Annotated in this window: 50 protein-coding genes and 3 tRNA genes (2 of these 53 running past the window's edge); 26 read left to right on the top strand and 27 right to left on the bottom strand. The window is 64.0% G+C overall.

The genetic code is table 11. The features are described 5' to 3' along the window. Nucleotides 1-1,745, top strand: the 3' portion of a protein-coding gene (locus ABHM97_RS15565) for a DNA gyrase/topoisomerase IV subunit B (RefSeq protein WP_235520477.1). The gene continues 364 nt to the left of window position 1, outside the view; 1,745 of the gene's 2,109 nt are visible here — the last part of the coding sequence; its start codon lies off the left edge, out of view; its stop codon occupies nt 1,743-1,745. On the opposite strand, the gene ABHM97_RS15560 is transcribed toward ABHM97_RS15565, so the two are convergent. Next, on the bottom strand, nt 1,742-2,947 hold the full coding sequence (locus ABHM97_RS15560) for an MFS transporter (RefSeq protein ID WP_349471399.1): 1,206 nt from the start codon (nt 2,945-2,947) through the stop codon (nt 1,742-1,744). The two genes, ABHM97_RS15565 and ABHM97_RS15560, sit on opposite strands and share 4 nt — an antisense overlap. A gap of 33 nt (nt 2,948-2,980) precedes the next feature. Between ABHM97_RS15560 and ABHM97_RS15555 the strand changes: the two genes are divergently transcribed. Then, the gene (locus ABHM97_RS15555) at nt 2,981-3,517 is read left to right on the top strand and encodes a Chromate resistance protein ChrB (RefSeq protein ID WP_349471398.1); all 537 of its coding nucleotides are present in this window, start codon (nt 2,981-2,983) and stop codon (nt 3,515-3,517) included. A 19-nt stretch (nt 3,518-3,536) separates the two neighbouring features. On the opposite strand, the gene ABHM97_RS15550 is transcribed toward ABHM97_RS15555, so the two are convergent. After that, nucleotides 3,537-4,523 carry a M56 family metallopeptidase gene (locus ABHM97_RS15550; protein WP_349471397.1) on the bottom strand — a complete coding sequence of 329 codons (987 nt, stop codon included), beginning with the start codon at nt 4,521-4,523 and terminating at the stop codon, nt 3,537-3,539. Between the two features lie 5 nt (nt 4,524-4,528). Further along, complete coding sequence (locus ABHM97_RS15545; RefSeq protein ID WP_211714067.1) at nt 4,529-4,915, bottom strand: BlaI/MecI/CopY family transcriptional regulator; 387 nt, start codon at nt 4,913-4,915, stop codon at nt 4,529-4,531. Nucleotides 4,916-5,196: 281 nt separating this feature from the next. Here ABHM97_RS15545 and ABHM97_RS15540 point away from each other — a divergent pair, with 281 nt between their 5' ends. Genes ABHM97_RS15540 through ABHM97_RS15525 form a run of 4 tightly spaced genes read left to right on the top strand, consistent with a single transcriptional unit; the run spans nt 5,197 to nt 12,355 of the window. Continuing rightward, nucleotides 5,197-6,786, top strand: a complete 1,590-nt coding sequence (locus ABHM97_RS15540) for a cytochrome ubiquinol oxidase subunit I (RefSeq protein ID WP_349471396.1) — start codon at nt 5,197-5,199, stop codon at nt 6,784-6,786. Nucleotides 6,787-6,805: 19 nt separating this feature from the next. After that, a complete protein-coding gene (gene cydB, locus ABHM97_RS15535) occupies nt 6,806-7,903 on the top strand; it encodes a cytochrome d ubiquinol oxidase subunit II (protein WP_349471395.1) in 1,098 nt (365 codons plus the stop codon). A 6-nt stretch (nt 7,904-7,909) separates the two neighbouring features. After that, nucleotides 7,910-11,335 (top strand): thiol reductant ABC exporter subunit CydD, encoded by a 3,426-nt coding sequence (cydD, locus tag ABHM97_RS15530; protein ID WP_349471394.1) that lies wholly within the window; start codon nt 7,910-7,912, stop codon nt 11,333-11,335. A gap of 9 nt (nt 11,336-11,344) precedes the next feature. Then, nucleotides 11,345-12,355: a GNAT family N-acetyltransferase gene (locus tag ABHM97_RS15525; RefSeq protein ID WP_349471393.1), complete on the top strand. Its 1,011-nt coding sequence runs from the start codon at nt 11,345-11,347 to the stop codon at nt 12,353-12,355. Here the strand turns inward: ABHM97_RS15525 and ABHM97_RS15520 are convergent. Then, the gene (locus ABHM97_RS15520; RefSeq protein WP_349471392.1) at nt 12,352-12,870 is read right to left on the bottom strand and encodes a DinB family protein; all 519 of its coding nucleotides are present in this window, start codon (nt 12,868-12,870) and stop codon (nt 12,352-12,354) included. The genes ABHM97_RS15525 and ABHM97_RS15520 overlap by 4 nt on opposite strands. Before the next feature lie 128 nt (nt 12,871-12,998). On the opposite strand from ABHM97_RS15520, the gene ABHM97_RS15515 reads away from it, so the two are divergent. Then, nucleotides 12,999-13,391: a VOC family protein gene (locus ABHM97_RS15515; protein WP_235520486.1), complete on the top strand. Its 393-nt coding sequence runs from the start codon at nt 12,999-13,001 to the stop codon at nt 13,389-13,391. Between the two features lie 47 nt (nt 13,392-13,438). Here the strand turns inward: ABHM97_RS15515 and ABHM97_RS15510 are convergent, their stop codons facing one another. Then, nucleotides 13,439-15,964, bottom strand: a complete 2,526-nt coding sequence (locus tag ABHM97_RS15510; protein WP_349471391.1) for a DNA gyrase/topoisomerase IV subunit A — start codon at nt 15,962-15,964, stop codon at nt 13,439-13,441. Between the two features lie 55 nt (nt 15,965-16,019). Between ABHM97_RS15510 and ABHM97_RS15505 the strand changes: the two genes are divergently transcribed. From ABHM97_RS15505 to ABHM97_RS15490, 4 genes are read left to right on the top strand one after another with little or no spacing between them, the layout of a single operon-like run. Further along, on the top strand, nt 16,020-18,707 hold the full coding sequence (locus tag ABHM97_RS15505; RefSeq protein WP_349471390.1) for a bifunctional acetate--CoA ligase family protein/GNAT family N-acetyltransferase: 2,688 nt from the start codon (nt 16,020-16,022) through the stop codon (nt 18,705-18,707). A 57-nt stretch (nt 18,708-18,764) separates the two neighbouring features. Continuing rightward, nucleotides 18,765-19,490: a DUF5998 family protein gene (locus tag ABHM97_RS15500; RefSeq protein ID WP_235520489.1), complete on the top strand. Its 726-nt coding sequence runs from the start codon at nt 18,765-18,767 to the stop codon at nt 19,488-19,490. Beyond that, nucleotides 19,487-20,692: an alkaline phosphatase family protein gene (locus tag ABHM97_RS15495; protein WP_349471389.1), complete on the top strand. Its 1,206-nt coding sequence runs from the start codon at nt 19,487-19,489 to the stop codon at nt 20,690-20,692. The genes ABHM97_RS15500 and ABHM97_RS15495 overlap by 4 nt, the downstream gene beginning before the upstream one ends. Next, nucleotides 20,685-21,389 carry a thymidine kinase gene (locus ABHM97_RS15490; RefSeq protein WP_235520491.1) on the top strand — a complete coding sequence of 235 codons (705 nt, stop codon included), beginning with the start codon at nt 20,685-20,687 and terminating at the stop codon, nt 21,387-21,389. The genes ABHM97_RS15495 and ABHM97_RS15490 overlap by 8 nt, the downstream gene beginning before the upstream one ends. Before the next feature lie 12 nt (nt 21,390-21,401). Here the strand turns inward: ABHM97_RS15490 and sepH are convergent, their stop codons facing one another. Next, the gene (sepH, locus tag ABHM97_RS15485) at nt 21,402-22,736 is read right to left on the bottom strand and encodes a septation protein SepH (RefSeq protein WP_257368384.1); all 1,335 of its coding nucleotides are present in this window, start codon (nt 22,734-22,736) and stop codon (nt 21,402-21,404) included. Nucleotides 22,737-23,020: 284 nt separating this feature from the next. Here sepH and ABHM97_RS15480 point away from each other — a divergent pair, with 284 nt between their 5' ends. Beyond that, nucleotides 23,021-23,320, top strand: a complete 300-nt coding sequence (locus tag ABHM97_RS15480) for a DUF4193 domain-containing protein (RefSeq protein WP_235520493.1) — start codon at nt 23,021-23,023, stop codon at nt 23,318-23,320. 19 nt (nt 23,321-23,339) lie between these two features. Here the strand turns inward: ABHM97_RS15480 and ABHM97_RS15475 are convergent, their stop codons facing one another. Beyond that, the gene (locus ABHM97_RS15475) at nt 23,340-23,837 is read right to left on the bottom strand and encodes a DUF3093 domain-containing protein (RefSeq protein WP_257368382.1); all 498 of its coding nucleotides are present in this window, start codon (nt 23,835-23,837) and stop codon (nt 23,340-23,342) included. 102 nt (nt 23,838-23,939) lie between these two features. Here ABHM97_RS15475 and dut point away from each other — a divergent pair, with 102 nt between their 5' ends. From dut to ABHM97_RS15455, 4 genes are all read left to right on the top strand, one after another. Then, nucleotides 23,940-24,491: a dUTP diphosphatase gene (gene dut, locus ABHM97_RS15470; protein WP_235520495.1), complete on the top strand. Its 552-nt coding sequence runs from the start codon at nt 23,940-23,942 to the stop codon at nt 24,489-24,491. Nucleotides 24,492-24,588: 97 nt separating this feature from the next. Beyond that, nucleotides 24,589-25,323 (top strand): DUF3710 domain-containing protein, encoded by a 735-nt coding sequence (locus tag ABHM97_RS15465; RefSeq protein WP_235520496.1) that lies wholly within the window; start codon nt 24,589-24,591, stop codon nt 25,321-25,323. After that, complete coding sequence (locus tag ABHM97_RS15460) at nt 25,316-25,693, top strand: hypothetical protein (protein ID WP_235520497.1); 378 nt, start codon at nt 25,316-25,318, stop codon at nt 25,691-25,693. Before ABHM97_RS15465 ends, ABHM97_RS15460 begins: the two co-directional genes overlap by 8 nt. Beyond that, nucleotides 25,690-26,460, top strand: a complete 771-nt coding sequence (locus tag ABHM97_RS15455; RefSeq protein WP_349471388.1) for a DUF3159 domain-containing protein — start codon at nt 25,690-25,692, stop codon at nt 26,458-26,460. The genes ABHM97_RS15460 and ABHM97_RS15455 overlap by 4 nt, the downstream gene beginning before the upstream one ends. Here the strand turns inward: ABHM97_RS15455 and ABHM97_RS15450 are convergent. Together ABHM97_RS15450 and ABHM97_RS15445 are read right to left on the bottom strand one after the other, a co-directional pair. Beyond that, nucleotides 26,427-27,155: a potassium channel family protein gene (locus tag ABHM97_RS15450; RefSeq protein ID WP_257368375.1), complete on the bottom strand. Its 729-nt coding sequence runs from the start codon at nt 27,153-27,155 to the stop codon at nt 26,427-26,429. The genes ABHM97_RS15455 and ABHM97_RS15450 overlap by 34 nt on opposite strands. Continuing rightward, nucleotides 27,155-27,826 carry a potassium channel family protein gene (locus ABHM97_RS15445; RefSeq protein ID WP_235520547.1) on the bottom strand — a complete coding sequence of 224 codons (672 nt, stop codon included), beginning with the start codon at nt 27,824-27,826 and terminating at the stop codon, nt 27,155-27,157. Before ABHM97_RS15445 ends, ABHM97_RS15450 begins: the two co-directional genes overlap by 1 nt. A gap of 114 nt (nt 27,827-27,940) precedes the next feature. Between ABHM97_RS15445 and ABHM97_RS15440 the strand changes: the two genes are divergently transcribed. From ABHM97_RS15440 to ABHM97_RS15405, 8 genes are all read left to right on the top strand, one after another. Further along, a complete protein-coding gene (locus tag ABHM97_RS15440; RefSeq protein ID WP_284987288.1) occupies nt 27,941-29,914 on the top strand; it encodes an APC family permease in 1,974 nt (657 codons plus the stop codon). Beyond that, nucleotides 29,915-31,282 carry a class I SAM-dependent RNA methyltransferase gene (locus ABHM97_RS15435; protein ID WP_349471387.1) on the top strand — a complete coding sequence of 456 codons (1,368 nt, stop codon included), beginning with the start codon at nt 29,915-29,917 and terminating at the stop codon, nt 31,280-31,282. Between the two features lie 232 nt (nt 31,283-31,514). After that, nucleotides 31,515-34,322: an aconitate hydratase AcnA gene (gene acnA, locus ABHM97_RS15430; RefSeq protein ID WP_349471386.1), complete on the top strand. Its 2,808-nt coding sequence runs from the start codon at nt 31,515-31,517 to the stop codon at nt 34,320-34,322. A 177-nt stretch (nt 34,323-34,499) separates the two neighbouring features. Next, complete coding sequence (gene dxs / locus ABHM97_RS15425) at nt 34,500-36,473, top strand: 1-deoxy-D-xylulose-5-phosphate synthase (RefSeq protein ID WP_349471385.1); 1,974 nt, start codon at nt 34,500-34,502, stop codon at nt 36,471-36,473. Beyond that, nucleotides 36,470-37,039: a DUF402 domain-containing protein gene (locus ABHM97_RS15420; RefSeq protein ID WP_235520504.1), complete on the top strand. Its 570-nt coding sequence runs from the start codon at nt 36,470-36,472 to the stop codon at nt 37,037-37,039. Before dxs ends, ABHM97_RS15420 begins: the two co-directional genes overlap by 4 nt. Continuing rightward, nucleotides 37,036-37,596, top strand: coding sequence for a hypothetical protein (locus ABHM97_RS15415; protein WP_235520505.1), 561 nt, complete (start codon nt 37,036-37,038; stop codon nt 37,594-37,596). Before ABHM97_RS15420 ends, ABHM97_RS15415 begins: the two co-directional genes overlap by 4 nt. Before the next feature lie 33 nt (nt 37,597-37,629). Further along, on the top strand, nt 37,630-37,848 hold the full coding sequence (locus ABHM97_RS15410; protein ID WP_211714092.1) for a helix-hairpin-helix domain-containing protein: 219 nt from the start codon (nt 37,630-37,632) through the stop codon (nt 37,846-37,848). A 62-nt stretch (nt 37,849-37,910) separates the two neighbouring features. Continuing rightward, complete coding sequence (locus tag ABHM97_RS15405; RefSeq protein ID WP_349471384.1) at nt 37,911-38,888, top strand: aldo/keto reductase; 978 nt, start codon at nt 37,911-37,913, stop codon at nt 38,886-38,888. A gap of 164 nt (nt 38,889-39,052) precedes the next feature. Here ABHM97_RS15405 and ABHM97_RS15400 read toward each other — a convergent pair whose 3' ends face one another. From ABHM97_RS15400 to ABHM97_RS15360, 9 genes are all read right to left on the bottom strand, one after another. Then, nucleotides 39,053-41,197 carry a 3-hydroxyacyl-CoA dehydrogenase NAD-binding domain-containing protein gene (locus ABHM97_RS15400; protein ID WP_349471383.1) on the bottom strand — a complete coding sequence of 715 codons (2,145 nt, stop codon included), beginning with the start codon at nt 41,195-41,197 and terminating at the stop codon, nt 39,053-39,055. Next, on the bottom strand, nt 41,194-42,465 hold the full coding sequence (locus ABHM97_RS15395; protein WP_349471382.1) for a thiolase family protein: 1,272 nt from the start codon (nt 42,463-42,465) through the stop codon (nt 41,194-41,196). The genes ABHM97_RS15400 and ABHM97_RS15395 overlap by 4 nt, the downstream gene beginning before the upstream one ends. A 179-nt stretch (nt 42,466-42,644) precedes the next feature. Next, on the bottom strand, nt 42,645-43,970 hold the full coding sequence (locus ABHM97_RS15390) for an HRDC domain-containing protein (RefSeq protein ID WP_349471381.1): 1,326 nt from the start codon (nt 43,968-43,970) through the stop codon (nt 42,645-42,647). Nucleotides 43,971-44,050: 80 nt separating this feature from the next. Then, nucleotides 44,051-44,707, bottom strand: a complete 657-nt coding sequence (locus ABHM97_RS15385; protein ID WP_211714097.1) for a DUF3000 domain-containing protein — start codon at nt 44,705-44,707, stop codon at nt 44,051-44,053. Between the two features lie 63 nt (nt 44,708-44,770). Further along, nucleotides 44,771-45,883: a threonine aldolase family protein gene (locus ABHM97_RS15380; RefSeq protein WP_374111504.1), complete on the bottom strand. Its 1,113-nt coding sequence runs from the start codon at nt 45,881-45,883 to the stop codon at nt 44,771-44,773. A gap of 10 nt (nt 45,884-45,893) precedes the next feature. Continuing rightward, nucleotides 45,894-46,622, bottom strand: coding sequence for an SDR family NAD(P)-dependent oxidoreductase (locus ABHM97_RS15375; protein ID WP_349471380.1), 729 nt, complete (start codon nt 46,620-46,622; stop codon nt 45,894-45,896). Beyond that, on the bottom strand, nt 46,622-47,989 hold the full coding sequence (locus ABHM97_RS15370) for a DUF6421 family protein (protein WP_257368357.1): 1,368 nt from the start codon (nt 47,987-47,989) through the stop codon (nt 46,622-46,624). Before ABHM97_RS15370 ends, ABHM97_RS15375 begins: the two co-directional genes overlap by 1 nt. A 201-nt stretch (nt 47,990-48,190) precedes the next feature. Beyond that, complete coding sequence (gene msrB / locus ABHM97_RS15365) at nt 48,191-48,631, bottom strand: peptide-methionine (R)-S-oxide reductase MsrB (RefSeq protein WP_257368355.1); 441 nt, start codon at nt 48,629-48,631, stop codon at nt 48,191-48,193. Between the two features lie 14 nt (nt 48,632-48,645). After that, nucleotides 48,646-49,137 (bottom strand): hypothetical protein, encoded by a 492-nt coding sequence (locus tag ABHM97_RS15360; RefSeq protein WP_235520513.1) that lies wholly within the window; start codon nt 49,135-49,137, stop codon nt 48,646-48,648. A gap of 119 nt (nt 49,138-49,256) precedes the next feature. Here ABHM97_RS15360 and ABHM97_RS15355 point away from each other — a divergent pair, with 119 nt between their 5' ends. Then, nucleotides 49,257-50,543 (top strand): alpha/beta hydrolase family protein, encoded by a 1,287-nt coding sequence (locus tag ABHM97_RS15355; protein WP_349471379.1) that lies wholly within the window; start codon nt 49,257-49,259, stop codon nt 50,541-50,543. A gap of 6 nt (nt 50,544-50,549) precedes the next feature. On the opposite strand, the gene ybaK is transcribed toward ABHM97_RS15355, so the two are convergent. The 3 genes from ybaK to ABHM97_RS15340 all read right to left on the bottom strand — a co-directional run bounded on the left by ybaK (nt 50,550) and on the right by ABHM97_RS15340 (nt 52,530). After that, nucleotides 50,550-51,044 carry a Cys-tRNA(Pro) deacylase gene (gene ybaK / locus ABHM97_RS15350; protein WP_349471378.1) on the bottom strand — a complete coding sequence of 165 codons (495 nt, stop codon included), beginning with the start codon at nt 51,042-51,044 and terminating at the stop codon, nt 50,550-50,552. Nucleotides 51,045-51,062: 18 nt separating this feature from the next. Beyond that, nucleotides 51,063-51,530 carry a SufE family protein gene (locus tag ABHM97_RS15345; RefSeq protein ID WP_349471377.1) on the bottom strand — a complete coding sequence of 156 codons (468 nt, stop codon included), beginning with the start codon at nt 51,528-51,530 and terminating at the stop codon, nt 51,063-51,065. 73 nt (nt 51,531-51,603) lie between these two features. After that, nucleotides 51,604-52,530, bottom strand: coding sequence for a sulfurtransferase (locus ABHM97_RS15340; protein WP_235520517.1), 927 nt, complete (start codon nt 52,528-52,530; stop codon nt 51,604-51,606). 203 nt (nt 52,531-52,733) lie between these two features. Between ABHM97_RS15340 and zapE the strand changes: the two genes are divergently transcribed. After that, nucleotides 52,734-53,774, top strand: coding sequence for a cell division protein ZapE (gene zapE / locus ABHM97_RS15335; protein ID WP_349471376.1), 1,041 nt, complete (start codon nt 52,734-52,736; stop codon nt 53,772-53,774). Between the two features lies 1 nt (nt 53,775). Here the strand turns inward: zapE and ABHM97_RS15330 are convergent, their stop codons facing one another. The 6 genes from ABHM97_RS15330 to ABHM97_RS15305 all read right to left on the bottom strand — a co-directional run. Beyond that, entirely contained in the window at nt 53,776-54,993 is a 1,218-nt protein-coding gene (locus ABHM97_RS15330; protein ID WP_349471375.1) for a benzoate/H(+) symporter BenE family transporter, read from the bottom strand. A gap of 109 nt (nt 54,994-55,102) precedes the next feature. Then, nucleotides 55,103-55,333, bottom strand: coding sequence for an antitoxin (locus tag ABHM97_RS15325; RefSeq protein ID WP_257368346.1), 231 nt, complete (start codon nt 55,331-55,333; stop codon nt 55,103-55,105). A 95-nt stretch (nt 55,334-55,428) separates the two neighbouring features. After that, nucleotides 55,429-56,883 (bottom strand): amino acid permease, encoded by a 1,455-nt coding sequence (locus ABHM97_RS15320; protein ID WP_235520521.1) that lies wholly within the window; start codon nt 56,881-56,883, stop codon nt 55,429-55,431. A gap of 177 nt (nt 56,884-57,060) precedes the next feature. After that, a tRNA-Gly gene (locus ABHM97_RS15315) sits at nt 57,061-57,136 on the bottom strand. 57 nt (nt 57,137-57,193) lie between these two features. Further along, a tRNA-Val gene (locus ABHM97_RS15310) sits at nt 57,194-57,268 on the bottom strand. A gap of 25 nt (nt 57,269-57,293) precedes the next feature. Beyond that, nucleotides 57,294-57,347, bottom strand: a tRNA-Gly gene (locus ABHM97_RS15305); it runs 141 nt beyond the window's last position.

The raw sequence follows: 57,347 nt of genomic DNA, 5'->3' as shown, positions 1-57,347 counted from the left end.
CGGTAGTCAACGCGTTGTCGAGCCGGCTGGACGTCCAGGTGGACCGGGGGAGCAAGACTTACCAGATGTCGTTCCGCCGCGGCGAGCCCGGCCGGTTCGTGGACCCAGGTTCCAAGCCCGGGCCCGACGCCCCGTTTGAGCCCTTCGTGGAGAAGTCCGTGCTGGATGTCGTGGGGAAGGCCAAGCGTGGCGTGACCGGTACCCGCATCCGGTATTGGGCAGACCGCCAGATTTTTACTCCTGACGCAAAGTTCTCCTATGACGACCTGGCGGCGCGTGCCCGCCAGACGTCTTTCCTGGTTCCGGGCCTGAAAATTACGGTCCGTGATGAGCGGAAGCTGGCCGGGACGCCAGGCGAGAACGGTGCCCACGAAGAGGTATTCCACCACGACGGTGGGATCTCCGAGTTTGTCGAATTCCTTGCAGCCGATTCCGGTGTGACTGACGTCTGGCGTCTTCATGGTTCAGGAAAGTTCAAGGAAACCGTGCCCGTCCTGGACGAAAACGGCCACAGCAAGATTGCGGAAGTCGAGCGCGACTGCGAGGTGGATATTGCCCTGCGCTGGGGTATCGGGTACGAGACCACCATGCGCAGCTTCGTTAACATCATCGCCACCCCCAAAGGCGGCACCCACCAGTCGGGGTTTGAGGCTGCCCTCCTGAAGACTTTCCGCAAAGCGGTGGAGACCAATGCCCGCAAGTTGAAAGCCGGCAACGACAAGATCGAGAAAGACGACATCCTCGCAGGGCTGACCGCCGTGTTGACAGTGCGTTTGGCCGAGCCCCAGTTCGAAGGGCAGACCAAGGAAATTCTCGGCACCTCCGCGGTCAGGGCGATCGTGGCGAAGGTCGTTGAAAAGGAAATCACCTCCCGGCTGAATTCGGCCAACCGCAACGACAAGGCCCAGTCGGCGCTTCTTCTGGAGAAGATGGTCAGCGAGATGAAGTCGCGCATCTCGGCCCGTGTCCATAAGGAAACCCAGCGTCGCAAGAACGCCCTGGAAACCTCGTCAATGCCCACGAAGCTCGCGGATTGCCGCACCGACGACGTTGCCCGCTCGGAACTGTTCATCGTTGAGGGCGACTCCGCGCTGGGTACCGCCAAGCTCGCGCGCTCATCCGACTTCCAGGCGCTGCTGCCGATTCGAGGCAAGATCCTCAACGTGCAAAAGGCCTCGGTGGGGGACATGCTCTCCAACGCTGAGTGCGCGGCACTGATCCAGGTGGTGGGGGCAGGCTCGGGCCGCAGTTTTGATATTGACGCTGCCCGGTACGGCAAAGTCATCCTCATGACCGACGCCGACGTCGATGGCGCGCACATCCGCACCCTTCTGCTGACGTTGTTCTTCCGCTACATGCGTCCCATGGTTGAAGCCGGCCGGGTATTTGCCGCCGTTCCGCCACTGCACAGGGTTGAGGTCATCAACCCCGGCCAGAAGGCCAACGAGATGATCTACACCTACTCCGAGGCTGAGCTTCACGTGCTCCTCAACAACCTCGCCAAGGAGGGCAAGCGCTACAAAGAGCCCATCCAGCGGTACAAAGGCCTTGGTGAAATGGATGCTCAACAACTGGCCGAGACCACCATGGATCCGCGGCACAGGACCCTCCGGAAGGTGGGCATCGACAGCGCGCAGCGGGCAGAAGAAGTGTTCGACCTCTTGATGGGTTCGGACGTGGCACCGCGCAAGGAGTTCATTATTGCCGGGGCAGCGACACTCGACAGGGAACGTATCGACGCTTAGGCGCTGGGCGTAGCCGGCGCGTCGTTGTCCTTTGCGGTGCGGCCGGCGGGGGCCGCCAGGGCTGCTGCTCCCACGGCCAGGGCCAACGCACCCAGTCCCCATGGCAGCCCGGCGCCGACCGCAACTCCGCCCACCAGCAACGGGCCGCCTGCATCGCCAAGCTCGCGTCCGAGCTCCGCCGACCCCATGGTCCGGCCCAGGCGCTCCGGAGGGGTCGAGTCGGCGAGATGGGCAAAGGCCAGCGGCGTCGCGACGCCTATTCCGAGCCCGATCAGGACAGCGGCGCCGTACGTCCAGCCGGCGCCGGGAAGGAGCGCGGCTACGAGCGTGCCGACGGCACTGGCCCCCAGTCCGGCCATCATGCCAGGCCTATCGGCAAGCCGGCCCCGGTCCCGCAGGCTGCCGATCCGTGGCTGTACCAGGGATGAGGCAACGGCGAGCACCGTCACGACGGCAACACTGCCGGTGGTGCCGAGGCCTTCGCGGGCAGCAAGAGCCGGGAGGAATCCGACGGCGGCACCCAGGGCTCCCGTCGCGGCGGCGAGGACCAGCGTGGGTCCCAGGAACGAGCGCTCCGTGCTTTGGCGCCACACATCGACGATGGTGTACCTGGGCCGGGGAAGCGGTGCCAGCGGTGGAACGGAGAATGCAGCCCACGCTGCCACCACCAGGCCAAGGGCCGACAGGACAAGGAACAGCAAGGCGAAGCCGCCGGCCACGATGGCCAGGGCCCCCAGGAGTGGCCCTATGGCATAGCCCAGTCCTTTCCACGAGCCGTAGCGGCCAAAGTAGCGACCGGTCTTTCCCCCGGCCAGTCGGGCAACGCCAGCGGATGATGCGGGGGAGAACGCCGACGCTGCCATTCCCTGTCCCAGGCGGGCTGCGGCAAGCATTGCCGGCTGATCTGCCCAGAGGCCAATAAGGGAAGCGGCGGAGAAAGCAACCAGACCGCCCACGATCACCGGCTTGGGGCCGATGCGGTCGCTGAGGGCGCCAAAAACCGGTTTGAGGAACACCTCTGCAATGTCGTAAAGGGCCAGCAGGACGCCGAGTCCCAGGAGGCTGAGCCCGATGTCCGCGCTTTCGGCCCCCAGCCCTGCGGCGACGGCGTGGGCTCCGAACGCGGTGGTAAATCCTGCTGCATAGAGGGGCCATCGGGCCGCGACCAAGCGCGCTGAGTCGGACGGTTCTGAGGCATTCACGAAACCAATGTAACAGCTGCTACATTCAGAATTGTGATTGATCAACGTTGGCTACTGATCCTCGTCCAGGTACCTTCGCAGCCGTCCAGGCACAGGGTGGCGGTCTGGCGTGAACTTCGCCGGATTGGCGCGGTACCGCTGTCGCCGGGGACCTGGTTGCTTCCCGTCCATCCGTCCTTCGACGCCGGATTGGCCCGGGCCGAAGAACTGGTTGCCAAGGGCGGTGGCTCCTGGACGTTGGTGGACGCCTCTCCCCGTAACCAGGGCGTGGACACCTTCCGGAGTGCGTATGAAGCTGCCCGACTGGAGGAGTGGTCCGAGTTCATGGCGGACTGTGGCAAGTTCGAGCAGGAAATTGCGAAGGAAGTTGCCCACGAAAAGTTTACGTTCGCCGAGCTGGAGGAGGAGGAACAGAGCCTGGAACGCCTGAGGCGCTGGTTCCGCGAATTGAAGTCCCGCGATGTCCTGCATCTTCCACAGGCGGGAGAAGCAGCCGACCATCTTGCGCGGTGCGGGACCGCCCTTGAGCGCTATGCCTCAAGGGTCTATGAAGTCACACTGCAGCAGTAGCCAGGTGCCGGTCCCGGCACTAGCCCAGGAGCCCGGGCACGATCAGCAGGGCTGTCGGTACGGCCAGCAAGAGGATTGAGGCCGCGAGGACCAGGATCCGCAGGCCCTTGGTGAGCGGAGGCTGCGGCGAGAGAAGGCGGCTGACGCGGGACGCCGTCGTACGTGGTGAGTCGGCGCCGCCGGTAGCGCTGACTGCATTGCCCTCCACCACCGCGCCTCCTGTGGTGAAGGCGTGGGTTCCAACGGTCGGCTGGGACGAACCGCTGGCGACAATGGCGATCGCCTTGATGAGTGTCCCTTTGCTTTCCGTTTGGAGGGCCACGTCATCGGCCAGCATCTCGATCAGGGAGTTCACAGCGGTCTGGGCCAGCCGGGTGGTGGGAAACCATGGCAACGCCTGCCGCCAGGCGGCGAAGGCCCATAGCAGGAGATCGTGGCGTTGGGACAGGTGGGCATTCTCGTGAATGAGCACGGCCCGGAGTTCGGCGGGTTCAAGGGCTGCCATGAGGCCATCGGAGAGCACGGTCACTGAGCGCGCACCGCCGGGAAGGCAATATGCCACCGGCGAGTCGTGGTTAATCACCACGGTTCCAGGGCCGTTGGCGGATGGTGATGCCAACAGGGCCAGTAGTTCGCGGTGCCGGCGCCGCTGGCGTTCAATCTTGTAGTAGGTCAGCAGGAGGGTGAAGACCAGGTGCGCGGTCAGAAGGGCAGCCGCCGACAGGGCGAAGAGATGCCAGAATCCCAGCGCTGTGGTGGGTTCGTTGTAGAAGACCATTCCTGCCAGGCTCCGGAGGCCGGCGAGGAGGTTGTCGCCCACGGGTTCCAGGCCATAAACAAGCATGGCGCCAATCATGGAAAGCCCACCGGCCAGGGCGATCGCCTGCCACAGCACCATGGCTGTGAAGGGGGAGCGTGCAGGCCACTGTGCTCGCGACAGCAGAACGGGCACGGGCCATGCCAGGATCAATGCCAGGACCGCAAGCAGGTATGAGGTCCAGAACATAGTGGCTAATTGTAGCCGAGCAGTTTGCGCAGTGTTGCGGCTTCGCTTTCAGTGACGGAGCCAATGAATCGGGCGAGGACGGCTTCCCGGTCCGGAGCGGAGCCAAGGACTTCGTGCATGAGCTCGGCGGTGTGGTCTGCGCGGCTGGAAACGGCCTGGTAGCGGTGCGGGCGGGTCCCGCGCTCACGCTCCACGAGGCCCTTCTTTTCCAGCCGGGAAAGGACAGTAAGAACCGTGGTTACGGCCAGGTCCTTGCCCTGGTGCCCTGCCGAGCCATCGCCGGCTTCGGAATCCTGCGCGAGGAGATCGCGCAGGGTGTTGGCAGTTGCAGCCTCCTGGCCTGCCCAGAGCAGATCCATGACTGCCCGTTCCAGTTCCCCAAGACTTGCCATCAATACGTCCCTACCTTCCGCATCCCAACAACAGCACTTCTGCTGCCCGGTGCGACGATCCAACATTCATTCACTAATTTACCGCTTTTCAACTCTCCATTCTACGTCAAGTAGAACTGTCGGCGCGTCGCAGGCTGCAGGAAGGCCTTGCGCATGCGTAACGCCACTTGAAGAATGGGTTGGGTCGACCGCCATTTGTTCTACACTGTGTAGAAGATACGTTTTCTACGCAACGTAGAAGTATCGTCACTGCACTTCGGTCCACCGCACAAAGGACAGCCATGGACGCTTTGGAAATCGCACGCTGGCAATTCGGCATCACTACCGTCTACCACTTCATGATGGTGCCGCTCACTATTGGCCTCGGCCTGGTGGTAGCCATCATCCAGACCCTTTGGTACCGCACGGGTAAGGCCGAGTACCTGCGCATGACCAAGTTCTGGGGGAAGCTGTTCCTCATCAACTTCATCATGGGCGTGGCAACCGGCATCGTGCAGGAATTCCAGTTCGGGATGGCGTGGAGTGAGTACAGCCGGTTCGTGGGCGATGTCTTTGGCGCGCCACTGGCGCTCGAGGCGTTGCTCGCCTTCTTCGTGGAGTCCACGTTCCTGGGACTGTGGATCTTCGGCTGGAAACAGCTCAAGCGTGGCGTGCACCTGGCCTGCCTATGGATCGCAGTGATCGGATCGGTCTTTTCCGCCTACTTCATCATCGTGGCGAACTCCTGGATGCAGCACCCTGTTGGTGTGGAGATGGTGGATGGCCGACCCGTCATGACAGATGCGTGGGCAGTCTTTACCAACAACACAGCATTGGTCGCAGTGCCGCACACCTTGTTCGGCGCACTGGCCGTTGCGGGTGCCTTCCTGCTGGGAATCGCCTGGTACCACCTGTGGCGCAGGCGTCACGACGGAATAGACGTTGTGGGTGCCGACGGCAAGCTGATTCCGGGCGAGGCTGCAATTCCAGGCCGCGACAAGGCCGATTACACGGTATGGATGAGGTCGCTGAGGATCGGTGCCGTAGTGGCCATGATTTCCTTCGCGGGGACCGCGATTACCGGCGACCTCCAAGGCAAGCTGATGTTTGAACAGCAGCCCATGAAGATGGCCGCCGCGGAAGCCGCCTGCCACGATGGCACTGGGTTCTCGGTGCTCAGCGTGGGCAACCTCGGTGCTTCGAACTGTGACGACATTGTGGCCGTCATCGAAGTCCCGGGCATCCTGTCCTTCCTGGCCAAGGGCGATTTCACCACCGAGGTCAAGGGCGTCAATAGCCTGCTCGGTGAATACAAGGAAAAGTACGGCACCCACCTGCCTGACAACCCGCTGTACGGCGAGCGCGCCGGCCAGGAGATCCAGTATGTTCCCGTGATGGAAGTGACCTACTGGGGCTTCCGCATGATGATCGGCTTTGGTGGCATCGCAGCCCTCGCGGCCCTGCTGGCCCTGTGGGTCACCCGCAAGGGTGTGGTGCCCCAGTCGAGGTGGCTCATGCGCCTGGCGGTCTTCGGGATTCTTGCTCCCTTCGGTGCCAATGCGGCCGGGTGGATCTTCACGGAGATGGGACGCCAGCCGTTCGTGGTGGCCCCGAATCCTGACATGAACGGCATCGACCAGGTCTTCATGTTTACAGCAGCAGCTGTCTCGCCGGGGGTCAGTGCGGGAGAGCTCATGACCTCGCTGGTGGTCCTCACCGCCATCTACGCCGTGCTTCTGGTGGTTGAAGTGAAGCTGCTGGTCAAGTACATCCGCGGCGGAGTGGCGTCGGCGATGCCTGAACTTGCGCATGCCAAGGACTCTGACCAGCACGACAAGAGCGACGACGGCCCGGACAAGTCCGGCGACGACGTCCTGGCATTCGCCTACTAGAAGCCAAGGGAAACTGACAATGGAACTGTTGCCAACTATCTGGTTCGTGGCCATCGCCGTTCTGTGGACCGGCTATCTCTTCCTGGAGGGCTTTGACCTCGGCGTCGGCATGCTTATGAAGCTGTTCGCCCGCAACAACACCGACCGCCGTGTTCTGTTGAACACGATTGGTCCGGTATGGGACGGGAATGAAGTGTGGCTGCTCACTGCGGCCGGTGCTACTTTCGCCGCATTCCCCCTCTGGTATGCATCCTTGTTTTCGGCTTTGTACCTGCCGCTGCTGTGTGTTCTCGCGGCCCTGATTTTCCGCGCGGTCGCCTTCGAGTACCGGGGCAAGGTTGACTCCGCGCGGTGGCGCAACCGCTGGGACTGGGCCATCGCCGTCGGCTCCTTCGTTGCCGCCTTCGGTATCGGCGCCGCCCTGGCGCTGACAACAACGGGCCTGCCGTTGAACGATAACGGTGACCGTGTGGGCGGTCCCATGTCCTGGTTCAGCGGGTACGCGCTCCTGGGCGGATTCGGCGTTGTGGCGTTCGCCCTGGTTCATGCCCTCGCCTTCCTGGCACTGAAGACCGACGGCGATGTCCGGCATCGGGCGCGCCGTTGGTTTGTGCGGCTGGTCCCGGTTGCCGTGCTGCCGATGTTCGGCTGGATGCTGGCGGTGCAGTTCCTGAGCGGGAAGCCGTTGACCTGGGCCTTGGTGGCAGCCGCGGTGGTAGCCGTGGTCTTGGCCTGGCAGTTGGCCCGGGCAGGATCCGAAGGCCGGGCATTTGGCGCCCTCGGCGCTTTCATTGTCTGCGCCACGGCCTCGATCTTCGGTGCGGCGTTCCCGGTGGTCATTCCTTCCACGATCGATCCCGCCTTCAACCTGACCATCTCCAACGCCTCGTCCTCGGACTACACGTTGGGCCTGATGAGTATCGTTGCCGCCGTGGGGCTGCCGCTGGTCATTGCCTACCAATCCTGGACGTACTGGGTATTCCGGCGTCGCGTCAGTGCAGCGCACATCCCCGAGGCGCACGGGTTCCTGCCTGCGATCGCCGCGAAAGTCCTGGTGTCCAAGGAACCGGGTCCGGCCGGTACCCAGTCCGGCAAGCCAACCCACCCGGGAGCCTGAACGCCGATGAAACCAGTGTTCCCTTCCGGCCCGGTTACCCGATCCGCCCTCTACACGATCGGGCTGCTGTCCGCCCTCAAGGCCCTGTCCCTGGTGCTGATGGCGCAGGCCGTGGCGGTGATGCTGGCAGGCCTGGCGTCCGGGTCCGGGGATTGGAACAGCGGACTCATCTGGGGCGCCGTGGGAGCTGTCCTGCGCTCGCTGACGGTGTGGGGGCAGGGCATTGCCTCCCGCCGGGCCGCCTTGGGCGTCAAAGAGGAGCTGCGCGCCAGCCTGCTGCGGCGATCACTGGGTGACGGCGCCGCCTCGCCGGTGGAGGGAATGAACGACGGCGGCCTGGCGATCCTCACGACGCGCGGACTGGACGCCCTGGACGACTACTACACGCAATACCTGCCGGCGCTGGTGAACTGCGCAACGGTGCCCCTGTTGATCGGCGCCCGTATCCTGTTCGCCGACTGGGTCAGCGCATTGGTGATCGTCCTGACCGTGCCCCTGGTTCCGCTGTTCATGGTGCTGATTGGCCGGCACACCGAGGACAGTGTCCGCGACGCGCAGACCACCTTGCGGAAACTGTCCGGGCACATTCTTGAACTCGCCAAAGGCCTGCCGGTCCTGGTGGGCCTGGGCCGCGCCAGTGAGCAACGCGCAGCCTTGGAGGATATCTCCGAGCAATACCGCAGCCGCACCATGGGAACTCTCCGCACGGCCTTCCTTTCGGCACTTGCCCTGGAACTCATAGCCACGATCTCCGTAGCCGTTGTGGCCGTGTTCATCGGTGTCAGGCTTGTGGCCGGGGACATGGCACTCGAAGCAGGCTTGTTGGCATTGATTCTTGCCCCCGACTGCTACCTGCCGCTCCGGGAACTGGGTACGGCCCACCACGCCAGCGACGATGGCCGAGCCGCGCTCGAAACCACCCATGCCGTGCTGGAAGCACCCGCGCACCAGCGACTGCAGGAAACTCCCGCCCTTCCCGGGCCGGAAGACACCGTGGTGACTGACCTTTCGGTGACGTACAGCGGCAGGTCAGCGGCCGCCGTCGGACCCCTCAGCTTTACCGCGAAACAGGGCAGGATCACCGCCCTGGACGGGGACAGCGGGGCAGGGAAGAGCACAGTCCTGGGCGTCCTGGCCGGGCTGATCGGTCCGGGGACGGGCACCGCAGTCACTGGACACATCAGGGGAGCAGGACAAGGGAGCGTGGCATGGGTGCCGCAGCATCCTGTCATGGCAGCGGAAACCGTCCAGCAGGAGGTCGAGCTTTACCTGGAGGGATACACCGGCAACAGTGACGCAGCTGTGGCACGTGTCCTGAAACGGACCGCGGCGGACCATCTCGCCGACAAACACCCCGCTGAGCTGAGCCCCGGCGAACTGCGCCGTGTAGCCCTCGCCCGCGGGCTCGCGCGCGTGGAAGCCGGAGCCACCGTGCTGCTGCTCGACGAACCCACCGCACACCTGGACCACTACTCTGCCAGCGTCGTGCGAAACGCCATGGAATCACTCCGCGGTTCGGTCACGGTGATCCTGGTGGCCCACGACGCCGCCACCCGGGCGCTCGCCGACCACGTGGTGTCCGTGGGGCGCAAGCACCCCTTGCCGGCACCACGGGCGGGGGAGGGCCCCGTGCGCCCCGCCGTCGTTGGGAACCATGAGGAATCCATGCGTGGAACCGTCGCGGGTACTTCCGCACGGCCGGACGGCATCAATCCGGCCATGTACCGGACCGGAAGCCTGCGACGCCTGCTGGGGGTCCTGAAGCCCGTCCGCTGGAAGTTCGCCGCCGCGGGTGCCGTAGCAGTCCTTGCCGCGTTGTTCGCCGTAGCCCTTTCCGGGTTGTCAGGATGGTTGATCATCAGGGCCAGCGAACAGCCGCCCATCCTCTACCTGCTCGGCGCAATAGTGGGTGTACGGTTCTTCGGAATTGGCAGGGCAGTCCTGCGGTACTGCGAACGCCTGCTGACCCACGACGCCGTTTTCGCTGCCATGACCCGCCTCCGGGGCGCACTGTGGGCAACACTGAGCCGGAGGGCGCTGTCCCTTCGCCGGCTCCTTCAGGGCGGCAACGTCCTGGGGTCGGTGGTGGACGACGTCGACACCCTCCGCGACCTCCTGCCCCGCGTTGCACTGCCTCCGGTCACCGCAGTGGGAGTAAGCGGAGCAGCCATCATCGCCACTGCCCTGGTCATGCCCGCAGCAGTTCCCGCCGTGGTGCTGGCGTCTGTCATCGGCCTGGCAATTGCTCCGTTCCTCGCCGTCCTGGCCGACAGGAACGCCGCAACATCAGAACAGCAGATGCGCTCCGTGGTACTGAAGGGAGTCGCTGCGGCATTGGACGCACGGGCAGACCTCGCTGCCAACGGAGTGGGTGAGCCCGTCCTTCGGGAGCTCCGCAACAAGGACCGCGCAGCCACCGTCTCCGCCCAGCGTTCGGCATGGGCCGAGGGGCTCGGGCAAGCTGTGATCGTCCTGGCCTGCTCGCTGGCAGCCCTGTGGGCGGGTGTCCTCAGCGCCCCCTCTGTCGCCGACGGCTCCGCAGCACCCGAACTCGTAGCCGTGATTGTGCTGATGTTGCTGGCGCTGGTTGAACCCTTCGGGGGCATCGTCTCCTCGGTGCGTCAAGCCCCCGCGCTCGCAGCCGTCCTGGGCCGCGTTGCCGCGTCCGGAGCCCTGGACGCCGCATCCGGGACCGCTCCGGAAGACCCCGACGGCGGCCCGCGGCCGCTGCCTGAACGCGACGGCAAAGCGGGACTCGAATTGAGGGACGCGGCCGCAGCATGGCCCGGGGGTCCGGACGTGTTCGCTGGCCTCACGGTGGAAGCCGGACCCGGCCGTTGGCTCTCGGTGACAGGGCCCTCCGGGGCAGGAAAATCCACCCTCCTGTCGGTGCTGCTGGGCTTCCTGCCATTGACGCAGGGAACGGCGAAAATGACGGGGACGGCGGCCTGGTGCCCGCAGGAGGCGCACCTTTTCGATTCCACCATCCGTGGGAACCTCCTGCTGAGCCGGCCCGCGGCGGCGAAACCGGCTGAGGCGGACATGCATAAGGCGCTGGCCGACGTCGGACTGGACGTTTTGGTGGAGACCCTGCCCGGCGGGCTCGACGCGCGGATAGGACCCGAAGGGTCCTTCCTCAGCGGCGGCGAACGGCAGCGGCTCGCGATGGCAAGGACTTTGCTCACCGGGGCCTCCATTTTGCTTCTGGACGAGCCAACGGCGCATCTGGATGCCGGCGCAGCCCGCGAAATGATGGCGATCCTCCGGGCAGGACTCAAGGACGTCACCGTGGTCCTTGTCACCCACAATCCCGAGGATATCGATCCCTCGGACGCACGCCTGGAGCTGGGCTCGTCGGTAGCTGCCGTGGGTCCTGCCGTGGGCCCCGGCGCGGGCGCGGCGGAGCTGGTGGGAAGGACTACCCCTCAGTAGCCTGTTGGCATGCCTTTCGAAGCAGCACGCCAAGCCATGCCCGACGCCGCCATGACAGGCCTCCACTGGAGGCCTGCCTCCATGGAGGACCTGGACAATTGGGCCGGGCTGATCGCCAGGACGGCCGCCGTCGAACATCCTGCCTGGTACGAAAAGCAAGGGGACCTGATCCATGTCCTCGAGTCCAGCAGGAATCCTCCGCAGGCCAGTACGCTCCTGGGCTTCGACGCCGACGGCGTGGCACGGGCTTACGGGCGCATCACCAAGAACCCGGAGGGCGACAAAGCCACGGGAATGGCGTGCGTTGACCCGGCCTGGCAGCAGCGCGGCATAGGCTCCACCATCCTGCTGTGGCAGGAAGCGCAAGTGCGCCAGCGCTTCGACGAGGACCAGGAAGCGGGACACACGACGGCGCCGCCAAGGCTTCGCATCCGCACTGAAGAGCAACACGAACACCAAGCCGCCCTGCTGATGGGGCACGGATACGGAGCGGTGCGCTGGTTCAACGAGATGCACCGGACGTTGGCAACTGAACTGCCCCATGCTCCCCTGGGAAGCGGGCTCGAACTGCGGACGCTCGAACCGCCCCTGTTCGAATCGGTGCGGCAGGCCCACAACGATGCTTTCCGTGACCATTGGGGGAGCGAACCCAGGGACAAGGAAGCATGGCGGTTCACTATCGAAGAACCCACCGCCAGGCATGATCTGAGCACCGTCGTGCTGGACCAGGCCACGGGAGACGTTGTGGGTTACCAACTGGCCAGCCACGACCCCGAGGCGGCACGTAGCAGCGGTTTCAAGGAGGGCTACACCGAACTCCTGGGCGTTCGACGAGCCTACCGGGGCAGGGGAATCGCCCAGGCCCTGCTGGCAGACGCCATGCGGCGATACTCGCTGGCCGGTATGGATGTGGCCTCCCTTGACGTTGACTCGGCCAACCCGACCGGCGCCTTGGAGCTCTACCTGGGTATGGGCTATGAGCCGGTCAACCGCAGCATGACGTGGGAGAAGATGCTCTAGCCGTCCACGTCGTGCAGGTGGTGGACGACGTCATGCAGGAAGTATTGGGAGAATGTGAGTACGGTGAAGGCCGAGCCGTTGCTGCGCGTCCCGGTCCGCCCCCACTCTTCTTCACTGACCCGGGCGAAGGACTCAGCGATGGTGGCGCCCTCGGTTTCCAGTTCGTCAGCGACGGTCCGGGGATCCGCCGAGCCGTACTCGCCGTCGATGGCCGCCTGGTCCTGGTTCCAATTGGCGAACTGTGCGTCGTCCTCGGTCAGCATCAGGTTCAACCGCTGGTCAAACAGGCTAAAAACATCGCGCACATGGCACGCATATTCCAAAGTGGACCAGGTGTGGTCGTTGGGACGTACCGCAACGTCCTCGCGGCGCAGAACAGCCCGCCACCTCGGCAGCATGTTCAGGACGGTGCCCGGCACTGTCGACGGGGTCACCGTAGCGGGATCGAAACCGCACTCATTGCAGGGCTCTGAGAGCACCCAGGTCCAGTCTTTTTCATCAGGGATGATCGGCATGTCGCCAGTCTAAGCTGAACCGCGCGGACGTCCCGGCCAAAGCCAAAAAACGGTGTCGGTTTCCAATTACTTCCCATCACGGCCAGGAGTAAAGTTCGTTCCGGGAGGAGAGCCGGAAAGAGAGAATCATGCTCAAAGATCAGCAAGTGGCTGCCGTTTTACCGGCGCAGGATCTGAAGCGGGCCCGCGGGTTCTACAGTGAGAAACTCGGACTCGAGCCAGACAATCCGGACGCGGATGACAACCTCCAGTACAGGTGCGGTGATGGCACCGGTTTCCTTCTGTACGAGACACCGAACGCGGGGACCGCAAAGAATACCCAGATGGGTTGGATGGTCGATGACGTCGCAGCCACCGTCGAGGAGCTGCGCGGGAAGGGAGTGGCCTTCGAAGACTACGACTTCCCTGGCCTCAAGACGGAAAACGGCATCGCCACCATGCCCGACGGAAGCGCCGCCGCGTGGTTCCTGGACACCGAGGGGAACATACTGAGCCTGAACCAAATGGGTGGAAACGGTTAGCTTGGCAGATAAATGAGGGCCGGCGGTTAGTCACCGCCGGCCCTTGTTTATGCCTCTGTGTTGCCCTCTTCCGGCCAAGCCATGCTCGGACCGATTGCTTCCACAGGCTGTGACAACGGAACTCCCGAACCGTCCCTTCGCCCATGCTCGTGGGGCAGTGCCCTGGCCACACCGGCAGCGGAGGACGCCTTGGCCGGGCCATGGCCAGCCCAGGCCAGCAGCAGCATGTCTTCGCCCTTGAGGAAGCGGTGCACACGGACGCCGCCCGTCGCGCGGCCCTTCGCGGGATACTCTTCGAACGCCGTCACCTTGGCGGTTCCCGGTGCCGTTCCGGGAAGGGCGCCAGTAGTGCCGGCAATGGTCACCACGACGGCGGCAGGATCGTTGGCGCGCACAGTACCGAAGTGGATGACCTGGTCGCCCGGTGCGAGCTTGATACCTGCCATGCCCCCTGCCGTCCTTCCCTGCGGGCGGACGTTGGAGGCACTGAACCGCAGCAATTGGGCTTGCCTGGTCACGAAGACGAGATCGACGTCGTCCTCCTGCGCAGGCTCCACGGCAAGTACCGAGTCTTTTTCCTTCAGCGCGATGATTTCCCAATCCTCGCGGTTAAGCGGGTAATCGGGCTGTACGCGCTTGACGACGCCCTGGACCGTTCCGATCGCAAGGACGGAGTCCAAGGGCACAAACGCAACCAAGGCCTCGCCCTTGGTCAAGGTGATGAAGTCCTTGGCCGGCACGCCTCCCGCCAGGTTGGGCAGGCCAGAGACGGGTGGCAGAACGGGCATGTCCATCACCTGCAGCCGGAGCATCCGGCCTTGGGACGTTACGGCACCGATTTCGCCGCGGGCTGTGGTCTTCACGACCGAACGGAAGACATCGTGCTTCGCCCGCGGTCCGGCCTCCGCCAACGTTTCCTGGTTGGAGGTCCTGGCGATCTGCCCGGAGACACCGAGCAAAGCCCAGCAGGGGTCATCCGGGATCTCGAGTGGAAGTGCCGCCGCCTTGCCTTTGGGCCCCGGTGCCGCGGCCGCGAGGGCGGCGGCCACGGTGGGCGACACAGCCTCGGATTCAAGGAGCACGGTGCGCCGGGGAGTTCCGTACTTCTCGGCGATGACCCCGAGCTCGCCGGACACGAGGTCCCTGAGCAGCTCGTCGGAGGCGAGGATGGCCTCGAGTGCTTCGATTTCGCGGCGCAGCTCGTCCTGTTCCTTCTCCAGTTCCAGCCGCGAGTACTTGGTCAGCTGCCGCAGGCGCAGTTCCAGGATGTAGTTCGCCTGGATTTCGGTGAGGTCGTAGATGGACATCAGCCGCTCGCGCGCAGCCGAGGCCTCGTCGGAGGAACGGATGATCTGGATGACCTCGTCGATGTCCATGATCGCGATCAACAGGCCCTCCACCAGGTGGAGGCGGTCCTTCTTCTTGCCCAGGCGGAACGAGGTCCGGCGGCGCACCACGTTCAGGCGGTGCTCAACGTACACCTGGAGCAACTGCAGCAGGCCCAGTGTCTGTGGCTGGCCGTCCACCAGGGTCACGTTGTTGATGCCAAAGGAATCTTCCATCGGCGAATAGCGGTACAGCTGCTGGAGGACGGCGTTGGGGTTAAAACCGTTCTTCAGTTCGATGACCAGGCGGAGGCCGTGGTTGCGGTCCGTGAGGTCCACCACATCGCTGATGCCCGTCAACTTCTTGGCGTTGACCGCGTCCTTGATCTTCTCGATGACCTTTTCCGGGCCCACCATGTAGGGGAGCTCAGTGACCACAAGCCCGGTGCGGCGGGCGGAGAGCTGCTCCACCTCCACCTTGGCGCGGGTCTTGAAGGAGCCGCGGCCCGTTGCGTAGGCGTCACGGATTCCGTCCAGGCCCACGATCCGGCCGCCAGTGGGGAGGTCAGGTCCGGGGACGAAACGCATGATGTCCTCGAGCGTGGCATCGGGATTGGCAATCAGGTGACGCGCAGCGGCGATGACCTCCACCAGGTTGTGGGGAGCCATGTTGGTGGCCATACCCACAGCGATACCTGTGGTGCCGTTGACAAGAAGGTTGGGGAACGCGGCCGGGAGGACGTCCGGCTGCGTCAACTGGTTGTCGTAGTTGGGGACGAAGTCCACCACGTCTTCGTCGAGGTGGTCGGTCATGGTCAGGGCAGCAGCCGCGAGCCGGGCCTCCGTGTAACGCGGGGCGGCTGGACCGTCGTCGAGCGAGCCGAAGTTGCCGTGACCGTCGATCAGCGGCAGGCGCAGCGAAAAGTCCTGGGCCATGCGCACCATGGCGTCGTAGATCGCGGCGTCGCCGTGCGGGTGGAGCTTACCCATGACTTCGCCCACCACGCGTGCGCTCTTGACGTGCCCGCGGTCAGGGCGCAAACCCATGTCCGCCATCATGTACAGGATGCGCCGTTGAACAGGCTTCAATCCGTCGCGTGCGTCAGGTAGGGCGCGCGAATAAATCACCGAGTAGGCATACTCCAGGAAGGAGCCTTCCATCTCGGAAGTGACGTCGATATCGACGATGTTCTCGGTGAAATCGCCGAGGGGCTCGCCTTTGCGTGCGGGAGTTTGGCTGCGGGCCATGTGGGTGGTGGATCCTTGAAAGTCGTACTGCGGATGTTTTAGCTAGGCTAAGCCTATGGTGGATCAGCCCGGCGTCGGCATTTATCCGGAATATTGGGAGGCCGATGTCGTCCTGCGCGACGGCGGCACGGCGCATCTGCGGCCGATACGCCCCGAGGACGCCGATGCCCTGCAGGCATTCCACGCCGGCCAGTCCCAGGCGTCCATCTACATGAGGTTCTTTTCCTTCAAGCCTAGGCTCTCCGGCAAGGAAGTGCGGCGGTTCACCGAAGTGGACCACATCAACCGGGTGGCATTCGTGATCACCATCGGTGGCGAGATTATGGGCATTGGCCGCTACGACCGGCTGGACGATCCATTGGAAGCGGAAGTCGCCTTCAACATTTCCGACGCACACCAAGGCCGGGGCATTGGCTCGATCCTCCTGGAGCACCTGGCCGTAGCCGCCCGTGAAAACGGCATCCGCCGCTTCACCGCCGAGGTCCTCCCGGACAACCGGAAAATGCTGATGGTGTTCGCGGACGCAGGCTATGACCTCAAAAGGCAATTCGACGACGGCGTGGTCAGCGTTGAATTCAACATCGACCCCACGGAGAAATCCCGTGCCGTCATGGAGGCCCGTGAGCACCGCGCCGAGGCGCGCAGCGTGCGCGACCTTTTGTCGCCGTCGTCGGTTGCTGTTATTGGTGCCAGCCGCAAGTGGGGGACGGTGGGCTACCAGCTGCTCGAACACATCATCGAAGGGGGCTTCACGGGGCCGGTGTACGCCGTTAACCCGGAAGCGCTGGAACTGGCCGGCATGATGTCCTATGCCAAGTTGTCCGAGATCCCCGACCCGGTGCAGCTGGCCATCATCGCCGTTCCCTACGACGAGGTGCCCAAGGTGGTGGACGACTGCGCCGCAGCGGGCGTGAAGGGCATTGTGGTGGCAACGGCCGGCTTTGCCGACGATGGCGAACGAGGGCTGCTCCGCCAGCACGAGTTGGTCCGGCGCGCCCGGGCCAATGGCATGCGCGTCATCGGTCCGGAGTCCCTGGGGATCCTGAACACCCACCCGTCCGTGTCGGTGAACGCTTCCATGGCCCCCACCATGCCGCCCAGGGGCAGCCTGGGCTTGTTCAGCCAATCGGCAGCGGTCGGAGTGGCGGTTTACGCGGCAGCCAGCCGCCGTCGGCTCGGGTTGTCCTCCTTCCTCTCCGCCGGCAACCGCGCGGACGTTTCAGGCAACGACGCCATGCAGTATTGGGAAGACGACGCCGATACCTCCGCTGTGGGCCTCTACCTGGAATCGATCGGCAACCCCAGAAAGTTCTCCCGTCTGGCACGGCGCCTGTCCCGCAGCAAACCGGTCATCGTGGCCAAGTCCGACGTCACCGGGCTCAGCCTGCCGCCGGGCCACGAGGTCCGGACCACGCAGGCACCGGGAGCGGCGGTGGACGCCATGATGCGGCAGGCGGGCGTCATTCGTGTCGAGACCATCGAGCAGCTCATGGACATCGCCCAGATCGTGTCCACGCAGGCGCTGCCCAAAGGGCCGGGACTTGCTGTGTATTCGAATTCCGTGGCGCTCGGCAAAGTGGTCGCCGACACCGCGGTTCCGCTCGGATTGGACGTCAACCGCCTGGTGACCGACGTCGATCTTGACGCCGGCATGTCGTTGGCGTTGCCGGCCCTGCGGGCCAGCCTCCAGGAGAGCTTGGCGGACGAGTCCGTCCACGCAGTGGTTGCAGCCCTCCTCCCGGCCCGTGGCCTCACAGTGGAGGCCTTGGCGGGAGTACTGGCCGAATGCAGCGCCGAGGCGGGCAAGCCGGTGGTGGCGGCCTTCACGGGGATCCTGGATTTTTCGGTTCATGTGGAGGGCATGGTGGGTTTGTCGGGGAAACCGGCGCTGCCGTGCTTCTCCAACGCCGGCGCCGCCGTCGCTGCCTTGGCGGCTATCGTCCGGTACGCGCAATGGCGTGACCGTGACCAGGGGCTTTTCGTCGAACCTGTTGGCTGCGACGTGGATGGCACGCGCGAGACCCTCGCAGCGATGCTCGCCGGAGTGACCGGCGAGAAACTGCGGAAGCTCGACGCCGGTGCTGCCGCCGCGTTGCTGGGCGGCTACGGCATCGAGGTGGTCCCCACCTTCGGTTTCGGTACGCCGGACGAGGCTGTGGCCGCAGCGGAAAAGGCCGGATGGCCTGTGGTCCTGAAGACCACGGATCCAGCCCTGCGGCATCGGCTGGACCTGGGCGGCGTCCGGCTTGACATCCAGGACCCTGAATCGCTGCGGCAAAACATTGCCCAGATGCGTCGCGCGCTCGAACCCTACGGTTCACCGGCGCTGGAAGTGCAGGCCATGGCACCGGTGGGGCAGGCGTGCACTTTCCGTGCCATGGAAGACCCCCTGCTCGGCCCGGTGCTCTCCTTTGGGCTTGCCGGTGATGCCGTGAACCTGCTTGACGATTGGGCACACAGGGTCCCACCTCTTTCCGCGGCGGACCTGCATGACGTGATCCGTTCACCACGCGCGTCCCGGAAACTCTTCGGTTACCAGGGGCTGCCGGCAGTGGACGTTGAAGCGTTGGAGGACGTTGCCGCCCGCCTGGCCAAGCTCAAGGACGACCACCCGGGCATTGCGCTCGTTGAGTTCAATCCGGTGCTGGCCGGGCCGTCAGGGGCCACGATCCTGGCTGCCGATGTCTGGATAGGCAACGCGGCCCAGCGCACGGACAGTGCCCGGCGGGCCATGCGGGGTTAGCTACAGGGACGGCCATCGCGGTTAGGAAGTCACCCGGCGATCTGTGAAAATGGGGGTATGAGCACCCAGTCTCCGACGCCTCAATCCCGCCCGTCCACCACCGGGAACCCTGCCGCGCACAACCACGCCACGCAGGGACAAAGCCTGGACCAGGCGTTGCAGCAGGCGGGGTTCTATCCGCGGTTGGTGGCCGACGTCGTTGATGATGCCCTGGACGGCCGTGAGTGCCTGTCCCATCTGGTCCACCTGGAAACGCACTTCGACCGGGCAGAGGTCCGCCGCCACATCACCGTCCTGGTGCTGACCGAGGACATGCTGGTTATCACGCACGTTGACGATCAGCAACTGGACGAAGCGGGGGAGCAGATCGTAGCCCAGATCTCCACCGAGTCCGTGCCCGTAGCACAGATCCGCTCTGTGGTCCTAAGTTACATGTACTCCCAGCCGCAGAACTACAAGTCCTCGGACCCCGTCCGCGAACTGACCGTCTCGATTGCCTGGTCAGGCGGACAAAGGCTCGACATGGGACCCGCCAGCTGCGGGGATCCACAGTGCGAGGCTGATCACGGCTACAGCGGAACCATCGCCCAGGAGGACATCGTCCTGCGCATCAGCGCCGAAGCCGACGGCCTGCAGGCAGTCCAGGACGCCAAGCTGTTTGCCCGTGCCCTGCGCGCAGTGAACACCGGCAACCCTGCTCCCGTCCAGCACGCCACCATCCCCGCTCCGAGGCCCCGTTCAGGGGTCTTCAGCAACCGCTTGAGCCGCGGACACCAGCGTTGAGCGAAACGGCACAGACAGGCCGATCCATCGACATTCCCGCATCCCCCTTGTTCGGGACCAAGTCGATAGCCGAGGTTCTCACCAGTTCCGCCGCTGCGCTTGGCTTGCCGGGCTTCACCAACCAGCTTCAATTGCCCGCCTCACAGCGGGTCTGCGTCGTCCTCGCAGACGGATTGGGCCGGAGCCTGTTGAAGCAGAAGGCCTCCCACACTCCCTTTCTCCGGTCCGTCATTGCCGGGGGCCAGCGCAATGTCCCGCAATGGATCGACTCCGCGTTCCCCAGTACCACGGCGGCCTCCCTGGCGAGCCTTGGTACAGGGTTGCCCGCGGGTCAGCACGGGATGGTGGGCTACGACGTCCTTGACCCCGCACAGGACAAAGTGGTCAATCTCCTGGGCAATTGGGATGCCCAGGTGGATCCGGGGCAGTGGCAGCCCAATCCCACCGTTTTTGAGCGCGTGGCGTCCGAGCTGGACGTCGTGACCGTCAGCCTGCCACAGTTTGGCAATTCTCCCATGACCCAGGCGGCACTCCGTGGCAGCCGCTTCGTGGGCGGCACCACCCTGCATGCCCGGACTGCCGCCGCGGCGGAAGCCATGGCCGGAGGTGGAAAGTCGTTGATGTACTTCTACCTCAACGAGCTCGACAAGGCCGGACACCGCTATGGTTGCCAGTCGGACCGCTGGGAGCATCAGCTCGAAGAACTCGACTCCACCGTGAAAAGGCTCTCCGCAACTCTTCCTGCAGGAACCACCATCCTGCTCACCGGTGACCACGGCATGCTGGACGTTCCCGAATCCCAACGGATCGACTACTCTGCCGATGAGTCGCTGGTAGCTGGTGTCCGGCACACAGCCGGTGAACCCCGCATGGTGCATCTCTACCTCGAACCCGACGCCACCGAGGCCCACCGGGACGCGCTCCTTGCCGCCTGGCGGAAGCGGTTTGGCGAGCGTATCTGGGCTTTCACCAGGGAACAGGCAGTGGATGCCGGTTTGTTCGGTGCAGTGCGTCCGGACGTCGCTCCCCGCATCGGTGATGTGATGATCGCGGCCCGCGACACCCTGGCACTGTACGACACCCGCAGAGTCCGCCCCGCGTCCCTTGAAGTCGTAGGGCAGCATGGATCGCTGACCAAAACGGAGCGGGAAGTGCCACTGCTGTGCTTTACCGCTGCCGGCAGGAAGGGCAAGCGTGGCTGAGCTGGTCTTCTTCTCGGGCACCATGGACTGTGGAAAGTCCACGCTCGCTCTGCAAATGGACCACAACCACCGCGCACGCGGCCGCGGCGGCATTCGCTTCAGCTGCAATGACCGTGCCGGCGACTCCACAATTTCCAGCCGCCTGGGACTGCGTACCGATGCCGTGGAGGTGGAAAGCGCTACGGATTTTTGGGACGAAGTGGTGGTCCGGCGTACCAGCGGACTCCGCGTCGACTACCTCATCTGTGACGAGGCGCAGTTCTACTCACCCTCCCAGGTTGAGCAACTGGCGCGCGTTGTTGACGAGATGGATGTGGACGTTTTCGCTTTCGGAATCACATCCGACTTCCGCACGCGCTTGTTTCCCGGTTCACAGCGGCTCATAGAGCTTGCCGACAAAGTGCAGGTCCTGCAGGTCGAAGCGTTGTGCTGGTGCGGCCGCCGGGCAACCCAAAACGCACGCACCGTGAACGGCATCATGGTGGTCGAAGGTGAGCAGGTGATGGTGGGTGACGTTGCTGCCGCTGACGATGCACCTTTTGCGGGCGTCGTGGGCTATGAAACCTTGTGCCGCCGCCACTACATGCGGCGCGTCACAGCGCACGGTGCCAACCTGATGGCGGGAGGGGACCAGCCGCTTCCGTTCGACGTCGACGCCTGCCTGTGGCCCGGGGCCGGGGAGCTTCCGCGGCCGTAGGCGCCTGAGCAGTCAGTCTCCCCGGGCTCCAAAGACGATCTCGTCCCAACTCGGGATGCTGGACCTCTTGGGTCGTGACGGCTGGCGTTCAGCAGGAGCCTCAACGTCCTTGCCGCCCTCACGGTCCTTGGCGTCGTCAGCCGGTGCCGGCTGCACAAGGCTGCCTTCCGCCTCATCGCCGGTGGACCCCTCATCGCTCCTTGAAGGGGCCTGGGTGCTGCCGCCCAACAGTTCATCCAGCCCAGCGGGCTTGCGTGCCGTCAAGGACGTGACAGGGCGCAGGGGACTGGCCACGACCGTGATCTCACGGGTATCAGTGCTGACGCCCTGGTGGAGCTTCAAGACATCGTCGTCATCCTCGGAACCAGCATGCCGTGGCGCCAGGCTCAGACGGGAAAGCATGGAAGGGCGGCCGTCCTTGCGGGCAGGTTCTTCCGGGGTTGCAGGGACCGGTTCAGGGGCATCTTCGGCGGCTTCTGCGAGGACTTCCTCAACTTCTTCGCCTGGCCGCGGGTGGGCCGCCGGAACATTGCTCAGGAGGACTGCCAGGGCGTCATCGCCGTCTTCGTCCACGCCCAATCGCTGCCCACGGCGTGAGCGGAGCATCTCCAGCAGGCTGTCTGATTCCTTGGCGGAGGCACGCGCTGCGGAATCGGCGTCGTTCTCAAAATCGAAGGGCCGGTCCGAAACCGCGGCCAGGCGCCGGGCAGGAACCGGTCCGTCCAGGGGCTCGAGCTCGCTGAGCTGCTGGGCCCAACGGTTGGCGTTCTGGAGTGACTTGCGTTGGGGGCTGAAGGTCCACATGGCGGGCGGCTCTTCGCCGATGTTTCCGTGGGTTCCAGGGACCGTTTCGAAACGCGCGACGACGGTCCAGGAACCGTCCGGACGGCGCCAGGAGTCCCATTCGACCGTGGCCGAGTCAATGCCGTGGGCGGACAGCCGGTGATCCACCATGTCTCCAAGCGTGGCCGGTTGGTCGCCAAAAACCGAACGGTACATGTCGTGACCGGGGGCGGGCGAAGCGACTTCGATTCCGCGTGCCTGGCGGACCACATACTCACGCTCGGCAAGGACGGGGCCTTCGTAACGCTGTACGTTCGCCAGGGGGAGCCCGGAGAGTTCGGCGACCTCCGCTGCGGTGGCCCCGCTCCGGATCCTGGCCTGGATATCCCGGGGGGACATGGCAATGGGAGTATTCGAGGCCCGCGCCGCCACCTGGGCAGGGGTCCGGCTCGCCGCGGCCCGGAGGGCCTCGTCGATCGGAAGCTGGAACATCGCCCCACCGGGGCCGCTGAGCAGGAGATGCCCGCCGTCGTCGTGGACTCCTACCAGTCGTAGATCCTGCATAACACCCTCCACCACATGGCATAACTGACATTCGAAACTCTGCCACCCGTCACGCTCTTTTCCTACTAGGACAAAGGGCGTGCCGTGATATTCCCCTGAATCAGCCCCGGCGAAGAGGTTGACCCAAGGCCGGACCTCTGGACATTCAGTGGTGGGGGGAGGAAAATCTGCCCGATATCGGGCACAAAACCAAGGCGTCCGGCGTTGCACCGTTACCGGCGGCGGGGACTGATCCGCCCGACCGGGAACCCAACCGGAGCAGGTACGGAGGATGAAGCAGGACCATGGCAACGGATTATGATGCCCCTCGCAAGACCGAGGAAGACGCCAGCGAGGACTCCCTTGAGGAGCTCAAGACGCGCCAGTCAGGGAAGCAATCCTCAGCGGTCGACGTCGACGAGGCCGAGCTCGCCGATGGCTTCGAGCTCCCGGGAGCCGATCTGTCGGGGGAGGAGCTCCTGATTCAGGTCATGCCTCCCCAGGCTGACGAATTTACGTGCTTCAACTGCTTCCTGGTCAAGCACAGGTCACAAATTGCCGCAGAACGGGGCGGTCACCTCTACTGCACGGAGTGCGAAAGCTGAGGGGCCGGCCGCCCGTTTCTCAGGACTGGCGCGCCGTGAGGGCAGAAACCAGTTCCTCCGGCCTGCGGGACGATGCGAGCCAGTAGGGGGTGCGGTCTGCGGGATCCGTGATCTCGATCTTGACCACGGGGTCGATCCAGCCGCGGAAGCACATGTACGCCAGGCCGTTGAGGCGCGGGCCGCGTTCCGCCGTCGCTTCGCCCTTCCTGAAGGCCTCCACGGTGCCGACGAACCTGCGGTCGATGCTTGCCCGGCCTACGCGCACGGTGTCCGCGGTAACGGTGATGGTGGGGGTCGAGAGCACCAGCATCACGGTCATGATGGCCAGGAGTGCGATAGCTGCGATGATTCCGGTCGCCACGCTGATGGGGCCGAACATGAGAAGGCCTGCGCTGGAAAGGCCGACAACGACAATCCAGATCCACGGTGACGGCCACAGCTTTTCGCTGTACAGGACCCCGGAAGATGAGGGGGTGTTCCGGGCAGGCACGGGTGAAGACTGGTCAGGCGTAGGCATGGGACCAGCTTATCGGGCGATCGACTCCCAGCGGGTTCACAGGCAACGGTGCCATGGACGGGGACCTTCCCGCCGGGCCCGGTCCCCGTAGAATGGACGACTGTGAGCAACGAGACCGCAGTATTCAGTTCAGAGGCCGCCTCCGTCAACGCGGACAGCGGCAACACCGCCCCTTCCTACGGCGCCCCCACTTTGGAGGTGCAGCTTAAAATGCTCGACGCCGGGTTGGAAGCACCCTCGTACGCCCACCCCGGAGACGCGGGAGCCGACCTGCGGTCCCGCGAGGACGTGCACTTGGCCCCCGGTGAGCGGAAGCTTGTGCCGACGGGCGTGTCCATTGCGCTGCCGGACGGATTCGTGGCCCTTATCCACCCGCGCTCGGGCCTCGCCACCAAGCACGGACTGACAGTCGTTAACGCCCCAGGAACGGTGGACGCGGGCTACCGCGGCGAAATCGCCGTGACCCTGCTCAATACCGACCAGAACCACGCCATCGACCTCAAACGCGGCGATAGAATTGCACAAATGGTGATTCAGCGCGTCGAATATGCGCGGTTCGTGGCTGTCGACCAGCTCTCTGATTCCGTTCGGGGAACCGGCGGTTTCGGTTCCACCGGCGGCTTCAACGCACCGACCACCCCTGCAAACCACTGAACCTGGCAAGCGCTGGCATCTGAATCCCGCCGCATTGCAGTTGTTTTACGTGGTTGCGGTTTACTTGGGGATAGACCACTACTAAGGAGAAAACCCCATGCTTTTTGGGCGCGGCAAGAAGTCCAAGGACGAGCAAGCGGAAACCGCTGCCGCCGTCGATGAAACCGGCACGGCAGAAGAAAGCCCGGAAGCTGGCACGCCCGGTGACTTCCGGCTCGGCAAAGGTCCACTGGATATCGATGAAATCGAGGACCGTGACGGATACGTAGACCTCGGCGCGTTGCTGATCGCGCCCGCCGAAGGGCTGCAGCTGCGGCTCGAGGTGGAAGAAGCCACCCAGCGCGTCGTCGCCGTCACCATGGACCTTGCCGGGTCCAGCCTGCAGCTCCAGGCTTTTGCCGCCCCGCGGTCAGAGGGCCTGTGGGATGAAATCCGTGAGCAGATCACCCAATCCGTCGTCAGCCAGGGCGGCGAAACCGAGGAGATCTCCGGGGCGTTCGGCACGGAACTGGTAGCGAAGCTTCCGGCGCAAGCCTCTGACGGCAGCCAAGGGTTCCGGGCGGCGCGTTTCATGGGAGTGGACGGTCCCCGCTGGTTCCTCCGGGGAGTGCTCGGAGGAGAAGCGGCCCTGGACCGCGACGCAGCGGCTGGCCTTGAAGAGCTTTTCCGGCGTGTTGTCGTAGTCCGGGGCGACAACCCGATGCCCCCGCGTGAGTTGCTGCAGCTTCGCCTGCCAAAGGACGCGACCGCGGCCGGGCAGCCCGGGGTTCCGCACGGTGCACCCGGCCTGCAGCAGCCCGAACGTGGTCCGGAGATTACCCAGATTGGCTGACAAGCCCGCCCGAAACGGGTTTGCAGATCGCTCGCCGCTGGGGGAGGGCGTGCGGGACCTGCCCACCCGCGGCAGGGCAAGCTGTACGGGTTACATCGAGTCGGTTACGCACCAGCCACCCAGCGAACAGCCCTTCTTCTCCGCAGTGGTCGTGGACGCACTGGAGCATGGAAGCGAGTCCTTGCTCCCGTCCAAGGGCGCCCGGAGGCCGTTTGACCGACTCCGGGTCATTTGGTTGGGCAGGACACGTGTTCCCGGCATCGAGGCCGGTGTACGGCTTCGCCTGAACGGTATGGTGACCCAGCTCGACGGCCTGCCGGCCATGTTCAATCCACGCTACGAAATTCTCTCCCGTCAGGAGCACCTATGACCGTGGCCAACGGTTCAGAGCCGAAGGACAACGCAGGGGCGACGCCGCGCGGCGATGAAACGCCGGCCGTGACCCCCGACAACCGGCCCAGCATGTCCGACCTCGCTGCAGGCTACGCGGGGAAAGCGGGCCTCCAGCGGAACAGTGCGGGCCACGTGGACATGCTCAAGTCCGCCGGAGGAATCCAAGGGATCGCCGAGAGCATTCTGCCCGGACTGGTCTTCCTGGTGGTGTTCACTATCACGCGGGACCTGGGTCCTTCCCTCATCGCCGCCCTGGCGTCGGCAGCGATTTTCACCGTGGTTCGGCTGGTTCAACGGCGCCCCCTGACTCAGGCCGTTGCCGGCATCGTCGGCGTCGGTATTTCGGCCTGGCTGGCCAACACCACCGGCAAAGCTGAAGACTTCTACGTTCTTGGTTTCTTCACCAACATCGCCTACATTGCGGCCATGGTGGTGTCGATCGCCATCAAGTGGCCCGTGGCTGGCCTGCTCTTCGGCTTCGTGCGCAACGAGGGCCTGGACTGGCGCAAGGACCCGGAACGGCTTCGTGCCTACAAACTGGGAACAGGGATCGTGGTAGCAGTGCTGGCACTGCGTCTCGTGGTCCAGGTGCCCCTCTACTTCATGGGCGAAGCAGGCCTGACGGCATTGGCCACCACCAGGCTCCTGATGGGTGCGCCGCTGTATATCCTCGGCCTTTGGGTAGCCTGGCTGGTCACCAAGCCGGCAACTCAGCCGTCGAAGCCGTCGTCGTCGGCGGACTGATCCAGCACACCGTTGCCGTCCTGGCCGCCGAGCTCCGAGCCCGGTGACAGGAGGGCGCGCAGGCCATCCTCCGCAGCGATGGTGGTGACGAAGAACAGTTCGTCGCCGCCGTCAAGGACGTCGTCGCGGGTGGGTGTGATCGGGGCCTGATCGCGCAGGATGGCCACCAAAGTGGAGTCGTCCGGCCAGTCGATGTCGCCCACGGTGCTTCCAATGACGTGGGAGTCATGCGGAACGGTGAACTCGACGATCGACGCAACGCCGGTCTGGAGGGTCAGCAGGCGCACGATGTCGCCGATCTCCACCGCTTCTTCCACCAGTGCGGTCATCAGTTGCGGGGTGTTCACTGCCACGTCGACGCCCCAGGAATCGTTGAACATCCAGTCGTTCTTCGGGTTATTGACCCGTCCCACTGTGCGCCCGACGCCGAATTCGGTCTTGGCGAGCAAGGAGACCACCAGGTTCACTTTGTCGTCACCCGTGGCGGAAACCACGACGTCGGCATCCTCCAGTTTGGCGTCCTGCAACGTGCTGAGTTCGCAAGCATCACCCACCAGCCAACGCGCACCCCGGAGCCCGCTGCGGCCGATGACCTCGGGCTTGAGGTCAATGAGCAGGATCTGGTGCTTGTGGGACAGCAGCTCACGGGCAATGGATGAGCCGACGCTGCCTGCGCCAACGATGACAACTTTCACTAAGACTCCTTGGCGGGTGCTTTGGCGAGGATCCGGGTGATCTCGGATGTTCGGTCCAGGCTCACCATGGCGTGGACGGTGTCGCCTTCCTGGTAAGCCGTACCTGGGTGGGGGAGGAGGCCTTCGCCAAAGCGCGTCAGGAAGGCGATGCGGATCCCCGAAGCTGCCTCGATGGAGGACAAGCTGTGTCCGATCCAGGCCTCGTGCAGGTCCACTTCGGCAAGGATGAGCCGGCCGGACGGTTCGCGGTAGTCGCCGGCCAAGTGCTGCTCGGGAAGTATCCGGCGCAGCACCTGGTCCGCGCTCCAGCGCACGGCAGCAACGGTGGGGATGCCCAGCCGCTGGTAGATTTCGGCGCGGCCGGGATCGTAAATACGGGCCACGACGTGGGCCACATGGAACGTCTCCCTGGCCACCCGGGTAGCCAGGATGTTCGAGTTGTCGCCGCTGGAAACGGCTGCGAAAGCGTACGCGTCTTCCACGCCCGCCTGCTTGAGGGTGTCCCGGTCGAAGCCAACGCCGGTGACCTTCCGGCCGCCGAAAGTGTGGCGCAACCGGCGGAAGGCCCGCTCATCCTGATCGATGATGGCCACTGAGTGGCCGGCATCCTCCAAAGTATGTGCCAGGGTGGCGCCAACACGCCCGCAACCCATGATCACGAAGTGAGCCACCATGTCTCCTTATGTGTGTTGTCCGTGCCGCTCGGTATGACTTTACCGCCGAGACGGGCCTAAGCCCGCTCCGACCGTCATGACATCCCTGGGGATTCAGAGTAGCTTTGCGGAGTGCTGACAATTTTGAATGCCGCGAAGCGGGTGTTGGTGGGCAGGCCGGTCCGGAACGACCGACTGTCCCACACCTTGTTGCCCAAACGCATTGCTTTGCCGATCTTCGCCTCGGACGCCTTGTCCTCGGTGGCTTACGCCCCGGATGAAATCCTGCTGACGCTGGCCCTTGCCGGGGTCAGCGCAGTAGCGTTTTCCCCGCTGGTGGGCCTCGCCGTCATGGTGGTCTTGCTCACAGTTGTGGCGTCCTACCGCCAAAATGTCCACGCCTACCCTTCAGGTGGCGGCGACTACGAAATCGCCAACGTCAACCTTGGCAAGTACGCGGGACTGACGGTGGCTTCAGCATTGCTGGTGGACTATGTCCTGACCGTGGCGGTGTCCATGTCATCCGCCGCCGCCTATGTCACCACCGCCATCCCCTCTTTGCACGGCCAGCAGGCGCTCATCGCGACCGTGGGCGTGGTCATTCTGGCGTTGGTCAACCTGCGGGGAATCAAGGAAGCCGGCTCCGTTTTCGCCGTCCCCACCTATATCTTCATGGCCTCAATCCTGGGCATGACAGCCGTGGGCATTTTCCAGTTTGCTACAGGGCAGTTGGGAGAAGCGCAGTCAGCGAACTTCACCATCGTCCCGCAATCCGGCTTTGACGAAGGCCTGGTGGGCCTGGCCGGAGCCTTCCTCCTGCTGAGGGCGTTTTCTTCGGGCGCCGCAGCCTTGACCGGTGTCGAGGCCATCAGCAACGGCGTGCCCAACTTCCAAAAACCCAAGAGCAAGAACGCAGCCACTACCTTGCTGCTGCTCGGTGCCATCGCGGCAGCGATGCTTGCCGGCATCCTTTTCCTGGCCAACGCCACCAAGGTCCACATTGTGTTGGACCCCGCCACCGAGTTCCTGGTTGATGGCAAGCCGCTGCCGGAGGGATACATCCAGAATCCTGCCATCAGCCAGATCGCGGACACCATTTTTGGTGCAGGCTCCATTCCGTTCTACATCGTGGTTGCTGCCACCGGTGTGATCCTGGTTTTCGCCTCCAACACGGCATTCAACGGGTTCCCCGTACTGGGCTCCATCCTGGCCCAGGACGGCTACCTTCCCCGCCAGCTCCGGACCCGCGGCGACAGGCTCGCGTTCAGCAACGGTGTCCTGGCCCTGGCTGCCGGGGCGCTGGTGCTGATTCTTTCCTTCAACGCCGATGTCACCAAGCTGATCCAGCTGTACATCGTCGGCGTCTTCATCTCCTTCACCGCCAGCCAGCTCGGCATGATCCGGCACTGGGGGCGCGAGCTCAAACTTGCCCGCGACAAGGCCATCCGCCGCCGCATCATCAAGTCCCGCACCATTAACATGGTGGGCTTCGGCATGACGGGTTTGGTGCTGGTGATCGTCCTCATCACCAAGTTCGAACAGGGCGCCTGGATCGCGCTGCTCGCCATGTTCATCCTGTTCCTGATCATGTGGAGCATCAGGGCCCACTATGACAATGTGGCCAAGGAACTCGCGGTGGACGAAGACTCCTCACCACGGGCGCTTCCCACCAGGGTGCACGCTGTCCTCCTGGTCTCGCACGTGCGCAAGCCGGTGCTGCGTGCATTGGCGTACGCCCGGGCGTCACGGCCATCGCGCCTGGACGCCATCACCGTTGACATCAACTCCGAGGAGACAGAACACACGGTCCGGGACTGGGAGAAGCTTGAAATTCCGGTTCCACTGACGGTTCTCGCGAGCCCCTACCGTGAAACCGTGACCCCCATCATGGACTACATCAAGAACATGCGCCGCGATTCGCCCCGGGACCTGATCGTGGTCTACATCCCGGAGTACGTCGTGGGTAAATGGTGGGAACAACTGGTCCATAACCAGACAGCACTCAGAATCAAGACGCGGCTCCACTTTGAACCTGGAGTCATGGTTGCCAGCGTTCCGTGGCAGCTGAAGTCGTCCGAAGAAGCAAAGGCACTGCAGGATACCTAAATGACGTCCCACAGCAATTCCCCCCATGACCAAGACAGCAAGGAACAGGCAGGGCCCGGGCGTGAACTCGTGGTGGATGTGGGGCCCATCGCCCATGGGGGCCACTTCATTGCCCGCCATGAGGGTCGTGTCATCTTTGTCCGCCACGGGATCCCCGGCGAGAAGGTCCGGGTCCGGCTGACCGACTCCGGCGACTCGTCGCGCTTCTGGCGCGCCGACGTCGTCGAGGTCCTGGATGCTTCGCCGGACCGCGTTCCGCACTTCTGGAAGCCGGCCGATTCCCTGGGTTCCTGGCGGCGGGGCGTACCGCCCGTAGGCGGCGCGGAGCTCGGCCATATCTCGCTTGCGCGGCAGCGCGCACTCAAGTCGGAGGTCCTGTCCGAACAGCTCAAGCGGCTGGCTGGTATGGACCTCACCACCGAGGTGGAGGCAGTCGGCCGGAACGACGACGGCGGACTCGGCTGGCGTACACGCGCCGGCTTTGCGGTGACCTCCAAAGGACGGTTGGGCATGCATGCGCACCGCTCCGATGTGGTGGTCCCCATCAAGGACATGCCGCTGGCTCTCCAGGGAATTAACGAACTCCGGTTGTGGGATGTGGATTTGTCAGGCATCGCCCGCGTCGAAGTGGCGGTGCCTGCCAACGGATCCCGGCCCCTGATCCTTCTTGCACCGGAGGAGGGAACCGGTCCCAAACGGCTGCACAGCATCATTTCGCAGTTGCCCCAGGACGTCTCGGTCGCCAGTTTCGATCCCGGCAAGGGCGATGTCCTGCAGTTGCGGGGACGGACGTGGGTGCAGGAAAGCGCGGCAGGTCACGAGTACCGGGTATCCGGCGAGGGTTTCTGGCAGATCCATAAGGACGCTCCGGAGACCCTGGTAGGTGCTGTGACAGAGTTCCTCTCCGGCGGGGGATACCTGCAACCCGGCTCCACCGTTGCAGACCTCTATGCCGGTGCAGGGCTGTTTACCGCCCCACTGGCCGACGCCGTCGGGGTCACCGGATCGGTACTCTCGGTGGAAGGATCGCCCGGAACAAGCCGCGATGCCCGAAAGAACCTGCATGGCCAACCGCAGGTGGAGATCGTCCAGGGGCGGGTAGAGCGGGTGCTGCACCAGCGTCCACGCAGTTTCGATTCCCTGGTGATGGATCCGCCCCGCGCCGGAGCCGGCAAAGCCGTGGTCAAGCAACTCATGGCCTCCGGACCCCGTGCGATCGCCTATGTGTCCTGCGATCCAGCCTCCTTTGCGCGTGATCTGGGTTACTTCCAGCAGGGTGGGTGGCGGCTCGAGTCGTTGCGGGCCTTCGACCTCTATCCAAACACCCACCACCTGGAGACCGTGGGGCTTATCGTTCCGGCCCAGTAAGCCGGATGCCGCCCGCCTGCTGGATCAGTGCGGGCGGCACCGGCTTTGTCCGGGCACCTGCCCCTGGCGGGATTTATGCCACTACGATGGGCTTAGTAGTCCCGCTCCGCTGGAAACACGGCGGCGGACCGGGGTGACCAACAATGATGCCGCCCGGCTAAGTAAGGTCCGCCTAACTGGCTAGCGGCCAACCACGCGACAAAGATGAAACTGTTGCGAGAGGAGTCCTGCCATGAGCACTGTGGACAGCTTCGGTTCCAAAGGCGTACTGAATGTAGCCGGCACCGATTATGAAATTTTCCGGTTGAACTCCGTAGAGGGCGCTGACAGCCTTCCGTTCAGCCTTAAGGTATTGCTTGAAAACCTCCTGCGGACTGAGGATGGGGCCAACATTACGGCCGACCATGTCCGCGCCCTGGCCGGTTGGGATCCCAATGCGGAGCCCGACACGGAAATCCAGTTCACCCCGGCACGAGTCATCATGCAGGACTTCACCGGTGTTCCCTGCATCGTCGACCTCGCCACCATGCGCGAAGCCGTCAAGGAACTCGGTGGGGATCCGAAGCGCGTCAACCCGCTGGCGCCCGCAGAAATGGTCATCGACCACTCCGTCCAGATCGACGCCTTCGGTAACTCCGGCGCACTGGAGCGCAACATGGAGATCGAATACCAGCGCAATGGTGAGCGCTACCAGTTCCTTCGCTGGGGCCAGACCGCGTTCAACGACTTCAAGGTCGTTCCCCCTGGAACCGGCATCGTCCACCAGGTCAACATCGAGTACTTGGCACGCACCGTCATGACCCGTGAGGTCGACGGAGTCCTCCGCGCCTACCCCGACACCTGCGTCGGCACGGACTCGCACACCACCATGGTCAACGGCCTGGGCATCCTGGGCTGGGGCGTTGGCGGCATCGAAGCCGAGGCAGCGATGCTCGGCCAGCCCGTCTCCATGCTGATTCCCCGCGTTGTAGGCTTCAAGCTCAACGGCAGCATCCCCGCAGGCGCCACCGCTACTGACGTCGTCCTGACCATCACCGAAATGCTGCGCAAGCACGGCGTCGTGGGCAAGTTTGTTGAGTTCTACGGTGAAGGCGTCGCGGCTGTGCCGCTCGCCAACCGCGCCACCATCGGCAACATGAGCCCGGAATTCGGTTCCACGGCTGCCATGTTCCCGATCGACGACGTCACGCTGGACTACCTGCGCCTGACCGGCCGCTCCGAAGCGAATGTCGCCCTCGTGGAGGCATACGCCAAGGAACAGGGCCTCTGGCACAATCCTTCCCGCGAACTTCGTTTCTCGGAGTTCCTCGAGCTGGACCTGTCCACCGTTGTTCCGTCCATCTCGGGCCCCAAGCGTCCCCAGGACCGCATCGAGCTCACGGATGCCAAGGAACAGTTCCGCAAGGACATCCACAACTACGTCGCCATCGAAGACGGCAGCGTGGACGAGTCACTGGACGAATCCTTCCCGGCTTCGGACGCCCCGTCCTTCACGCACGCCGACTCGCACACCACGGAAACGAGCCGCGTTTTCTCGGCCGCCAACGGTGCGCATGGCCGTCCGTCCTCCCCGGTCAAGGTCACCACGGCTGACGGCCGTGAGTTCGAACTGGACCACGGCGCAGTGTCGATCGCTTCGATCACGTCCTGCACCAACACGTCCAACCCTTCGGTCATGCTTGCGGCTGCCCTCCTGGCCCGCAACGCCGTGGACAAGGGCCTGACGTCCAAGCCGTGGGTCAAGACCTCCGTAGCCCCGGGCTCGAAGGTCGTCACGGACTACTACGAGAAGTCTGGCCTCACGCCGTACCTGGAGAAGCTTGGCTTCTACATCGTTGGTTATGGCTGCGCCACCTGCATCGGTAACTCCGGCCCGCTGGAGCCGGAAATCTCCGAAGCCATCCAGGCCAACGACCTCTCCGTCACCGCAGTGCTCTCGGGCAACCGCAACTTCGAAGGCCGTATCAACCCGGACGTCAAGATGAACTACCTGGCCTCTCCGCCGCTGGTCATCGCCTACGCCCTGGCCGGTACCATGGACTTCGACTTCGACACCGATTCCCTGGGCACCGACTCCGAGGGCAACGAGGTCTTCCTCAAGGACATCTGGCCGAACCCCACCGAGGTGCAGGAAGTCATCGACTCCTCCATCGACGAGGGCATGTTTGCCAAGGGTTACGAAGGCGTCTTCGACGGCGACGAGCGCTGGAAGGCGCTCGACACGCCCGCCGGCGACACCTTCGTGTGGGCCGAGGATTCCACGTACGTACGGAAGCCCCCATACTTCGAAGGCATGAAGGCCCAGCCGGATCCCGTCCAGGACATCTCGGGCGCACGTGTGCTCCTGAAGCTTGGCGATTCCGTCACCACGGACCACATCTCCCCGGCAGGTTCCTTCAAGTCGGACACCCCGGCTGGACAGTACCTCCTGGCCAACGGCGTGGAGCGCAAGGACTTCAACTCCTACGGCTCACGCCGTGGCAACCACGAGGTCATGATCCGCGGTACGTTCGCCAACATCCGCATCAAGAACCAGCTCCTGGACGGTGTTGAGGGTGGCTTCACCCGCGACTTCAGCCAGGAAGGCGCACCGCAGGCCTACGTCTACGACGCAGCCCAGAACTACCAGGCAGCCGGCATTCCGCTGGTAGTGCTGGCAGGGAAGGAATATGGCTCCGGTTCGTCCCGCGACTGGGCAGCCAAGGGTACCGCGCTCCTGGGTGTCAAGGCTGTCATCGCCGAAAGCTACGAGCGCATCCACCGTTCCAACCTGATCGGTATGGGTGTCCTCCCGCTCCAGTTCCCCGCTGGCGAGTCGGCAGCAACGCTGGGCCTGACCGGAACGGAAACGTTCGCTGTCGAGGGCGTCACCGAGCTGAACAACGGCACCACGCCGAAGACGCTCAAGGTCACAGCCACGGCTGAAGATGGTTCCGCCAAGTCCTTCGATGCCGTACTGCGTATCGATACCCCGGGCGAAGCGGACTACTACCGCAACGGAGGCATCCTGCAGTACGTCCTCCGCCAGATCTCCGCATAAGGAACACGCTGGTTTCCAGCTGATTCCGAGTGCCAGACAGCCCCGGCCGGTCGCCTGACCAGCCGGGGCTGTTGGCGTCCGGAACACACCCGTCCGCGAGCCGCCTGCGCGTGAAACGCGCGAAAGCCGGGCACGCGCTAAAGTTAACAAGCACGTCATACACCCTAAGGAGGGCCGTTGGGACTTTTGGAAGCCGTCAAGGATCCACAGGACCTGGCCAAACTGTCCGGCACCGAGCTGGAACAACTGGCCGGAGAAATCAGGGCATTCCTGATAACCAACGTAGCCGCCACCGGTGGACACCTGGGACCCAACCTGGGCGTCGTGGAACTGACGCTCGCTATCCACAGGATCTTTGAGTCCCCGCGGGACAGTATTGTCTTTGACACTGGGCACCAGTCCTACGTGCACAAGCTCCTCACCGGGCGGCAGGACTTCAGCACGCTCCGCCAGCAAGGCGGACTCTCGGGCTATCCGGAACGCGCCGAATCCGAACACGACATCGTGGAAAGCTCGCACGCTTCCTCGTCTCTGTCGTGGGCTGATGGTATTTCGCGCGCCCGCCAACTGACCGGCGAAGGTGACCGGTTCGTCGTCGCGGTGGTCGGTGACGGCGCGTTGACCGGCGGCATGACGTGGGAAGCGATCAACAACATTGCCGCGGACAAGCGGCGTCGGGTCGTCATCGTTGTCAACGACAACGGACGTTCCTACGCCCCCACTGTCGGTGGCTTTGCCGATTACCTGGCGTCCCTGCGCCCCACCATCGATTCGTTGCGGACAGCCCCGGCCTACGAGGGCATGCTGGATTGGTGGAAGAAGAGGCTGCAGAACGGCGGTCCGGCCGGCCAGTTCACCTACAAGAGCCTGCATGCCATGAAAAAGGGCATCAAGGACTGGTGGGCCCCGCAAGGCATGTTCGAAGACCTAGGCATGAAATACATCGGCCCTGTCGACGGGCATAACCTCCAGGCCATGGAACATGCGCTCAGCACGGCGAAGGCGTACGGGGGCCCTGTGATCGTGCACGCCATGACGGAGAAGGGCCACGGCTACGCGCCGGCCCTCGCCAACGAGGCTGACCAATTCCACGCGGTGGGCATCATCGACCCCGAAACGGGCGAATCCACTGAGATGCCCGGTGCCAGGTCCTGGACGTCGGTGTTCGCCGAGGAGATCGCGGACATCGCCGACGAACGCCCCGACATCGTGGGGATCACCGGAGCCATGCTCATTCCGGTGGGGCTGCACAAGTTCGCTGAGCGCCACCCTGAACGCGTCATCGACGTCGGCATCGCGGAGCAGCACGCACTGACGTCCGCCGCCGGCATGGCCTTTGGCGGTCTCCACCCCGTTGTGGCGGTGTACGCCACCTTCCTCAACCGGGCCTTCGACCAGCTCCTCATGGACGTGGCGCTGCACAAAGCCAGCGTCACCATCGTCCTGGACCGGGCCGGGGTCACCGGCCCGGACGGCCCCAGCCATCACGGCATGTGGGATATGGCAATGGTCCAGATCGTGCCCGGACTCCACTTGGCTGCTCCGCGCGACGCTTCCCGGCTCCGTGAGGAACTCCGCGAAGCCGTGGCCATTAACGATGCGCCCACCGTGGTCCGTTTCTCCAAGGGCAGCGTCGGTTCTGAAGTCGAGGCCATTGAGCGCCTGCATGACGGCGTGGACATCCTTGCCCGACGACCCGAGGGTTCAACCGAGAACGACGTCCTGATCGTCAGCGTTGGCGCCATGTCGGAGATTGCCCTTGATGTCGCCGATCGCCTGGGCGCCCAAGGCATCAGCTCCACAGTGGTCGACCCCCGCTGGGTATTGCCCGTCCGCAAGTCCATCATCGCCCTGGCCGCCCGCCACCGACTGGTCATCTGCATCGAAGACGGCGTACGGGCCGGGGGCGTTGGTTCCCGGATCCGCCAGGAAATGCGCGCCGCGGGCGTGGATACCGCCCTCAACGAGGTTGGGCTTCCTGTCGAGTTCCTGGTGCATGGATCGCGAAGCCAGGTTTTGGAGCGCGTGGGACTCACTGCGCAAAAAATAACGCACGACGTCGTAGCCCAGGTTTTGGGGACAAAGGTCCCGTTTGCCCGGCCGTTGCCGGGCCAGGAGCACCCCACCACCGGAAGTATGCCCACCCTGTGAGTGGGGACCGCGGGCCGGGCTCACTGCAGCCCGGCGACCTCGTGGTGTCGAGGAACCGGAAATGGAACGGCAAGGCCCACTGGGTGGTCCCGGGAACCTACCTGGGCGAGGACATCCACGGCTGGTGGGTCTTCCAAGGGGCTGGGGAATTCTGTTCCCGTCCGGGCGCAGCCTTCTATACGGCGTCGGACGCTGTCCTGCTTATCCCCCGCACGGGGGAGTACGTGGCGACCTTCTATGACGACAGCTACCCCGGCGATTTCCGGATCTACGTGGACCTCGCCACTGCCCATGGCTGGAATCAACTGAAACCGGGCGTGACCGAGTTTCATATGATCGACATGGACCTGGACGTCATCCGCTCCACCAAGCACGGCGTTTTCGTGGATGACGAAGACGAATTCGAACAGCATCGGACCGACATGGCGTACCCGGAAACCACGGTTGCGGCCATGCGGGCGGAATGCGCTGCCCTTTTCCAGGCGGTACAACAAATGGAAGCCCCCTTCGACATGGCCGGTGCCGGCAGCACCAGCGCAGAGTGGTTCAGGAAAGGACGAGCATGAGCGGCATTATCCGCACGTACAAGCGCGACGACGACGGGGTTCTTCACTTCCGGGAAGCCTGGTACGACGACGAAGACCAGCAGTTCGTCATCAATCACGGAGTAGTCGGCCACCAGAGCAGCACCGATGAAACCGCCGTCGACGACGATTCCTCCGTGGAAGGTCTCATGGCGGCCTTTGCCGCGCAATGCGAAGAAGACGGCTATGCGGAAATTCCCGAATCCGAACAGTTCTGGGTGGTGGCACAGCTGGCCCTCAAGACCAAGGAGGGTACCGAGCGGGACCGCCACCTCGAACGCAAGGCCAAGACTGCGCTGACCGCCGAACTGGCGTGGCGGGGCCTTGGTGTGGTGGACCGTTCTGAAATCGGCAACTCCCGGCTGAACATCTTCTGCCTCTGCCCGGACGTCAACAAAGCCGTGAACGCCATCAAGATCTGTGTCCGCGGTGAAGACCTGGACTTCACCAAGCTCACCATCGCTGCGGCCCCGCACAGCGACCCGAGCGCTTTCAAGATTAAGCACTCGCCGAAGCAAGGTGTGGGCTTTACTCTCTAAGTAAGCACCATTGCGCCCAGAAGGGATCACTCCATGTCGTCCAAAAGCAATTGGCCCGGCCATACCCCCTTGCCCAAAGGCCTTGCGGCGCCGGCGAAGCGTGCGTTGGCCCACGAGGGGATCGAGACTCTGGAGCAGCTGGCCGAATTCGGCGAGTTGAAAGCCACCAAACTCCATGGGATGGGACCCGTGGCCATTGCCCAGCTTGAGGACGCCATGGAGGAATCGGGAATCACCTACGGCCGGAGCTAGCGGGCAGGGTGTTTGTTGCCTGGGGTTACTAGCTGCTTGGATCGCCGATATAGGCTGAACCCATGACTGAATACCGACGCCTTGGCCATTCCGGATTGACCGTGTCAGTAGTTGGACTGGGCTGTAACAACCTGGGCCGTGCCAACACACCTACGGAGACGCAGGAAGGCACGGACGCGGTCGTCCATGCTGCCCTGGACGCGGGGGTGACGTTCTTCGATGTTGCCGACGTGTACGGCCGTGAGCCCGGACTGAGCGAGACCATGTTGGGCAGGGCTTTGAAGGGCCGCCGCGACGACGTCGTGATCGGCACCAAGTTCGGCATGGACATGGGCGGAGTCAACGGCAACGATTTTGGCGCCCGCGGTTCGCGCCGGTACATCGTGAAGGCCGCCGAGGCATCGCTTCGCCGGCTGGGCACGGATTGGATCGACCTCTACCAGTTCCACACCCCGGACCCCCGGACTCCCATCGACGAAACGTTGGCTGCTTTGGATGACCTGGTTTCCAGCGGCAAGGTCCGTTACATCGGCCATTCCAACTTTGCCGGCTGGCAGATCGCCGAGGCAGAGTATGTTGCCCGCCAGGCCGGCGGAACCCGCTTCATTTCCACGCAGAACCACTACAACCTGCTGGACCGGCGTGCCGAGCTCGAAGTCCTCCCCGCGGCCGGAGCTTTCTCCCTGGGTGTCCTGCCGTACTTCCCGTTGGCCAACGGGCTGCTCACCGGAAAGTACTCGGCGGGGAAGGCACCCGAAGGCTCGCGGCTGAGCCATACACGCACCAACCTGGTCCACGACGCGGACTGGGAGCAGCTGGGTCGCTTCGGCCAGTTCGCCAAGGAGCGGGACATCACCGAACTTCAGCTCGCATTCTCCTGGCTGGCCGCCCAGCCTGGTGTCAGCAGCGTCATCGCCGGGGCCACGCGTCCCGAGCAGATCCGCCAGAACGCCGAAGCCGTACGCTGGGTCCCCACTCAGGAAGACCGGGCAGAACTGGACGACATCTTCCCGAAGGCCCCGAAGGTCGCCCTCTTCTAGCCCTCGCTCACATCCCGCCCGCTATCTTGCATCCCTCGCTCACAAAACAGCCCTAAAAGCAGAACGCTCCCTCACCTTAGTGAGAGAGCGTTCTGTTTTAAGCGGCGGGATGTGAGAGAGCGTTCTGGTCCAAGCCGCGGGAGGGAAGAGAGCCGGGCCGGGGGTTAGGCGGGGGCTGAAGCAACTCCCGGAGCAAGGAATCGCTTGCCGTTGACTCGCTCCGAGGCGCCAACGCGGTCCAGGTAAGGGGTGATCCCGCCCAGGAACATCGGCCAACCTGCGCCCATGATCACGCAGAGGTCAATGTCCTCGGGGCCGGCGACGACGCCTTCTGCCAGCATGAGCCCGATCTCTTCGGCCAAGGCGTCCTGGGTACGTCGCAAGACTTCTTCACCCGTGGACGGGGTGTTTCCGAAGGACATGATGGCGAGGGTCTCGGCTGGGATGGAGGGGGTTCCATCGGGGCCAGTGACCCAGAGGGACTTCACGCCGTTGTCGATGAGCTTCTGCAGGTTCTGCGATACGGGGAATCGGTCGCCGAAGGCGGCATGCAGGGACTCCTGGACGTGCTGGGCCACTGGCAGGCCCACCATGGCGCTCAGGGTGAACGGTGACATGGGCAGGCCCATCGGCCGCAGCGCCGTGTCGGCCACCTCTGCCGGGGTTCCTTCGTCGAACGCTGCGATGACCTCGCCCATGAGGCGCAGGAGGATCCGGTTCACCACGAAAGCGGCGGCATCCTTGACCAGGACAGCGGTCTTCTTCAGTCCCTTGGCGAGTTCGAAAGCAGTGGCCAGGACGGCGTCGTCGGTCTTGGGCGCCCGCACGATCTCCAGGAGCGGCATCACGGCCACGGGGTTGAAGAAGTGGAAGCCCACCAGGCGCTCAGGGTGTTTCAGGTCTTCGGCCATGGCGGTCACGGACAGAGAAGACGTGTTCGTGGCGAGGATGCACTCGGGGGAGACGATCTCCTCTACCTCGGCGAAGACCTGCTTCTTGATGTGGAGTTCTTCGAAGACGGCTTCAATGACGAAGTCGGCGTCGGCGAAGGCTTCCTTGGAAACGGAGCCGGTCACCAGTGCCTTGGTCCTGTTGGCGGCGTCGGGCTTGATGCGCTTCTTGGCCAGCATCTTGTCGACCTCGGCGTGGACGTACGCCACGCCCTTGTCCACGCGGGCCTGGTCGATGTCGGTCATCACTACGGGCACCTTGAGCTGCCGGGCGAACAGCAATGCGAGTTGGCTGGCCATCAGTCCGGCGCCGACCACGCCGATCTTGGTTACAGGACGGGCGAGCTTACGGTCAGGGGCACCGGCAGGACGCTTGGAGCGCTTCTGCACCAGATCCAGGAACGCGTACACCGTGGAACGGAACTCGTCGGTCTGCATGAGTCCGGCGAGTGTCTCACATTCGAGTGCGGCGGACTCGGCCTGCGTCATGGTGCGGTTGGCTTCCATGACGTCCAGGACCTTGGCCGGCGCGGGGGAGGCATTGGAGGTCTTCGCCTCGACGAAGGCACGTCCTGCTGCGACCGACGCCGCCCACCGGGTGGCAACGCTTTCTTCGGTGGCGTCCACCGAGTTCTTCCGCTCAGGCGTGACCTCGCCGGAGATAACGCGCGCCGCCCATGCCAGCGACTGTTCAACGAAGTCGGCAGGTTCGAAGATCGCGTCGGCAACTCCGAGCTCGAAGGCCTGAGGTCCTGTGAGCGTCTTATTGTTGCTCAGGGGGTTCTCGATCATCACCTTGACGGCGTTCTCCGGACCGATGAGGCGCGGGAGGATGTACACGCCGCCCCAGCCGGGGACCAGTCCGATGAAGGCCTCAGGAAGGGCAAGGGCGCCAGCGCCGGTGGAGACTGTGCGGTAGGTGGACTGCAGTGCGATCTCGAGCCCGCCGCCCAAGGCGAGGCCGTTGATGAAGGCGAAGCTGGGAACGCCGAGGTCGGCGAGGGTGGCGTAGACGGTGTGGCCGAGCTGGGCCATCCATAGTCCGTGCTCGCGCTCCTTCAGCGTCTTCACAGCTGAAAGGTCCGCACCTGCCACCAGGAAGTATGGCTTGCCGGTTACGCCCACGCCCACGATTTCGCCCTTGGATGCCCGATCCTTGAGGCCGTCCAGGACGCCGCCGAGCTTAACCAGTGTGTTGGGACCCAAAGTGGTGGGCTTGGAGTGGTCCAACCCGTTGTCCAAGGTGATCAGGGCGAAAGTTCCTACACCGCCCGGGAGGTCGATGTCCTGGACGTAGGAATGCGTGACGACTTCGTCGGGGAAGAGGGCGGCGAGCTTCTGGAATTCGGCGGCGCTCATGCTGCGGCTCCTTCGGTGGTGGCAGTGGTGGCCTGGTCGGTGGCAAAAGATTCGTAATCGGCGTGGTGCGGGTTTTCCCAAATCACGGTGGCACCCATGCCCAGTCCGATGCACATGGTGGTGATGCCGTAGCGGACCGACGGGTCTTCCTCGAACTGGCGTGCGAGCTGGTTCATTAACCGAACGCCCGAGGAAGCCAGCGGGTGGCCGACGGCGATCGCGCCACCGTAGCGGTTGACCCGGGGATCGTCGTCGGCAATGCCGAAGTGGTCAAGGAAACTCAGGACCTGGACGGCGAACGCTTCGTTGATTTCGAACAATCCGATGTCTTCGATGCCGAGGCCGGCGTTCCGGAGTGCTTTCTCCGTTGCGGGAACCGGGCCGATGCCCATGACTTCAGGCTCGACGCCGGCAAAGGCGTAGGAGACGAGGCGCATCTTGACCGGGAGCCCCAGTTCTTCGGCAGCATCGGCCGAGGCGAGCACCGCGGCCGTGGCGCCGTCGTTGAGCCCTGCGGCGTTGCCTGCGGTGACGCGCCCATGCGCGCGGAATGGTGTGCGGAGCCCTGCAAGGTCCTCAACCGTGGTCCCGGGGCGCGGGGGCTCGTCGGTGGTGTGGAGGGCCCAGCCCTGTCCGGGTTTCATGGTCGCGACGGGTACCAGGTCGTGCTGGATTTGGCCGTTGGAGTAGGCGGCTGCGAGCTTCGCCTGGGATCCGGCGGCGTAGGCGTCGGTGCGCTCCTTGGTAATGGCGGGGAAGCGGTCGTGCAGGTTCTCGGCAGTGTTTCCCATGTTCAGGGCCGCCGGGTCCACGAGGCGTTCGGACATGAACCGCGGATTGGGGTCTGCCCCAGCCCCCATGGGGTGGTTTCCCATGTGTTCTACGCCGCCTGCGATGACGACGTCGTAGGCACCGAAGCCGATGCCACTCGCCGTCGTCGTGACTGCTGTCATGGCTCCCGCGCACATGCGGTCGATCGCAAAACCGGGAACTGTGCGGGGGAGTCCGGCCAGCAGGGCGGCAGTGCGGCCGATGGTAAGTCCCTGGTCCCCGGTCTGGGTGGTTGCCGCTATGGCGACCTCGTCCACACGGTCGGCGGGCAGTGACGGATTGCGCCGCATCAGTTCACGGATGCATTTCACCACGAGGTCATCGGCGCGGGTTCCTGCATAGATGCCCTTTTCCCCGGCCTTGCCGAAGGGGGTACGGACTCCGTCGACGAAAACGACGTCGCGGATGTTCCTCTGGGCGCTGCGTGCTGGACTCATGTATTAACTCCTCGTTGAGACATGGCGCCGGAGCCCGCACTGCGGACATCCGGTTGGCATTGATGGCAATGTTACTCGTGGGTAACTTAGCTTGCAAGGCTGCTCGAAGCCCGGTGCGGGAAAACGAAAAGCCCGCCACCCGAACCGTGGTTCGGGTGGCGGGCCTTTCAGCGGCATGTTCAGCTGGCTTCCTTGGGTTTTGATTCCTTGGCTGGAAGCGGATCCGGATTCAGGCACGCGGCGGTAAGGATCGGGGCCGTCAAGGAGATTTGCCACTCCCGCGCGCCAAGTGTCCGCAACTCAGAGGAGACCGATTCGAGTGAAACGTCCGCCGGTGGACGCCAGGTGATCCGGCGCAGGTAGTCGGGGGTCAGGAGGTTCTCGACAGGAAGATTGAGTTCCTCTGCCAGGGCCTGCAGCGCGGGCCGCGCGGTAGCCAAGCGTGCGGCCGCCTCGGGATCCCGGTCTACCCAAACCCTGGGGGGCGGGGGCGCGTTGGTGGGCAGGTGCAGGGGAGGGAGGTCCGTGAGGGTCCTGGCGGTGGTGATGCACCGCAGCCAGCGGGGTGCCTCGCGTTGGGCGGACCTGCCGTGGAATCCCTTGGTGGCAAGCAGTTGGGGGACTGTGGTGGGCATCGCTTTGGCGGCGGCCACGAGGGCGGAGTCCGGGATCAGCCGGCCGGGTGCGACGTCGCGCTTGCGGGCCAGCTGGTCGCGTTCCTGCCAGAGTTCACGGACTGCGGCCAGTTGGCGGCGGTCGCGGATCTGGTGAAGGCCGGAGGTCTTGCGCCAAGGGTCGACCCGCGGCGGGGAAATGCCTGCAGCGAGGATCCCGGCGAATTCCTGTTCGGCGTACTCGAGCTTGCCGTCCGCTTCGAGGAGTTCGATCAGTTCTTCGCGGAGTTCGGCGAGGACCTCGACGTCCAGGGCGGCGTATCGCAGCCACGGTTCGGGCAAGGGGCGGGTGGACCAGTCAGCAGCGGAGTGCTCCTTGGCGAGGCCGAACCCGAGGAGCTGCTCGATCACTGCGGCGAGCCCGACGCGGGGGAGGCCTGCCAGGCGGGCAGCCAGCTCTGTGTCAAAAAGTTTGTCAGGCCACATGCCCAGTTCCGACAGGCAGGGCAGGTCCTGGGTAGCAGCGTGCAGGATCCATTCGACGCCCCGGAGGGCGTCGTTGATGATCGCCAGATCGTCAAAGGGCTCGGGGTCGATCAGCCAGGTACCGGCGCCTTCACGCCGGATCTGGACAAGGAAGGCGCGCTGGCCGTAGCGGAAGCCTGAGGCGCGCTCCGCGTCCACTCCTGCCGGCCCAGTACCCGCGGCGATTGCAGCGGCGCACCGCTCCAATCCCGCAGGGGTGTCGATGACCAGGGGCACGCCTTCGCGCGGGGTGTCAAGATCAATGATTTCGGGGACGTGGCTGTCGAAGCCGTCGACCTTGATGTGGGTGGTGGTTTCAGCAGCCGGATCGCCGGCTGTGGTGTTTTCCGGATTTTCAGGGGTCATGGTGGCTTAAGCTTACCGATTCCCGTCACAACGGTATGCTTCGCGGGCGCCCGTGGGGCGGCCAGTGGAATGTTCCGGGGTCAATTGAGCCTCCTGTTGGGTAGTCCGGTAACCCCCGGGGGAAGGGGCGGCAGTCCGGCGAAGGTGCAGACCATGTCGGACCAGGCTTCCAGATGGGCCTGGACGTCGGCGCTGGCCGGCGTCCAGGAGGCGCGGAGTTCGATGTCGATGGTGTCCGGCCGTTCTGCCAAGGTGCCAAAGCTCTCGGAAAGAATCCTGGTGGCCGTGCCTCCGGCTGCACGATGGGGAGCCGCATGGTTCTCGAGCGCATCCACCAGCCACGTCCACGCTACGGAGCCCAGCATGGCATCATTGCCCATTTCGGCGTCCATTTGGGCCCGGATGTATGTGACAATGCGGAACTCGCCCTCCCACACTGCGGATCCGTCGGGGTCGTGCAGGAGGATGAAGCGGCCCGTGGCGAGCTCGTCGTCGTCGTCCGTGGACGGACTGTTGGCGTGGCTTTGGGCGAAGGCTTTGGCGGCTGGCCCGTGGACTGGAACCTGCCGGGTGGCTGCGGTGGGACTGAACACTTCCGCGCCCAAGGCCACGGCATAGGGCGCCAGCCGGGCCGGGGCAGGGATCTCCTCAAGCCGCAATTCGCTGCGGCATTGTGCTTTGCGTAGCGTTCCCAGGGCGAAGAGAAAATCCGCGGGAACCTGTGCGAGGGCGTTCACCCTCGCAGATTATGCGTCCGGGGCGGCGATTCTGTGCAGGCTCGCCGCCCCGAAGCGCAAGGGTTACTTGGACCCAAGCTCGCGCCGGATCCCTTCAACGAAGGCATCGATGTCCTCTGGCGTGGTGTCGAAGGAGCACATCCACCGGACTTCGCGCCGGGCGGCGTCCCAGTCATAAAACGCGAATGACTTCCGAAGCCGGTCGGCTACGCCCTCGGGGAGGATGGCGAAGACCCCGTTGGACTGCGTCGCCTGGGTAGGTTCAACGCCGTCGATCTCTTCCACGGCGGCGCGGAGGCGGGCCGCCATGGCATTGGCGTGTTCAGCGGAGCGCAGCCAGAGTCCATCTTCGAGCAAGGCGATGAACTGGGCGGAGATGAACCGCATCTTGGACGCAAGCTGCATGTTCATCTTGCGCAGGAACTTCAGGCCGTCCGCTGCCTCGGGGTTCAATGCCACCACGACCTCACCGAAGAGCAGCCCGTTCTTGGTGCCACCAAAGGAGAGGATGTCCACGCCGGCGTCGCGGGTGAATGCGCGCAGGGGCACCCCAAGGTGAGCCGCTGCGTTGGCCAGCCGGGCTCCATCCATATGCAATTTCATGCCCTTGGAGTGGGCGTGGTCGGCAATGGCGCGTACTTCCTCGGGCGTGTAGCAGGTACCCAGCTCAGTGGTTTGGGTGATGGAGACGACCAGGGGCTGGGCGCGGTGCTCATCGCCCCAACCCCATGCTTCGCGGTCAATCAGCTCAGGAGTGAGCTTGCCGTCGTCCGTAGGCACCTGAAGGAGCTTGATTCCACCGATGCGCTCCGGCGCCCCATTCTCATCCATGTTGATGTGCGCGGTGGATGCACAGATAACAGCGCCCCACCGTGGGAGCAGGGACTGCAGGGACAGGACGTTGGCGCCCGTGCCGTTGAAGACGGGGAAGCTCTCGATACCAGGCCCGAACTGCTGCTCCAGGACCTCCTGGAGCCTGGCCGTGTACACGTCCTCGCCGTAGGAAACCTGGTGTCCGCCATTGGCGGCGGCCAAGGCAGCAAGAATTTCGGGGTGCACGCCGGAATAGTTATCCGATGCAAATCCACGGACCGCCGGATCGTGCAGTTGTACCGGCCCGGCCGTGCCGGGCGCGCTGAGGATTGCCTCTGTTGTGCTTGTCACTGGTTCGTTCACGCTTTCAAGTCTATTTGGCCAGCAGGATGCGCTGGCCGTTCAGTTCGCTGGCAGCTTGTTCAAAAAGGCCGACGGCGGCAGCAGCCAGGTCTTCGACGTCCGTGTACCCGGGGAATCGCCGTTCGGGATGCGCCTCCCGCATGCCGGCGTCGACGAGGGCTTTCACCACGAAGACCACCGCGGCGCTGTGTTGCTCGGTGGGAGCGTCCTTGTTGCCCGACTGTTCGCGGCGGAAACCATCGGCCACCGCCAGGGTCCAGGCTTCCGCTGCAGCTTTCGCGGCAGCGTAGCTGGCGGCTGCAGCGGTAGGTGCCGAGGCGCTTGTGGATGACACCATTGCAAGCCGTCCGTGCGCAGATGCTTCGAGCTGGCCGTAGAAAACCCTGGAGACGTTGCGCAGGGTCGTGACGGCATTGCGTTCCATCGTGTCCCAGTCGTCGTCGCTTTGATCCTCGATACCCTTTGCGCCGCGCCAACCGCCGACGAGGTGGATCACTCCGTCGACGCCCCCAATGCGCAGCTTTTCGATATCGGAGTTCAGTTCGCGAACCGCCTCAAGGCTGGCGAGGTCGCACACCAAGGGGGTGACGTCCTGGCCTGTTTCTGCCGCTGCGGCCTTGATACGGGCTTCATCCGAACCCACCGTGATGACACGGTGCCCTGCTGCAGCCAGCGCACGGGCGGCGGCAACGCCTGAAGCGCTGCTGCCGCCCGTCACCAGGATGGTCAATGCGGTCATCAGGCCGCCGTCGAACCGGTGATGCCGGTGGTGGATTCGATCACGGGGCGCATCTTCTTCTCCAGAGCTTCGTAGAACATGGACAGCGGGAATTCATCGTCCAGGACCTGGTCCGTGAGGCCACGCGGCGGGCCATCCAGGGGAAGTGCGTCCGGGCCCTTCGCCCAAACGGACGCCGGGTGCGGGGTCACGGTGCTCGAAATGAGCTCGTAAGCGGCCAGCCAGTGCGCTGCCTTGGGACGGTCAATGGAACGCCAGTATAGTTCCTCGATCTGTGCGCCAAGCTCCACCACGACGGCGGCTGCTTCGTCCCAGTCAATGCTGAGCTTGCTGTCCGTCCAATGCAGGACACGGTGCTGGTGCATCCAGGCAAACAGGAGCTGGCCGCCGAGTCCGTCGTAATTGCGTACACGGCTGCCGGTGATGGCGAAACGGAAGATCCGGTCGAAAATCACGGCGTACTGGACAAGCTTTGCGTGCTTGCGGGCATCGGGATCGGCGGTCTCGTCCTTTTCGATGCGGACGGATTCCCGGAAGGCGGTGAGGTCGCAGCGCAGTTCCTCGAGCGAGTAGAGGAAGAAGGGCATCCGCTGCTTGATCATGAACGGGTCGAAGGGCAGGTCGCCGCGCATGTGCGTGCGGTCGTGGATCAGGTCCCACATCACGAATGTCCGCTGGGTGAGCTCCTGGTCGGAGATCAGCTGGGCTGCGTCAGCCGGCAGTTCCAGGGACGTGGTCTCGGCAGCAGCTTTGAGCACGCGGCGGAAGCGGGCGGCCTCGCGGTCGGCGAAAATGGCCCCCCATGTGAAGGTCGGCGTCTCGCGGACGGCGACGGTCTCGGGGAAGAGGACCGCCGAGTTGGTGTCGTAGCCCGGGGTGAAGTCCACGAAGCGGATGGGGACGAAGAGCTTGTTCGAGTAGTCGCCTGCTTCCAGGCCACCAATGAACTCCGGCCAAATGACCTCGATCAGGACTGCTTCGACCAGCCGGTTGGTGCTGCCGTTCTGCGTGTACATGGGGAAGACCACCAGGTGCTGCAGGCCGTCAACGCGCTGCTCCTGCGGCTGGAAGGCCTGGAGTGAGTCCAGGAAATCCGGTACGCCGAAGCCTTCGGCTGCCCACCGGCCGAAGTCTTCGACCAGCAGTTGGAGGTATCGGGCGTCATGGGGAAAGTGTGGGGCCAGTGCGGTGATGGCCTCGGAGATCGTGGCTACGAGACGGCCGGCTTCGCCGTGGGCTGCAGGATCGGCAATGGAGCCGTCCTGTTCCTGGTGCGCCTGCAGGGCGGTGGCCGCAGCCTTGAGTGAAGTCCACTCGGCGTTGTCGGCGGTGACACGCGGGAGGGTGGGGGTGGCGGTAATCGTCATGGAACTCGGCCCTTTCGAAGTAGTAATTGCTTCTGGGCCGAGCGTAGCAAGCGAAAAGTATTGCTAATTCAAAAATGTGCTGAGCGTAAGAAACTCTTGGTCATGGCATCAGTGAAAGGCATTTGAGATCAAGGACACAACAGTTGAAACCGGCCAGTGAAGTTCCGGACGGACCGCCGCGGCGATCCGTCCGGAGCCCGGTCAGCTCTCTTCCGGATTTACCAGGCGGAGCGAGATGGAGTTGATGCAGAAGCGCTGGTCCGTAGGGGTGTCGTAACCCTCGCCATCGAAAACGTGCCCCAAATGGGAATCGCACGTGGCGCAACGTACTTCCACCCGGTCCATCCCCATGGTCCGATCATGGAGATACCGGACAGTGCCCTCAGCCAACGGGGCCCAGAAGGACGGCCAGCCACAGTGGGAATCGAACTTTTCCTTGCTGGTAAACAACTGGCTGCCACACGCCCGGCACTGATAGACGCCTTCGGTATGCGTATCCCAGTACTCGCCGGTGTAGGGGCGTTCGGTACCCGCCTGCCGCAGGACCCGGAATTCCTCCGGCGTCAACTCCTCACGCCACTGGGCGTCGGTCTTCTCCACGGCCGCAGATGATGTCTTGCTGGTGTTCTCAGGAGTGTTCATGTCTTCTCCAACGCTCACGAGTCGCCGATAAATCCCGAACCTGCGTACAGGTGCAATACGGGGAGGCCCAGCTGATCCTGTGCTTTGTTGGCCCAATCCGTGTGGAAGGTGTCCGCAATGGCATGCGGCCGCGTCACGACAACGGCCTGGGCAGCGTTCACCGAACGCACCTTCGACACCAAGCCGGCCACGGCATCGCCGTCGACTACCTCCCCGGCCACGCCACCGCCCAAGCCGGCCAAAGCCGCCAGAGAGGCCGCTAATGTCTCCGAAGCCTCCGCCCGCTCCACCTCGGGGTCAGGCGACTGCGCAGTGAGGTCGCGGAACGCCTTGGCGATATCAAGCAACGAGAGGTTCTCCAGGAAGTCCACCAGGAGATGCCGTTCGGTATTGGAAGGGACCAACACGACCAATGGCGAGTCACCGCCGTCGAGCAGTTTGGAAATATTTACACGGTCTTCGGGGCCAAGGGGCTCTTCCGTCAGGATGACTATGGGATCGCTCATGGCTACAGCGTAGTCCCGGGCAACCTGACCCGCAGGCTTTCGGCGCCCAACATCCCGAACAGGACGCCGCGCGGTCCTTGCCTGCACTGGACGGTGCCCTGAAAGGCAACAATGGAACCATGGCATCGACATCCCGGTCAGCGAGCGACGCTGCAGAGAAGAAACTGTCCCCCCGCACCAAATGGGCCATTGGCGGCTTCCTGGCAGGCGGGACCGTTGCTGGCTTGCTGGGGGCCGGCTCCTCGGCGCTCGCCGTCTACTTTGCCCGTCGAGTCATTACCCCCGCAGCCCGTCACGAAGACCAGGAAGTCCTGGCCGTCATCCGCGGTGACGACGGGCCCCAAGTCATCCTTGCGGCCACCCCGGACAGCATCATCGACGGCACCTACAGCCTCTTCTTTTCGGGGGGTGCAGGGCACGCGAGGATTGGGCGGATCGTCTCGTATTCGCCCGCCGAACAGACCGTGCTGCGGGAAGTCGAGGATGTCTACAGCGGCAACCTTTCCGAAGCCCGCCGGGCCTGGTGGAGCGGTGCTACCTATCCGGACCCGGCTGCCATGGGCCTCAAGGCCGAAAATGTGGACATAGAGGTCGACGGCGGCAAGGCGCCTGCGTGGTTGATCCGCGCCGAAGCCTCGGCGCCGGCACCGGTCTGGGCCATCATGGTCCACGGCAGGGGTGCCACCCGCATTGAAGGGCTCCGTGCGGTGCCCGTTGCACGGGAGCTTGGCATGGACAGCCTGTTGATTTCCTACCGAAATGACGGGCTTGCTCCTTCGGCTCTGGACGGACGGTATGGCCTGGGATCCACGGAATGGCGCGACGTGGAGGCCGCCATCGACTACGCCCTGGAGAACGGCGCTCGTGAAATCGTGTTGTTCGGCTGGTCCATGGGCGGTGCCATCAGCCTGCAAACCGCGGATCTGTCCAAGCATCGCCTGGCTATCCGGGCGATGGTGCTGGATGCCCCGGTCATCAATTGGGTTAATGTGATGGCCCACCATGCCGAGATGAACAGGATCCCCTACACCGTGGGACGTTACGGCCAGATGATGTTGACCCACCCCCTGGGCCGCCGGCTCACCGGACTGGCTGCCCCGGTGGACCTGAAAGCGATGGACTGGGAGGCACGCGCCGTTGAGCTGCGCACGCCCACCCTGCTCATCCACAGCGTCGACGACGACTACGTTCCGTTCGGGCCATCAGCCAGCCTTGCCGAGAAGAACCCGGAAATGGTCACCTTCGAGCCTTTTGACGGTGCCAGGCACACCAAGGAGTGGAACGTTGATCCCGAACGCTGGGAGCGGCTGGTCCGGTCCTGGCTGCGACGGCAACTGGCACCCCGGAACAACCCCGGCCGGAGCGGTTCAACAGGGCACGGCACCGGGTCAGGGCCGGTCGGCTGAACGAGGCTACTTGCCCGTGCCGATCGGCGCGGTATTGGCCTTGGTCAAGCTGACAAGGTCAGCGGGTGAAAGCTCGATGTCCAAACCCCTTCGGCCCCCTGAAACCAGGATGGTCTCGAAAGCCAAGGCTGAGTCGTCAAGGACAGTGGGGGAGGGCTGGCGCTGCCCCAACGGCGAAATGCCGCCGAGAACGTAGCCTGTGCGGCGTTCGGCCGCTTTGGGGTCCGCCATTGCTGCCTTCTTGGAGCCCAGCGAGGCGGCTACGGACTTCAGGTCAAGGTTTCCGGACACCGGGACAATGGCGACCGCCAAACGCCCCTCGACCTCCACCATGAGTGTTTTGAAGACACGTGCGGGATCGATCCCCAGGACTTCGGCCGCTTCCAGTCCATAACTGGAGGCGGACGGATCATGCGCGTACGGGTGCAGGACAAAAGGAACGCCGGCCGCAGCAAGCGCTGCAGTGGCCGGCGTCCCCTGTGAAGCCATTTTCTTGGCCATACCGTGTGAGGGTGCCTTTCAGTGTTCCAGGCGGTGCGCCGCCGAGACCTTCCGCTTGATCCGGCCGAGCATGGCAGTCATTCCGCGCATACGCAGGGGCGTGATGGCCCGCGTCAACCCGAGAAGCTCCGGCATGTCATCCGGAACCGCCAGGATCTCCTCGGCCGTCAGTCCGTCCAGGCCTTCATGGAGCACGCCGGCGAAGCCGCGCGTTGTGGGTGCTTCCTGCGGAGCCTTGAAGAACAACCGGTAGGCGCGGGGGCCGCCAGGGTTTTCCCCATTCTTCTCCGACTCAATGGTCAGGAACAAGGGGGACTGGCACTCGACTACCTGCTCCAGCAGCTCCGGGTGGTCCTTCAGGCGCTCAGGAAGCTCCGGCAAACCCCTGGAGAACTCAAGGAGCAGCTGCAGGCGGTCAGGCTCCGTCAGGGCCTGGAAGTCATCGACGATTTCCGCCAACGCGGCGGGCAAGGTATGGATACTCATCACTTCCAGCTTACGCACAACAACGGCAAATGCATCGTGCCGGCCGGAACACTACGGGGGCCATGGGACGCCGCTAGTTGCGTACCAGTGCCGCTGGAACCGAACCGCGTTCGGAGCCTTTGGCGATGGGGACACGGACGGCGTTGCCCCACTCTGTCCAGGAGCCGTCATAGTTGCGGACGGTGTCGAAGCCCAGGAGGTATTTCAGGGCGAACCAGGTGTGGCTGGACCGCTCGCCGATGCGGCAGTAGGCCACGACGTCGTCACCGGGTTCAAGGCCGGCCTCGCCAAGGTAAAGTGCTTCGAGCTCTTCGCGGCTACGGTAGGTGCCGTCTTCGGCTGCTGCACGTGCCCAGGGAATCGAAGCGGCAGTAGGAATGTGGCCGCCGCGCAGGGCTCCCTCTTCCGGGTAGGCCGGCATGTGGGTGCGCTGACCGGTGTATTCCTCGGGGGAGCGCACATCGATCAGCGGGTTGCCCAGGTGCGCCAGGACGTCTTCCTTGAAGGCGCGGATGGGAGCATCGTTGCGTTCGACTTCGGGGTACTCGCCTGGGGCCGGCTGCGATGCATCGGTGGTCAGCTCGCGGCCCTCCGCGATCCACTTGTCACGGCCGCCGTCGAGGAGGCGGACGTCGCTGTGGCCGAAAAGGGTGAAGACCCACAGCGCGTAGGCGGCCCACCAGTTGGACTTGTCACCGTAAATGACAACGGTGCTGTCGCGGGAGATGCCCTTGGACGCGGCGAGGGCGGCGAAAGCGGCACCGTCTACGTAGTCGCGTGTGACTTCATCATTCAGGTCTGTGTGCCAGTCGATCTTCACCGCGCCCGGGATGTGTCCGGTTTCGTACAGCAGGACGTCTTCATCAGACTCCACGACTACCAGTTTGCCGTCGGCGATGGCGCCATCGGCAAGTGCTGCCGCAAGCCACTCAGTGGAGACGAGGCGTTCAGGGTTCGCATAGGCGGCGAACTTTTCATTCTGTTCAACGGGGTAGGACATTTGATGGCCTTTCACTGACAACGGACGGAGCCGGGCCTTGGTTCATCAGGTGGCCGCCCGGCCTTTCCAACACTAACCACGGCCCGGTGCGATTGCTTCCCCAGCGGTCACATGGTGAAACATGGCTTTGGTCACGTGGCCGTTCTGCCGTTCCTTATGCCGGTATTCTTGCTGGGGACCCACAACCGAAGGAACGGATCACAGTGGTACAGATCGAACAACTGGCTGCCCGCACACCGGCAGTCTCCGTGGAGGAACTCCTCAAGGGTTTCTACCCCTCTCCGCGATTCGGAGAGGTATCGTTCGACAGCTACCGGCCGGACCCTTCGCAGCCGAGCCAAGCCAACGCCGTGAAACTGCTGTCCGCCTTTGCCGATGGCGTGGGCTCGGACGATAGTGGTGGGCTTTTCAAGAAGTTGTTCGCCAAAAAGGCCCCTGCCACCAGGGCGGGCATCTACCTTGACGGCGGATTCGGTGTTGGCAAAACACACCTCTTGGCGTCGCTGTGGCACCGCTCACCGGGGCCTAAGGCTTTCGGAACCTTTGTGGAGTACACCAACCTTGTTGGCGCTCTTTCGTTCCGCAAGACCGTGGAAGCGCTGAGCAGCTACAAACTGGTCTGCATCGACGAATTCGAACTCGACGATCCAGGCGACACCGTTTTGATGTCGCGCCTCATGCGCGAACTGGCCGACGCCGGGGTCAAGCTCGCCGCGACGTCGAACACCTTGCCCGGTTCCCTGGGTGAAGGCCGTTTTGCCGCCGTCGACTTCCAGCGCGAGATCCAGGTGCTCGCCGACCAGTTCGACGTCGTCAGGATCGACGGCGAGGACTTCCGCCACCGTGGCCTTCCTGCGGCACCTGCTCCCCTGAAGACCGAAGAGCTGAAGCATCGCATGCGTGCCGAATTCGACAGCAAGACAGTGGCTGTCGACGATTTCCGCACCCTGGTCAACCACCTGGCCGCGGTCCACCCGAGCCGGTACCGCCAGTTGCTTTCCGGGGTGGAGGCAGTGGTGTGGAGCGATGTCGAAACCATCACTGAGCAGGCCGTTGCACTGAGGTTCGTAGTGCTCGCGGACCGTCTCTACGACAAGGATGTTCCAATTCTCGCCAGCGGAGTCCCGTTCGATCAGCTCTTTACGGAAGAGATGATGACCGGCGGTTACATGAAGAAGTACTTCCGGGCGGTCTCCAGGCTCACGGCGCTGGCCCGTGAGGCACAAAACCACGAACCTGCCTGAGTCAGTCCTTCGGAAGTCGTGTCCGGCTCTTCAGCATCCACCGCACCAGGATGCCACCGGCCAGTGCCCAGAACGCGGCGCCCACTCCAGCGAAGCTCAAGCCTGACGCTGCGAGCAGGAACGTGATGCACGCCGGTATGCGTTCTTCCGCTGCGGCCAGTGCCGAAGAAATCGACGAGGCAAGCGTGCCCAGGAGCGCAAGCCCTGCCACCGCTTCAAGCAGTCCGGGCGGGGCCGCTGCCACGATGGTGACGAGTGCGGCAGAACCAGCTGCCAAAGCCAGGTAGGCCAGTCCCGAGACAAAGGCCGCGATCCAGCGCCGGTCGTGGTCCTTTCCGGCTTCCTCGCCGGCTGCCAGTGCCGCGCTGAGGGCTGCCAGGTTGATGGCATGGCCACCGAAAGGGGCTCCAACAACGGTTCCGGCCCCCGTCACCAACATGGACGGCCGCCACGGCGTGGTGTAGCCGAACGATTTCAGGACGGCCACCCCTGGGATGTTCTGTGAGGCCATGGTCACGATGAAGAGTGGCAGGGCCAGCCCCACGGCAGCTTCCACGGTGAACGCGGGCGTTGTCCACTCAAGCCGGGGGAGGAGGCCCTCAGCGGGGATGTTGGCACCGCTGGAGGCGATGTGGATGCCGATGACGGCCAAGGCCACCAGCAGCGACCCTGGAACAGACCAGCGGGGTGCAAATTTCATCAGGACGATCCAGCACAGGAGCACCGGGGCGACCAGCAGTGGCGCCGAGCCCAGGGACTTGAAAGGGGCCAGGCAGAGGGGAAGCAGAACGCCGGCCAGCATGGCCTGTGCCAGAGCCGTGGGGATCTTTGCCATGATCCTGCCAAGGACAGGGAGCAATCCGGTCAGGAGGATCAGCACCCCCACCAGCAGGAACGCTCCCACGGCTGCCGGCCAGCCGCCGTCGACCATCCCAGCGGAGGCGAGAAGCGCTGCTCCGGGCGTGGACCAGGCCAGGGTGACCGGCATTTTGGACCGCCAGGAGAGCCACAGGATACCGAGCCCGAAAGTCAGTGTCAGCGCCAGCAGGCCACTGGACGCTTGCCCCTGGTTGGCGCCGACGGCTTTCAACCCTGCCAGGACGACGGCAAATGATGAGGTGAAACCAACCAGTGCCGTGACAATTCCTGCGGTCACCGGCGGTCCCAAGGCCTCCTTGCGGACATGGCGTTCAGTGGTCGTCGGGGAAGGGGAAGGCATAGGCACAAAAATACCCGACCATCGGAGTTGTTAAACGCCAAGGGCACCGGTGGCGCCTCTCGGCGGGACCGGTGCCCCCTTGACGTATCTGGTACGGCGGCTCAGGCAGCTACGGCTGCTTCGGCTCATCCGCGACGGGAGCCTGTGGTTCGCCGTCATTTTTAGCCACGAAGTCGGAAGCGGCATTCTGGACCGAATCGACCTGACCGGCGAACTTGCCGCCTGTCTTCTCGTCGATGAAGTCCCCGGCTTTCTCGATGCCATTCTTGATGGCTTCCTCGTTGCCTTGAATGAGACCCTGAGCCTTGCCCTTCAGGTCGTCAATTAAACCCACGGGCACCTCCCTTCCTTCGCGGAGCCAGTTCGCTCCTCCGCGTCCGACCCTAACACCAGTTGACAGAGGTGCCAAGGCTTCAACGCAGGCCTGTGGACAAACTACGCCGAGGGCGTAGTTACCGTCTTGTGGCGGGGGCTGTCCGGGTTCATGAGTGAGTGCTTACGGCCGTAGGAGAAGTAGATCACCAGGCCGATGACCAGCCACACCCCGAACCGAACCCAGGTTTCCCAGTGGAGCTGGAACATCAGGAAGGCCGAAGCCAGGACGCCGAATGCCGGGACGAGGGGCATCAGCGGCAGACGGAACGTACGGGGTGCATTCGGCTTGGTGTAGCGGAACACGATCACCGAAACGCAGACCACCACGAAGGCGGCGAGGATACCGATGTTGGTGAGGTCGGCGACTTCCTTGATGGGGAAGACGCCGGCCAGGAATGCCGAGGCGATGCCGGCAATCCAGGTAACACGCTGGGGAGTGCCGTTCCGGTCGGTCTTGGCGAACCATCCGGGCAGCAGTCCGTCGCGGCTCATGGAGAACCACACGCGGGTGACGCCCAGGAGGAAGGTCAGCATCACGGTCAGGATGGACAGGACAGCGAACACCGAGATGATGGTTGCGATGACCGGAAGTCCCACGCCGGTGAAGGCGGAGGCAAACCCGGCCGTGGGGTTGATGTCCTTGTAGTTCTGCATGCCCGTGAGGACCAGGGTTGCGGCTACGTAGAGCAGCATGGCGATGATCAGGGACAGGATGATGGCCTTCGGCATGTGCTTCTTGCCGTCTTTGGCCTCCTCAGCGGCGGTACTCATGGCGTCGTAGCCGAACACCGCGAAGAAGACGGTCGCGGCGCCCGCAACGACAGGTCCGAAGCCACTGGGCATGAACGGGTTGTAGTTCTCGGTGTTCACGTAGAAGATGCCCAGGCCGATGATGAACAGGATCAGGATCACCTTGATGGCGACCGCCACGAGCTCGAACCTGCCGAAGGCCTTGGTTCCCCGGCTCAGGATCCAGGTGACGAGGAGGCAGACGAGGATGGCTGGCAGGTTGATGATTCCGCCCTTGCCTTCATCTGCGGTGGAAGTCATCCATGTGGGCATGTGGATTCCGATGCCCGAAAGGAAGGCGTCGAAGTAGCCGGAGATGCCGATCGCCACAACGGCCACAATGGCAATGTATTCAAGCAAAAGATCCCAGCCAATGAACCAGCCGATGATCTCCCCGAGGGCTACATACCCGTATGTGTAGGCCGAGCCTGCGCGGGGAATCATGCCGGCGAACTCTGCGTAGGAGAGCGCTGCCGCTCCCGAGGCCAGCCCGGCGATCAGGAAGGAAAAGAGGACGGCAGGACCGACACCCGGGTTTCCCTCGCTGCCGTGGGCCACCAGGCCCGCCAGGGAGAAAATCCCGACGCCGATAATTCCGCCGACGCCGATGGCAGTCAGTTGCCAGAGGCCAAGACTTTTAAAAAGTCCGCTGTGCTTGCTTTCTTCTTCGATGTCGTCAATGGGCTTGCGCCTCAGGACGGACTTGGATGCCGTCAGTTGGTTCATGGGGGTACTCCTGCCGGTTGGCGTGGAACGGTGATGAGCTCGCAGTACATTATGCGAGCCCAATCACATTAGATAAAGCGACTTCTTCTGAGGTGTATCGGTTACTTCAAATAATGAATGGGAATTCAACGAAAAATGGGCACAAAAAAAGCAGCTCCGAAGAGCTGCTTCTTTATGTGGAGCGGACGACGAGATTCGAACTCGCGACATCCACCTTGGCAAGGTGGTGCTCTACCAGCTGAGCTACGTCCGCACATGTTGCCTGCCAAGCTGACGCCTGGCTTTCAACAACAAACAAGTTGCCTTGTTCTGGTGGGCGATACTGGGATCGAACCAGTGACCTCTTCCGTGTCAGGGAAGCGCGCTACCGCTGCGCCAATCGCCCGTTACCGGGTCCTTCATCGAAGGAGAGCGGACGACGAGATTCGAACTCGCGACATCCACCTTGGCAAGGTGGTGCTCTA

The organism is Paenarthrobacter sp. CAP02 (genome assembly GCF_040137855.1).
Taxonomy (GTDB): Bacteria; Actinomycetota; Actinomycetes; order Actinomycetales; family Micrococcaceae; genus Arthrobacter.
Note: the sequence above shows the minus strand (reverse complement) of the source record. Positions and strands in the feature narration are given on the sequence as shown.

Excerpts from the sequence above, each read along its gene's own strand:
- ABHM97_RS15400 (WP_349471383.1), bottom strand. The coding sequence starts at position 41,197 with ATGAGCGCCGCCGAATTCCAGAAGCTCGCCGCCCTCTTCCCCGACGAA.
- ABHM97_RS15405 (WP_349471384.1), top strand. The coding sequence starts at position 37,911 with ATGACTGAATACCGACGCCTTGGCCATTCCGGATTGACCGTGTCAGTA.
- cydB (WP_349471395.1), top strand. The coding sequence starts at position 6,806 with ATGGAACTGTTGCCAACTATCTGGTTCGTGGCCATCGCCGTTCTGTGG.
- ABHM97_RS15455 (WP_349471388.1), top strand. The coding sequence starts at position 25,690 with ATGACCGTGGCCAACGGTTCAGAGCCGAAGGACAACGCAGGGGCGACG.
- ABHM97_RS15345 (WP_349471377.1), bottom strand. The coding sequence starts at position 51,530 with ATGAGTATCCATACCTTGCCCGCCGCGTTGGCGGAAATCGTCGATGAC.
- ABHM97_RS15515 (WP_235520486.1), top strand. The coding sequence starts at position 12,999 with ATGCTCAAAGATCAGCAAGTGGCTGCCGTTTTACCGGCGCAGGATCTG.
- cydD (WP_349471394.1), top strand. The coding sequence starts at position 7,910 with ATGAAACCAGTGTTCCCTTCCGGCCCGGTTACCCGATCCGCCCTCTAC.
- acnA (WP_349471386.1), top strand. The coding sequence starts at position 31,515 with ATGAGCACTGTGGACAGCTTCGGTTCCAAAGGCGTACTGAATGTAGCC.
- ABHM97_RS15330 (WP_349471375.1), bottom strand. The coding sequence starts at position 54,993 with ATGCCTTCCCCTTCCCCGACGACCACTGAACGCCATGTCCGCAAGGAG.
- ABHM97_RS15500 (WP_235520489.1), top strand. The coding sequence starts at position 18,765 with ATGAGCACCCAGTCTCCGACGCCTCAATCCCGCCCGTCCACCACCGGG.
- ABHM97_RS15480 (WP_235520493.1), top strand. The coding sequence starts at position 23,021 with ATGGCAACGGATTATGATGCCCCTCGCAAGACCGAGGAAGACGCCAGC.
- ABHM97_RS15475 (WP_257368382.1), bottom strand. The coding sequence starts at position 23,837 with ATGCCTACGCCTGACCAGTCTTCACCCGTGCCTGCCCGGAACACCCCC.
- ABHM97_RS15545 (WP_211714067.1), bottom strand. The coding sequence starts at position 4,915 with ATGGCAAGTCTTGGGGAACTGGAACGGGCAGTCATGGATCTGCTCTGG.
- sepH (WP_257368384.1), bottom strand. The coding sequence starts at position 22,736 with ATGCAGGATCTACGACTGGTAGGAGTCCACGACGACGGCGGGCATCTC.
- ybaK (WP_349471378.1), bottom strand. The coding sequence starts at position 51,044 with ATGGCCAAGAAAATGGCTTCACAGGGGACGCCGGCCACTGCAGCGCTT.
- ABHM97_RS15520 (WP_349471392.1), bottom strand. The coding sequence starts at position 12,870 with ATGCCGATCATCCCTGATGAAAAAGACTGGACCTGGGTGCTCTCAGAG.
- ABHM97_RS15395 (WP_349471382.1), bottom strand. The coding sequence starts at position 42,465 with ATGAGTCCAGCACGCAGCGCCCAGAGGAACATCCGCGACGTCGTTTTC.
- msrB (WP_257368355.1), bottom strand. The coding sequence starts at position 48,631 with ATGAACACTCCTGAGAACACCAGCAAGACATCATCTGCGGCCGTGGAG.
- ABHM97_RS15510 (WP_349471391.1), bottom strand. The coding sequence starts at position 15,964 with ATGGCCCGCAGCCAAACTCCCGCACGCAAAGGCGAGCCCCTCGGCGAT.
- ABHM97_RS15415 (WP_235520505.1), top strand. The coding sequence starts at position 37,036 with ATGAGCGGCATTATCCGCACGTACAAGCGCGACGACGACGGGGTTCTT.
- ABHM97_RS15465 (WP_235520496.1), top strand. The coding sequence starts at position 24,589 with ATGCTTTTTGGGCGCGGCAAGAAGTCCAAGGACGAGCAAGCGGAAACC.
- ABHM97_RS15340 (WP_235520517.1), bottom strand. The coding sequence starts at position 52,530 with ATGTCCTACCCCGTTGAACAGAATGAAAAGTTCGCCGCCTATGCGAAC.
- ABHM97_RS15540 (WP_349471396.1), top strand. The coding sequence starts at position 5,197 with ATGGACGCTTTGGAAATCGCACGCTGGCAATTCGGCATCACTACCGTC.
- ABHM97_RS15390 (WP_349471381.1), bottom strand. The coding sequence starts at position 43,970 with ATGACCCCTGAAAATCCGGAAAACACCACAGCCGGCGATCCGGCTGCT.
- ABHM97_RS15410 (WP_211714092.1), top strand. The coding sequence starts at position 37,630 with ATGTCGTCCAAAAGCAATTGGCCCGGCCATACCCCCTTGCCCAAAGGC.
- ABHM97_RS15375 (WP_349471380.1), bottom strand. The coding sequence starts at position 46,622 with ATGACCGCATTGACCATCCTGGTGACGGGCGGCAGCAGCGCTTCAGGC.
- ABHM97_RS15360 (WP_235520513.1), bottom strand. The coding sequence starts at position 49,137 with ATGAGCGATCCCATAGTCATCCTGACGGAAGAGCCCCTTGGCCCCGAA.
- ABHM97_RS15525 (WP_349471393.1), top strand. The coding sequence starts at position 11,345 with ATGCCTTTCGAAGCAGCACGCCAAGCCATGCCCGACGCCGCCATGACA.
- ABHM97_RS15550 (WP_349471397.1), bottom strand. The coding sequence starts at position 4,523 with ATGTTCTGGACCTCATACCTGCTTGCGGTCCTGGCATTGATCCTGGCA.
- ABHM97_RS15370 (WP_257368357.1), bottom strand. The coding sequence starts at position 47,989 with ATGACGATTACCGCCACCCCCACCCTCCCGCGTGTCACCGCCGACAAC.
- ABHM97_RS15505 (WP_349471390.1), top strand. The coding sequence starts at position 16,020 with ATGGTGGATCAGCCCGGCGTCGGCATTTATCCGGAATATTGGGAGGCC.
- ABHM97_RS15435 (WP_349471387.1), top strand. The coding sequence starts at position 29,915 with ATGACGTCCCACAGCAATTCCCCCCATGACCAAGACAGCAAGGAACAG.
- ABHM97_RS15355 (WP_349471379.1), top strand. The coding sequence starts at position 49,257 with ATGGCATCGACATCCCGGTCAGCGAGCGACGCTGCAGAGAAGAAACTG.
- ABHM97_RS15320 (WP_235520521.1), bottom strand. The coding sequence starts at position 56,883 with ATGAACCAACTGACGGCATCCAAGTCCGTCCTGAGGCGCAAGCCCATT.